Origin of the sequence: Vibrio sp. (genome assembly GCF_038138445.1) — a bacterium.
GTDB lineage: Bacteria > Pseudomonadota > Gammaproteobacteria > Enterobacterales > Vibrionaceae > Vibrio.
The window spans coordinates 1-54,903 of the sequence record NZ_JAYQDQ010000018.1 but is presented as its reverse complement, the minus strand read 5'-3'; the positions used below and the strand labels follow the sequence as shown (position 1 = coordinate 54,903).

Annotated in this window: 48 protein-coding genes; 13 read left to right on the top strand and 35 right to left on the bottom strand. The window is 41.7% G+C overall.

Going from position 1 to position 54,903, the window contains the following annotated elements; all coding sequences use genetic code 11:
* From AAFM34_RS07455 to AAFM34_RS07345, 23 genes are all read right to left on the bottom strand, one after another.
* The coding region (locus tag AAFM34_RS07455; protein WP_341661471.1) for a glycerophosphodiester phosphodiesterase family protein at nucleotides 1-741 on the bottom strand (741 nt) is incomplete at its 3' end.
* A 130-nt stretch (nucleotides 742-871) separates the two neighbouring features.
* Nucleotides 872-1,612 carry a hypothetical protein gene (locus AAFM34_RS07450; RefSeq protein ID WP_341661469.1) on the bottom strand — a complete coding sequence of 247 codons (741 nt, stop codon included), beginning with the start codon at nucleotides 1,610-1,612 and terminating at the stop codon, nucleotides 872-874.
* 1 nt (nucleotide 1,613) lies between these two features.
* On the bottom strand, nucleotides 1,614-4,997 hold the full coding sequence (gene tssM, locus AAFM34_RS07445; RefSeq protein ID WP_341661467.1) for a type VI secretion system membrane subunit TssM: 3,384 nt from the start codon (nucleotides 4,995-4,997) through the stop codon (nucleotides 1,614-1,616).
* A 2-nt stretch (nucleotides 4,998-4,999) separates the two neighbouring features.
* The gene (icmH, locus tag AAFM34_RS07440; RefSeq protein WP_341661465.1) at nucleotides 5,000-6,205 is read right to left on the bottom strand and encodes a type IVB secretion system protein IcmH/DotU; all 1,206 of its coding nucleotides are present in this window, start codon (nucleotides 6,203-6,205) and stop codon (nucleotides 5,000-5,002) included.
* Nucleotides 6,206-6,210: 5 nt separating this feature from the next.
* A complete protein-coding gene (tssK, locus tag AAFM34_RS07435) occupies nucleotides 6,211-7,542 on the bottom strand; it encodes a type VI secretion system baseplate subunit TssK (RefSeq protein ID WP_341661463.1) in 1,332 nt (443 codons plus the stop codon).
* A 20-nt stretch (nucleotides 7,543-7,562) separates the two neighbouring features.
* Nucleotides 7,563-8,045 carry a type VI secretion system lipoprotein TssJ gene (gene tssJ / locus AAFM34_RS07430; protein ID WP_341661461.1) on the bottom strand — a complete coding sequence of 161 codons (483 nt, stop codon included), beginning with the start codon at nucleotides 8,043-8,045 and terminating at the stop codon, nucleotides 7,563-7,565.
* Complete coding sequence (locus tag AAFM34_RS07425) at nucleotides 8,045-8,983, bottom strand: FHA domain-containing protein (RefSeq protein WP_341661459.1); 939 nt, start codon at nucleotides 8,981-8,983, stop codon at nucleotides 8,045-8,047. The genes tssJ and AAFM34_RS07425 overlap by 1 nt, the downstream gene beginning before the upstream one ends.
* A gap of 4 nt (nucleotides 8,984-8,987) precedes the next feature.
* Nucleotides 8,988-9,710: a transporter substrate-binding domain-containing protein gene (locus tag AAFM34_RS07420; RefSeq protein WP_341661457.1), complete on the bottom strand. Its 723-nt coding sequence runs from the start codon at nucleotides 9,708-9,710 to the stop codon at nucleotides 8,988-8,990.
* On the bottom strand, nucleotides 9,707-10,699 hold the full coding sequence (locus AAFM34_RS07415) for an ABC transporter substrate binding protein (RefSeq protein ID WP_341661455.1): 993 nt from the start codon (nucleotides 10,697-10,699) through the stop codon (nucleotides 9,707-9,709). The genes AAFM34_RS07420 and AAFM34_RS07415 overlap by 4 nt, the downstream gene beginning before the upstream one ends.
* The gene (locus tag AAFM34_RS07410) at nucleotides 10,696-13,245 is read right to left on the bottom strand and encodes an MFS transporter (RefSeq protein WP_341661453.1); all 2,550 of its coding nucleotides are present in this window, start codon (nucleotides 13,243-13,245) and stop codon (nucleotides 10,696-10,698) included. The genes AAFM34_RS07415 and AAFM34_RS07410 overlap by 4 nt, the downstream gene beginning before the upstream one ends.
* Before the next feature lie 20 nt (nucleotides 13,246-13,265).
* Complete coding sequence (gene tssH / locus AAFM34_RS07405) at nucleotides 13,266-15,878, bottom strand: type VI secretion system ATPase TssH (protein WP_341661451.1); 2,613 nt, start codon at nucleotides 15,876-15,878, stop codon at nucleotides 13,266-13,268.
* Between the two features lie 61 nt (nucleotides 15,879-15,939).
* Nucleotides 15,940-16,869 carry a type VI secretion system baseplate subunit TssG gene (locus AAFM34_RS07400; protein ID WP_341661448.1) on the bottom strand — a complete coding sequence of 310 codons (930 nt, stop codon included), beginning with the start codon at nucleotides 16,867-16,869 and terminating at the stop codon, nucleotides 15,940-15,942.
* A gap of 18 nt (nucleotides 16,870-16,887) precedes the next feature.
* Nucleotides 16,888-18,639 carry a type VI secretion system baseplate subunit TssF gene (gene tssF, locus AAFM34_RS07395; RefSeq protein ID WP_341661446.1) on the bottom strand — a complete coding sequence of 584 codons (1,752 nt, stop codon included), beginning with the start codon at nucleotides 18,637-18,639 and terminating at the stop codon, nucleotides 16,888-16,890.
* Nucleotides 18,632-19,054 carry a type VI secretion system baseplate subunit TssE gene (tssE, locus tag AAFM34_RS07390; RefSeq protein ID WP_341661444.1) on the bottom strand — a complete coding sequence of 141 codons (423 nt, stop codon included), beginning with the start codon at nucleotides 19,052-19,054 and terminating at the stop codon, nucleotides 18,632-18,634. The genes tssF and tssE overlap by 8 nt, the downstream gene beginning before the upstream one ends.
* A complete protein-coding gene (locus AAFM34_RS07385) occupies nucleotides 19,054-20,448 on the bottom strand; it encodes a type VI secretion system contractile sheath domain-containing protein (RefSeq protein ID WP_341661442.1) in 1,395 nt (464 codons plus the stop codon). The genes tssE and AAFM34_RS07385 overlap by 1 nt, the downstream gene beginning before the upstream one ends.
* A gap of 60 nt (nucleotides 20,449-20,508) precedes the next feature.
* Nucleotides 20,509-21,987 (bottom strand): type VI secretion system contractile sheath large subunit, encoded by a 1,479-nt coding sequence (tssC, locus tag AAFM34_RS07380; protein WP_341661440.1) that lies wholly within the window; start codon nucleotides 21,985-21,987, stop codon nucleotides 20,509-20,511.
* Entirely contained in the window at nucleotides 21,987-22,490 is a 504-nt protein-coding gene (gene tssB, locus AAFM34_RS07375; RefSeq protein WP_114785776.1) for a type VI secretion system contractile sheath small subunit, read from the bottom strand. Before tssB ends, tssC begins: the two co-directional genes overlap by 1 nt.
* Nucleotides 22,491-22,509: 19 nt before the next feature.
* Nucleotides 22,510-23,031, bottom strand: coding sequence for a type VI secretion system tube protein Hcp (locus AAFM34_RS07370; protein ID WP_341661437.1), 522 nt, complete (start codon nucleotides 23,029-23,031; stop codon nucleotides 22,510-22,512).
* Between the two features lie 33 nt (nucleotides 23,032-23,064).
* Nucleotides 23,065-24,441: a type VI secretion system ImpA family N-terminal domain-containing protein gene (locus AAFM34_RS07365; RefSeq protein ID WP_341661435.1), complete on the bottom strand. Its 1,377-nt coding sequence runs from the start codon at nucleotides 24,439-24,441 to the stop codon at nucleotides 23,065-23,067.
* A gap of 284 nt (nucleotides 24,442-24,725) precedes the next feature.
* Nucleotides 24,726-25,028 carry a PAAR domain-containing protein gene (locus tag AAFM34_RS07360; protein ID WP_114785773.1) on the bottom strand — a complete coding sequence of 101 codons (303 nt, stop codon included), beginning with the start codon at nucleotides 25,026-25,028 and terminating at the stop codon, nucleotides 24,726-24,728.
* Nucleotides 25,025-25,594, bottom strand: a complete 570-nt coding sequence (locus tag AAFM34_RS07355; protein WP_341661432.1) for a hypothetical protein — start codon at nucleotides 25,592-25,594, stop codon at nucleotides 25,025-25,027. The genes AAFM34_RS07360 and AAFM34_RS07355 overlap by 4 nt, the downstream gene beginning before the upstream one ends.
* Nucleotides 25,595-25,598: 4 nt before the next feature.
* Nucleotides 25,599-27,581, bottom strand: coding sequence for a type VI secretion system tip protein TssI/VgrG (locus AAFM34_RS07350; protein ID WP_341661430.1), 1,983 nt, complete (start codon nucleotides 27,579-27,581; stop codon nucleotides 25,599-25,601).
* Nucleotides 27,582-27,753: 172 nt separating this feature from the next.
* The gene (locus tag AAFM34_RS07345) at nucleotides 27,754-28,551 is read right to left on the bottom strand and encodes a hypothetical protein (protein WP_341661428.1); all 798 of its coding nucleotides are present in this window, start codon (nucleotides 28,549-28,551) and stop codon (nucleotides 27,754-27,756) included.
* A 268-nt stretch (nucleotides 28,552-28,819) separates the two neighbouring features.
* On the opposite strand from AAFM34_RS07345, the gene AAFM34_RS07340 reads away from it, so the two are divergent.
* The 9 genes from AAFM34_RS07340 (at nucleotide 28,820) to queC (ending at nucleotide 39,699) form a co-directional block, all read left to right on the top strand.
* The gene (locus AAFM34_RS07340) at nucleotides 28,820-29,524 is read left to right on the top strand and encodes a GntR family transcriptional regulator (protein WP_341661426.1); all 705 of its coding nucleotides are present in this window, start codon (nucleotides 28,820-28,822) and stop codon (nucleotides 29,522-29,524) included.
* 12 nt (nucleotides 29,525-29,536) lie between these two features.
* Nucleotides 29,537-30,436, top strand: a complete 900-nt coding sequence (prpB, locus tag AAFM34_RS07335; RefSeq protein WP_341661424.1) for a methylisocitrate lyase — start codon at nucleotides 29,537-29,539, stop codon at nucleotides 30,434-30,436.
* 91 nt (nucleotides 30,437-30,527) lie between these two features.
* Nucleotides 30,528-31,655, top strand: coding sequence for a 2-methylcitrate synthase (gene prpC, locus AAFM34_RS07330; RefSeq protein WP_341661422.1), 1,128 nt, complete (start codon nucleotides 30,528-30,530; stop codon nucleotides 31,653-31,655).
* 215 nt (nucleotides 31,656-31,870) lie between these two features.
* The gene (gene acnD, locus AAFM34_RS07325) at nucleotides 31,871-34,462 is read left to right on the top strand and encodes a Fe/S-dependent 2-methylisocitrate dehydratase AcnD (protein WP_341661420.1); all 2,592 of its coding nucleotides are present in this window, start codon (nucleotides 31,871-31,873) and stop codon (nucleotides 34,460-34,462) included.
* Between the two features lie 8 nt (nucleotides 34,463-34,470).
* Nucleotides 34,471-35,655 carry a 2-methylaconitate cis-trans isomerase PrpF gene (gene prpF, locus AAFM34_RS07320; RefSeq protein WP_341661418.1) on the top strand — a complete coding sequence of 395 codons (1,185 nt, stop codon included), beginning with the start codon at nucleotides 34,471-34,473 and terminating at the stop codon, nucleotides 35,653-35,655.
* Nucleotides 35,656-35,715: 60 nt separating this feature from the next.
* Complete coding sequence (locus AAFM34_RS07315) at nucleotides 35,716-37,593, top strand: propionyl-CoA synthetase (RefSeq protein WP_341661416.1); 1,878 nt, start codon at nucleotides 35,716-35,718, stop codon at nucleotides 37,591-37,593.
* A gap of 92 nt (nucleotides 37,594-37,685) precedes the next feature.
* Nucleotides 37,686-38,162 (top strand): GNAT family N-acetyltransferase, encoded by a 477-nt coding sequence (locus AAFM34_RS07310; protein ID WP_341661413.1) that lies wholly within the window; start codon nucleotides 37,686-37,688, stop codon nucleotides 38,160-38,162.
* Between the two features lie 161 nt (nucleotides 38,163-38,323).
* Complete coding sequence (gene queE, locus AAFM34_RS07305; protein ID WP_341661411.1) at nucleotides 38,324-38,992, top strand: 7-carboxy-7-deazaguanine synthase QueE; 669 nt, start codon at nucleotides 38,324-38,326, stop codon at nucleotides 38,990-38,992.
* A 14-nt stretch (nucleotides 38,993-39,006) separates the two neighbouring features.
* Entirely contained in the window at nucleotides 39,007-39,699 is a 693-nt protein-coding gene (queC, locus tag AAFM34_RS07300; RefSeq protein ID WP_341661409.1) for a 7-cyano-7-deazaguanine synthase QueC, read from the top strand.
* Nucleotides 39,700-39,753: 54 nt separating this feature from the next.
* Here queC and AAFM34_RS07295 read toward each other — a convergent pair whose 3' ends face one another.
* Nucleotides 39,754-40,107, bottom strand: coding sequence for a DUF2750 domain-containing protein (locus tag AAFM34_RS07295; RefSeq protein ID WP_341661407.1), 354 nt, complete (start codon nucleotides 40,105-40,107; stop codon nucleotides 39,754-39,756).
* 80 nt (nucleotides 40,108-40,187) lie between these two features.
* Nucleotides 40,188-41,381 (bottom strand): class I SAM-dependent methyltransferase, encoded by a 1,194-nt coding sequence (locus AAFM34_RS07290; RefSeq protein WP_341661405.1) that lies wholly within the window; start codon nucleotides 41,379-41,381, stop codon nucleotides 40,188-40,190.
* Between the two features lie 174 nt (nucleotides 41,382-41,555).
* On the opposite strand from AAFM34_RS07290, the gene yccX reads away from it, so the two are divergent.
* Nucleotides 41,556-41,828: an acylphosphatase gene (yccX, locus tag AAFM34_RS07285; RefSeq protein ID WP_341661403.1), complete on the top strand. Its 273-nt coding sequence runs from the start codon at nucleotides 41,556-41,558 to the stop codon at nucleotides 41,826-41,828.
* Here yccX and AAFM34_RS07280 read toward each other — a convergent pair.
* From AAFM34_RS07280 to AAFM34_RS07255, 6 genes are all read right to left on the bottom strand, one after another.
* A complete protein-coding gene (locus AAFM34_RS07280) occupies nucleotides 41,823-42,152 on the bottom strand; it encodes a TusE/DsrC/DsvC family sulfur relay protein (protein WP_341661401.1) in 330 nt (109 codons plus the stop codon). The genes yccX and AAFM34_RS07280 overlap by 6 nt on opposite strands.
* A 129-nt stretch (nucleotides 42,153-42,281) precedes the next feature.
* Nucleotides 42,282-42,950, bottom strand: a complete 669-nt coding sequence (locus tag AAFM34_RS07275; protein ID WP_341661399.1) for a Bax inhibitor-1/YccA family protein — start codon at nucleotides 42,948-42,950, stop codon at nucleotides 42,282-42,284.
* Nucleotides 42,951-43,144: 194 nt separating this feature from the next.
* Nucleotides 43,145-43,891 (bottom strand): amino acid ABC transporter ATP-binding protein, encoded by a 747-nt coding sequence (locus AAFM34_RS07270; RefSeq protein ID WP_341661397.1) that lies wholly within the window; start codon nucleotides 43,889-43,891, stop codon nucleotides 43,145-43,147.
* Between the two features lie 21 nt (nucleotides 43,892-43,912).
* Nucleotides 43,913-45,010, bottom strand: a complete 1,098-nt coding sequence (locus tag AAFM34_RS07265; RefSeq protein WP_341661395.1) for an amino acid ABC transporter permease — start codon at nucleotides 45,008-45,010, stop codon at nucleotides 43,913-43,915.
* Nucleotide 45,011: 1 nt separating this feature from the next.
* Complete coding sequence (locus AAFM34_RS07260) at nucleotides 45,012-46,214, bottom strand: amino acid ABC transporter permease (protein WP_341661393.1); 1,203 nt, start codon at nucleotides 46,212-46,214, stop codon at nucleotides 45,012-45,014.
* Between the two features lie 66 nt (nucleotides 46,215-46,280).
* Nucleotides 46,281-47,309: an amino acid ABC transporter substrate-binding protein gene (locus AAFM34_RS07255; RefSeq protein ID WP_341661391.1), complete on the bottom strand. Its 1,029-nt coding sequence runs from the start codon at nucleotides 47,307-47,309 to the stop codon at nucleotides 46,281-46,283.
* A 463-nt stretch (nucleotides 47,310-47,772) separates the two neighbouring features.
* Here AAFM34_RS07255 and AAFM34_RS07250 point away from each other — a divergent pair, with 463 nt between their 5' ends.
* Nucleotides 47,773-48,708: an NAD(P)-dependent oxidoreductase gene (locus AAFM34_RS07250; protein WP_341661389.1), complete on the top strand. Its 936-nt coding sequence runs from the start codon at nucleotides 47,773-47,775 to the stop codon at nucleotides 48,706-48,708.
* A gap of 55 nt (nucleotides 48,709-48,763) precedes the next feature.
* Here the strand turns inward: AAFM34_RS07250 and AAFM34_RS07245 are convergent, their stop codons facing one another.
* Complete coding sequence (locus AAFM34_RS07245; protein ID WP_341661387.1) at nucleotides 48,764-49,249, bottom strand: YajQ family cyclic di-GMP-binding protein; 486 nt, start codon at nucleotides 49,247-49,249, stop codon at nucleotides 48,764-48,766.
* A 17-nt stretch (nucleotides 49,250-49,266) separates the two neighbouring features.
* Nucleotides 49,267-50,319 (bottom strand): 3-deoxy-7-phosphoheptulonate synthase, encoded by a 1,053-nt coding sequence (locus tag AAFM34_RS07240; RefSeq protein WP_341661385.1) that lies wholly within the window; start codon nucleotides 50,317-50,319, stop codon nucleotides 49,267-49,269.
* Nucleotides 50,320-50,535: 216 nt separating this feature from the next.
* On the opposite strand from AAFM34_RS07240, the gene AAFM34_RS07235 reads away from it, so the two are divergent.
* On the top strand, nucleotides 50,536-51,015 hold the full coding sequence (locus AAFM34_RS07235; protein ID WP_341661475.1) for a DUF4442 domain-containing protein: 480 nt from the start codon (nucleotides 50,536-50,538) through the stop codon (nucleotides 51,013-51,015).
* Here AAFM34_RS07235 and AAFM34_RS07230 read toward each other — a convergent pair.
* Nucleotides 50,984-52,369, bottom strand: a complete 1,386-nt coding sequence (locus AAFM34_RS07230; protein ID WP_341661383.1) for a hypothetical protein — start codon at nucleotides 52,367-52,369, stop codon at nucleotides 50,984-50,986. The genes AAFM34_RS07235 and AAFM34_RS07230 overlap by 32 nt on opposite strands.
* 91 nt (nucleotides 52,370-52,460) lie before the next feature.
* Here AAFM34_RS07230 and AAFM34_RS07225 point away from each other — a divergent pair, with 91 nt between their 5' ends.
* A complete protein-coding gene (locus AAFM34_RS07225; protein WP_341661381.1) occupies nucleotides 52,461-53,297 on the top strand; it encodes a S1-like domain-containing RNA-binding protein in 837 nt (278 codons plus the stop codon).
* 60 nt (nucleotides 53,298-53,357) lie between these two features.
* Here AAFM34_RS07225 and rsmF read toward each other — a convergent pair whose 3' ends face one another.
* The gene (rsmF, locus tag AAFM34_RS07220) at nucleotides 53,358-54,782 is read right to left on the bottom strand and encodes a 16S rRNA (cytosine(1407)-C(5))-methyltransferase RsmF (RefSeq protein WP_341661473.1); all 1,425 of its coding nucleotides are present in this window, start codon (nucleotides 54,780-54,782) and stop codon (nucleotides 53,358-53,360) included.
* Nucleotides 54,783-54,903 lie beyond the last annotated feature (121 nt).

Below are 54,903 nucleotides of genomic sequence, written 5' to 3'. Positions count from 1 at the left end.
CAATAGAGTTCGAAAACTCTCTAAAAAAAGTGTCCTGTTGGACTTGACCAGTACAGTAGCCTTACACTGGTTGGATAGTTTACTACCAAATAAAATATCTCTTGTCTCAGCTCGACTTTTAAACACATTGAGGGACGAATATTTCTTGGTTGCGCCTATGTATGCTTCAGATGTAGAGTAAATTCTTGTGCGATCAACAGAGTCTGTTTGTTCAATAACATCTGCCACACTCTCTATATATTGCTTAGCTTCAGCATCGGGAGATTTTAAATCGATAAAAAACTCTGTGTGTGGGAATTTAACTAAAACGTCCTTTAGTGTTGGTATCTTGTATGAGTTCTCTGTGTCAGAGGCTTGACCTTCGAAAAAACTGTAGCCCGCATCTAAAGTAGCTAGGTCTTTAACCGTCATTTCAGATACTTTGGTCTGTTTGGTTAATTCTGTTAGCACCGAAAGATCACTTGGCCTGTACAATACAGGAACACCATCTTTTGATAATTGAACCGTTATCCAAATAATATGAGCGCCGCGCTGTATCGATGACCGTATGGTTGGGATGGTATTTTCTGGGCCATCTGCGGTGCCTCCCCGGTGAGCAATAATCAGTGGATTACGGTTTTTGACTATGCCATTACCATCATCTAGCAATGTGGGAGAGGTTTCATTAGGTAAGGTTTCTGAGAAGGCAAATCCTAGATGATTAAACATCAGCATAAACAATAAAATTTTAAATTTTTTCATATCTAACTCTATGAACAAAGAATATGGGCCTTAATAGCAAGTGGCGACCTACGACCCAAAAAAGTCTGCCTTTTCAAGAGTAAATAACTTTTATTGATTGTTTTATCAGGTGTTGGCCTGAGTTTTCATTTTAAAGATGAGGATAAGTTGACAGTTTGGCGTGTTTGATTTGTTTGGAAATCAATATTTGATAGCGACTAAAGAGGTCATCTATTTCAGGTTTGCCATTGGTTTTAGCAAAATCTAGCAAGGATAGATCGCCAAACGGGTGCTCCTTCCACATAGTTTGTAACGATACTGCCAGTGAGAAAAAGTCGTGTTGAGGCGATGCATATCCAACTCGTAGATATGGATTTAGAGCGCAAAATTTAGGCGTTAAAGACGATGGAGAACAAAACTTATAGTCAGACTCAATCGGAACAATACTCCCTAAATCGATTAGTCTCACCTCGTTATATAAGGTCACAATAAGATTAGAGGGCTTGATATCCCCATGTATATATCCATAGGTATGAAGGGTATGTAATGCCTGTTCTGCACTCTTTGTAACTTTTTGCTTTTCGACAATATTAAGGTTCGATGTACTGTCACATAAGGAATCAAAAAACTCTATGATTAACCAATCTACGCCCATGCTTGAGCCGTAATCTATATATTTAGGCCAATAGCAGTCAGTATGCTTATGGAGAAATTCAGCTTCGATGTTGAGCTGTTGCTTAGTTGTGACCGTAGAGGCAAACTTAACTATACATGAGCCATGATGTGGGTGAGTTGCTAAATAGGTTTGCTGTTTAAGTAAAGAGTACTGAGATATCCCCAGCACTCTGAAAACAGTGGCTATTTTATCGCTAAACCCAGTGTGTACGTTCATGCTAAATACTAGATGGCAGTGAGAAAGCCGAGAAAAAATTGGGAACAAATGGGTTATTTTGCCCTTGAGTTTTTATACTTAACTGGACTTGGCTATCACCATACTTAATCGCTATTTCGGTTTCTTGAGATGTCGCTGAGGCAACCCTTGGCTCAATAAACTTAAACCATGCCCAGTTTCCTTGGAAACTTTCAGAAGCAATGTTACTTTTTTGTGCTTTGATTTGAAAACCTACAGAATCTTGTTCGATAGCTGCCGCACTCCAACTTTGTTTAGTCCAAAGGCGAGGCCCATGCTGGTATGTAAAGAGTGGCTTTTCGCCTTGGATAATAAACTCCGTCACATCAGAACTCATTTCTTTTGCCCTTAGTTGAAACTGGAGCGACATGTTTTGCGGATCGGCCAAGAATAGGGCATTGCGAATGTCACGTGCTTTTGAAATCATCTGCCATACTGAAGGGTCCAAAGCAAACCCTGTATTTGGCAGCAAGCCATAGAGGTAGGGAGAGCGTTCGTCATTGGAAAAATTCTTCAATTTAGACTGGTAATATTGTTCTAGCGTGCCATCAGACTTAAAAAAAGCAGCAACATCGGCGGTGCTAGCATCTGAACTAGCTGCCTTATTAAATGGATAATAGCCAGCAATAGTTGTTTTATACGGCTGGTAAACCTCAGCTCTCCAGGTATTGTTCAAATAATCATGCGCAAGACTCATTACTAACTCGTTTGACTGTCGTGTTACTTGGGTCAAAATTTGCTGTGATATTGATGGTTGAGCGCCTTCTTGTTGAGCAAGTTCAGATATAGGGTTGCTGGTTTTTATGGATGCGGTAAGGGCCTGATAGGCGACTTTTTGAGGGTCTTCTGCTTGGTAAAATTTATCTAGCCAAATTTCTGCCTGAGTAACTTTACCTAGCAAGGAATCAATGGGCTTATTACCTTGTTCATCAGCAGCAACCTGATTGTGGAATCGCTCAAAGGCTAGTTGTATTTGCCGTGCGGATTCTTTTTTATCCATATCCTGCTCTTGTGGCTGAGTGTTTTTATCTTTAGAGGGAGCTTTGGGCAATTCGACCGACGTGTATTTGCTCACCGTGTTATACAGCATAGCTAGAGGGTTATTTGATGCATTGGTAAGCAGTGCCATGGTTCGTTTAAGGTCATCAGCGTTGCGGATATTTATAGTTTGAATTTGAGAGACAAAGTCACGCCAATAGTTAATGTAGTCATTTTGATATCTTTGTTTTAAATCTCGGCTAATACGATACATTTCAGAAGCACTGGGTGATGCACCTGCCACACCCTCGTACGCTCTTAACGCCTCTTCCAAAATCGGTGAGTTAATTGATAAATCGAGCTCATTAAACCCTGACGGTGTATACAAGTAAGGCACCATATAACCCGCATAGTTTGGAGAGAAAGACATCAGTTTTTGGAAATTACTTCCTAGCTCATGTCTTATATCGATACGATTTGAATAGGTCTCTGAATTGAGGATATGTTGATAAAGTAGCGTTTCAACACCGGTTTGGCTGATGACTTTTTTAGCCAAATGTTCGAGTCCTAGGTTGGCCTTTATTGGGACGAGCCCTTGGTCGAACACATCATCAAGGAGTATTTCAAGCTGTGCAATATTAACGCTGTCCGCTTCACCTTGCTCTTCCAAAGTCGTGACAAAATACCTTTTTAATGCACCAATATTGCTACGGTCAGTATTGAATAGTAATCGGTAATTATTAAGTAGCGACAAAGTTTTTGCTTGATCTTCTAAGTTCACATAGACAAACAAATCCTTTTCGAGCGTGTTCTCCATCGAAGGAATAAGGACTCGTTGCAATTCATCAAAATAAGCCGATTCAACATCATTGACGATGCTTGATGTTGGCATGAACGAAAAGCTATACCATGGTTTGGGTTCTCGATATAGGGCATAAATGCGATTGAGAGAATATAAATTGGGAATATTGTCTGCCATATTTTCGATATTGTATGGTTGAGCAGATATTGCTTCTTTGTAACGTTCTAGCATGCTATCCGCTTCTGCTTCCAGTTTACTCTGATAATCAAAGTCGAGCTTTATGTCGATAAGAACAAAGGCAAACAAACTTAGCCAGAAGAGGGTATAAGCTGTTTGCATCGTTAACAATAGATTTTCTTTGCGTCGATTAACCCCGACTAACTCGTGTTCATTGAGAATAGTGTGGGTCATTAGATATTGAGCGAAAAGAGTTTGTTGCACTGGGATCTGTTGGTGCTGCTGAAATTGCTCATACCCTAGCGCTTGATTGACCACATTCGCCAAAACGTCATGTTGGTTTTGGACTTGACCACTATGGGTAAAATAAAAACCGCGAAAGTTAAGACCATCATGTAATTGTTCGCCGCGATATAAACGATAGAGAAACTCCCATAGGTTCTCTTTTAGGAGGGCAAACTGATAGGGCGCTGCACAAATGGCATTGCGATAATCTTGGTTGAGTTGTGAAGCTAAGGCATTACTCATGTTAGATAGCAGTTGAGTAACCAGACTATCGTACTCAGTGTTATACCAATCTGCGTCTATTCCCCCATGCTTCATGATTGGAGAGGTAACTCCAAATACATCATTTCTTTTGGTCTCATCAAATGCAGAGAAAAATTGGCAAAAGTCATTAATTTGGCCCATTTGAGTGATGATATTGTAAACGGGTAGATTAAGACCAAATATGTGATTGAAGCTTTTTATTTGCGATTTAATTTGGTCAGCTTTTTGCGTAACAATCTCGGTAGACTTTAAAATTTCTTTTACGTCGGTAGTTAAGATAATGCCATTAACAGCCTGACGGGAGCGCCATTTGTTTAAGCTTTGGCATAGTGTTTTGACATAATCTGGGTGCTGGTCGTCTCCCAAACTAACAGAGATTAAAATTGAATGTTCGCTCAACCAAAATAAAATAGGAAACTCAATATCATTTCCAAAATCGTCTACTTTGTATGCCTCGTAGCCCATTTGAGTAATGACACTTTTGTCTTTTATGGGAGCATCACTGAGCAGAATGTAGAAAGGCAGGTCGTAGCGGCTCGATAAGCGTTTTTTTCGTTTCTGGATGCTCAGCATTGCTTTGAAATGCTTGGTTAGCAGTTTACAACGCTTATTGATGAGCAATTTTTCTTGGTTGGGAGTTTTGGACTGTATCCGTCTTTTTGATAACAGCCAATAGCAAAGCAAACCAAAAATTAAAGCTGTGAGCAAAGTTAACAATATGCCTGCTATGGTATGCATTGGGTAGGCGAATTTCCATGTTAAGAATCCACCCAAAGCAAAAATAGTGATGACCAAAATGAAAGTCCAAACTAGACTACTGAGCCTGTTAGTTTGTGATTGAGATGAATTTTGTTCTGCCATTACTAAAGAGCCTCTGAAGTGTTCTTAGTGCTATTTCTTGTGGTTTTACTCTGCACAACGATTGCTTTGATTGAGTCTTTTTCTAAGTACCAACCTTTTATTTGTTCTGCCTGCCGAAGAGAATCACTGCGTACAATGACACGATAGTAAGAACGAACTTTCTCTACAGTTGGTGAATAGGCTGATGGTGACAAAGTTTTTATAAATGAATCTGCATTTTGTTGTGAAGAAAAGGTTGCTAATTGTACTAGCCAGCCAGTGTTACTCGTTTTCATGCTCGGGGGAGGTGCTGTATCCACCATCTCCACCTTACTGGCTTTTTGAGGAGGGGAAGCCAAGTCGTCATCTTGGCTTATAAAAACGATGTCTTTTACCTCTCCAGATAGAATATAACGGTCACTAAAGGTGGGTAGTGTCGTAAAGTCTCTAGATCTAGGAGGAAGTGTTTCTTTGTACCAAAAATGTGTGAGTCCAATACTTAACGCGATTAATGTGGCGAAAAATAATGTGGTTAGAAAATAGCGTTTACGCCTTGTTGGTTTGCGAGTTTTGGGTTGTTTTACTCGTGTTCGGCAGTGGATATTGTTACTAGGTCTATATTGAGCAATCGCTTGTTCCAGTTGATGGGTAAACCCTTTGATCTGTTCGCTGCCTGTTTCTCGGAATTGCCCTTTGAAGCCTATATTTAAAAAGATATAAATAACTTCGAGTAAATCAATCAACTTGTGAGGTTGTCGAATCGCTTTTTCTGCGACGGTAAAAAATAGTTCACCGCCATTACGCATGCCGAAGAGCTCGCTAAGCAGAGTTTTATTTTCCCAACAACGTTTTTCACCCCATTCGCTGTATATGATAAGTTCGTCTAATACGACCGCATATAAAAAGCACAATTTATCGATTACTGCGACAGGGTAAGTGAGTTCTGAACCTCGAGCCTTTATCTCATTAATGCTATTGGCAAGTTGATGCCGCAGAGTCGTGACGTCTTGCGGTTCAGGAAGGGTTGAGATTTTAAGCGTTATTGCTAATAACTCGCTACTGATATTGAGCAACTGATTTTCCGCTTTATTGAAATGATCGAGCAAACCATGCTTATTCTGTGAATCGTTAACAGGCGTCCATTTTGATGCACTATCTTCACTACTTTTGTCTGCAAATTCTGATTTCTCAGCATTCCATACGAGGGTTTCTTCGTCTAAGTAATCCATTGATGTTACCTCAATGCATATAGCATAACGTCTAATTCGCCGATGCGAGTATCAACATGTAAAGCAATGGCATCACGGTTTTCCAACATTTCTAGCCACATTCGGTCTGATGTATCTACCTCAAAATAAGCTACCCCTTGCATTGGTTTGAGTTCACTCGGAGCCACTGGTAACGGAGAAAGGGCAATGCCCGAAAGGCTATTCCTAACAAGCTCAACAATCCTTGCATTATTGCCAAGCTTTGCCGCGACGGGGAACAGTTCATTAAGCTCTGCGCTACTGATGTTAGATTTGACTGCCAATACAAATCGGCGATTTGCGACACTGGCGGTGTCTTTGATGAGTGTTCGCAGTAAGCGGCGTCTTTCGAACAAGGTGGAATCCCAACTGAATTCGACAACAGAATCCTGTTGGACCAAAGTCAACATATTTCTTAGATTAGCAAAAAGTGGGTTGAAGCTCTCATAGAGTTTTTGATACTGGAGGCTATAACAAGGCTCTGGTATAGCAGGAGTTAAAGCCATGATTTGGGCTTCGAACTTTCTAAGTTCTAGATATAACTCGTGAGTTTGAAACTTAGGATTATTAATGGTCAGATCAAACCAGGGGAGCCAAGTATTTAACGTTTGCAGCCATAAATAGTCCTGCATCATGGACTGGGGACTTTTTTGTCCTTGTCCTGCTTCAATCCGTTTGAGGAGATTTTGGGCTCTATTTGCTGAAAGGGCATGAATCTCCTTCATTCTTTCAGTTAATAATACAGAGGCACCATAATGAAGGCATGCTGGTATAAAAGAGCGATCCAGTACAACTTCTCCTGACTCAATACTTTCTAACACTTTGGCTATAGGAATCAAAGTAAAACCAGAGGTATCTTCCCCTTCAAGTTTTATCGAAACATTTAATTGGGCAACGTCTATTTCAACGCTGGCATTTTCTGATGTCGAGGTATCAAATACATTGATAGATTGTGTCACGTATCTGCTTTGCTCGGACTCATCACTGCCATAGTCGTTGTTACCTTGCAGAGAAATGGGCAAAGCTAAATATGCAATGGTTTCTATCGTTCCTTGCGGAATATCTCGTGCAATCTCTTCTTTTAACTCAAATTGGGTCCCGTCTGGAAATATACCAGCAGAAGAAGATATCGAGAGTTTACCAATTTTAAGCAAGCTATGGTTAATAGTGAGTTCCGTCACACCATAAAACGGAGAAAACCCAGCTAATGTTTCAATGTTTTGGCGAACATAGTTTTGGACATAACGATCTTGTTGCTGAAAATGCTGTGGGGCAATAAACATGCCTTCTTGCCATACTACTTTTTTGAATGCGTCCACGTATTTTCCCTCAAATCTGATTAAAACAATTTCCACCAAGGTGAATCTGGTGTGATAACGATTAACTCGGCTTTATCGCCCGAAATACTCAATTGCAAATAACCATCAGAGCTCTTGGGTAGCACAGAGACGGCTTTGGGCTGGCTGTGTTGATAATCGATAAACTCAACCAGTATTGCCACATACTGAGTTTGGTTATTTATGTCTAAAGTGAGTTTGACATCATTATCAGGTATAACCACAGGCAATATCTGTTTGGATATTAGGTTGGCACTAAGTAATTGAACATCATTACTATATAAATCAATAAACGGTTGCTGCTTAAACATCTGAGCATCAGTCAGTTGATATAACCTCACCACCACAGGGTTTGACGAATTTGACTCTGAGGGGTTAGCTGATTTGTCTGACTTTATTGCTAACGAGTATTGTGTAACTGCGGGCGCAGGATCGGATGAACATCCCAGCATAAACAAGGCCCATACCAAACACCACTTAGCCATTATTTTTCCTCTCTATTTTTTTGCATATTTTCCATGAAGAGGGCTTTGAACTGACGTCTAAAGTCACCGTTTTCCTGACGATGTTGAAAGTGTTTACGATAGATTCTCCAATACTTTTTCTCTTTACTTGTAAAAATCCCACCTGAAATATAGTCATCAAACTGCCGTTCCAATTGGCTTGGTGAAAAATCATTCAAGAACTGATCAACCGTTTGATCGAGCGTTTTAAACAAAAGCTCATGATGCAGAGTTGGATTGGCCAAGTATTTTTGGTTCTTCTCTGTTATTGAAAGTATTTTCTCCAATGATGTCTCTATCGGAGTGTCGGGTTTGGTGCTGGCTGGCAACAATTCCGGATCGCTGGTTTGATGAACTTGTTCAGAACTGGGTTCATCTTTTTCAATGTGCTGAGAAATAAGAACATCATCTAGGTCTTCGAAGGGGTCTGCTGCAAATGGGTCATCGGTCAGCACACCTTCTTGTGTAAAACTAGCTTTGCTTTCATTCGATATGGAAGGGGGCGCTTCATCTAGAAAATCAGTATCATCGTTATCTATCTGCAATGAAAAGGGTTCTGTAAACATCGGATTATCATCATCTTCCTCTTGGGCTGGTTTCGTTGATACCAAAGTAGAAACCAGCATGGTATAACCCTCAACTTTAAGTATATCTCCGTCGTTAAGTGGGTAATCCTTTTCTCTTACCATGACTTTGTCATTGAGCGAGGCTGCATTTTGACCAGTACTTTTAACGCTGTATCCTAAATCTGTGCGCCGAATGCTGCCATGAACTCTAGATATACGTTTACTTTGATCGGGTAGGGCAATATCGCATGAAGTTGAGCGACCAAACTCGCCTCCAGCTTCGGGTAGGTATATGACTCTGGAAGTGACTACTTCATCAGAGGGTACAGAGATCAAATGAATACTAATCGTCACTTGTTTACCCCTCACACTTTATAATTGCTGAGTTAAATGCTGTTAAAAACCCAGTGTATTTTTTTAGGAAATGGTTAGAAAAGTAGACTCCCATAGGTTTGGAGTCTTTAAGTTGAGATTGAAAGAAATTTGCAGGTAGCTCTGCACTCTTTAATTCGCGTTGAAATACTTTTTCGTCTTCCAATACAACATCAATTTCTCTTTGTTTTAAGAGCTTGAGTAGAACTTTGGCGTCTCTGGGCTGCTTAACCACTCTAAATCCATTACGTTTAAGCCAAAACCATTTACTCGAACCAAATTTTGCTGAAAAATTGAGGTTGACCTTGGTAAGTTCGTTGATTTTTGGTTTAACGCCGGGACCAAAATACCAGCGTAATTCTTGCTGGGCAATGGCTGATGAAAGTGTGGCATATTCATCTCGTTCTGCCGTTTGTGTTGCGATAAAAAATCCGTGTTGCAGGCCGCTTTGTACCCTCAATTGAGCATCTGACCATGCGGTCATCGTAATTTGGTAAGGTTGCCCCATCTTATTGAGTGCACATTTTACTTTGTCGAGTGCTAAACCTTGCATCTCTCCGTCTACATAATCTTGATATGGTGGCCAATTCTGAGTAGTAAGTTGAAGCCGAGCAGGGCCGAATACTGGCTGCGCTGACACAGAAGTGAAAGTCACAATGCAGAAAAAAGGTAGGATGATACAAGTAAAATACCTCATGATTCTTATCATTCAGCTCCTCCAATTAATTCGGAGATTTTCAATATGGAAACTGGGGGGTAATAGTCTAGGGTTTGAGCGGCTCCAACGTTTACAATGTAAGAGTACTGAGTTAAAGACTCAATAGGAATTTCACTCACAGGGAACTGGTTAGTAAGAATTTGCTCTGCTTTATAACCTGCGAATTGGCCAGCATTGTAGTAACGGCTAACAATCCCGAACAGAGCGTCATTGTTACGTATAGGCGACTCTGTGGCAGAAAATGTAGCAATACCATGCGTATGCAGATTATCTACGATATTTTGGCCTTTACTAATAATGTACGAATCCGGTGGCAGATAGGCCAATTGAATACCATCCTCTTGCATCATGGCAACAGTTTTGTCTATTGAATCTGAATCAGGTTTGTCGCCTCTTGTTCTCAGAGGATAAAGGAATACGTCTTTTTCGAACTCGGAAGAGAGTGCTTGAATATTTCTTGCGGTTACCACTGAGTTGTTCTCAAGAGGATTAAAAATAATGCCGATAGTTTCAAGTCCTTTTAGTTGGCTGATTGCTTTAAGTTGAACATTGTGGGGTACGATATGGCTGACCCCTGTGAAGTTGCGATGTTGAGCTTGAAGTGAACTGACTATCTTTGAGCCGACCGGGTCGGTAACAATACTAAACACAACGGGGGTATCACTTTCTTTTCTAAACGAACTGGGGTAACTTTCAGTCCCGAGCAGTCCAAGTGTAATGGTTGTACCGAAGGTATAAATTAAATCTGGGTTTAACCTATCTACCGTTTTTAAGTGGTTAGCTAATAATTCTTTGTCTCGTTTGGCATCCAGAATAGTATAGTGCGCCGAAACTTTACCGGAGAGATAATCCATAAACCCCCGTTCAGCATCTGTAATTCCTCTCCAAAGTACCATGACAATATGCTTATCATCTTCAGACGGCTTTGCTGGTGCTTCAAACGGCAGGATAGCCAGTATAGCAATAAGCCAAACTCTCATTTCACTACCTCCATTTCTTTCTTGTCTCGGCGGACAAACACGTTGTACAAGCTCAAGAAAAAGGTAGAGCTTATCAATAACGCAACACCGAAAAGCATAATGGTGCTTTCAAAGCTAAAAATGCTCAAACATAGCCCCGCAATTAAAGGCCCTGATATATTTCCGATTCGCTCAATCAAACGGAATATTCCAATGGTTTTCCCTTTATCTAAATTTGACTCGCCTAACCGCTCAATCACAAGTGGTACTTGAGGGGAAACACTAATACCGTGAGCGATGCCAACTAATACGACGATAAGAAGTAGACCGAGAGTGCCTGGCAAAGCAGTAATATTGATCAATGCCACAGCCGATAAAATTCCTCCAGTGAAAATGAAAGCCATTTTGTTGTTCCATTTGTCTATTAGGATCGCTGAAAGTGGAGCGATAAGTACGATAGCCAAACCATAAGTCATCATGATGCGTCCTGAAACAGCATTACTCTCACCAAGAGACTGTAGGTACACAGGACAAATATAATAAAGGAAGCCAGTTAAAATAATCTTAGCAGGAATAGCGCTAAAGAAAGCGACAAGTGTAAAATACTTGTTTTTGAGCAGTACGTTAAAGTCGGAAAGCTTTACTGGCTGGCTAGTGAAATTCGTGTTGCTGCGATCAAATGCGCTAAAAATCAGTACGACTCCAATAAAAGCTAATACTGAAGATAAAGCAAATGTCATAGAATAGCCGAGTTTATCGGCTAAAATGCCTCCAATTGCGGCCCCGCATAATGAACCAGAGAAAAATGCTGAGGAGAAAGTCGACATTCCTTTGGTTCGATTTTCGGCTGTTGTAGTGTCAGTGATATACCCCTGAGCAGAGATAAAAACGATACCATAACCTATTGCTGTAAAGATTCTCGTGAATAACAAAGACTCTAAGTTTGGACTCACTGCTGTCGCAATAAGTCCTACCGCGATAATACTACCACCGACAATTAGTGATTTTCTTCTACCGACTCTATCTGACCAGTGTCCAGCGAAAGGTAGGGATAACGCCCAACAAAGCATAAATAACGAAATAGAAACGCCCGTGACCAAATCTTGTGGTATCAAGTTGAGACTACTTGGGATATTACTGACAAAATTAGGAAAAAAAGCCAAAGACATGGCCTCGGCAAAAATTAGCATAAACATTGGCAGTCTAACAAAACGATAGTCTTGGATGTTTTTATTTGAAAATACTTTGTCATCGAATGTTTTTTGAACCAGTTGGTTAAGTTTTTTCAACAAGATGCCAAGTTCGTCGTTGGATTGAACTTGTACAAGGCGAGGTTCTTGCTGGTTTTCATCGATAGTAACTAGCTGCTTTATCTGCTTCCACGGCTTAATTATCATAGCATTGCAAACAAATAAGATGATTTCGATAACAAATAGGCTTGAGGCAATCAGCACTGTCAACATATCCATAAGGCTGTCTTTAATCAGCTGTGGGATAATATTGGTGTCTGCCATCATTTGAAGTTGGATGATACCAGTCTTGTCAATTGGGATGGATAGCAGACTTGCATCTTCATAATTCGGAAAAACATCCGGATATTGATAAATAGATTCCTCATTTTTCTCGATTCTAATAGACAACAGCTCAGGATGATGACCAATATAAGAAGCAAATTCCTGCTCCAGGCCTGTTAATTTATCCAGAGGTACGCCTTCTTCAACTAGGCGACTAATCATATTAGATAGGGTATCGCCGATAAGGTTTGATTTCTGCTCCAACTGGTCTTGGTAAACACTGGAAAATCTAGCCAATGAATTATAAGAATTTCCAACATTTGAGGCGATTGTCAAAAGAATAGCCAAGATAATGATTAGTAGTGGGAAGTACTTAGCACGAATTCGCTCCCAGCCGGATTGAGCTTTATTGAGAATAATGAGCTCTTTTATGGAATGTAGGACTTGCCTATCAGGCAGATCGCCAGCATTGGTTAAATTAGTAGCAGATTGAATTTTGTTGAGAAGGAAATCCAGTAAAAGGTTAACGACTACGTACCCCAGAACCGAGGTAACTAAGACCCAAAGTAGGGTGTAAATAATTTGCTGCGCAAGTAAACCTTGTTTGATTTTTTCTAGGTATAGAGGAGAGTAATAAAGCCTAAGTTCTCCTTGTTTAACATTGAATGTATTTATAATATCTGTGGTAATTAGCCGATCGGTGTCAAATTTAGCTACTCCTGTGGTAAATATGACCTCATCGTCATTGTCGACCACTTGAATTTTGTTGATCCCGTCAACGAGTTCAGATCGTCTTTCAATGAGAGACTGAATATTTGAAATTGAAGCTAAAGGCAAACCAAGGCTTATAGCTTGTCGGATATCACTATCCGTCTCGTCAACTACAACTTGATACGTTGAATCACTGGTTTGAGTTAATCTCTTTTCAAAATTCAGATAATTTAGCGTTGTATTTAATCCATTAGAGAACAGCAAGACAGCAACAATAGCTAAGATTAGTTTAAACCTTAGCGAGATAAATCGTTTTGAATTATCAGTGCTTTGAGTGTCCATCTTGCTGCTCAACCCCATATTTATTGAATGGTGAGTTCGAAGCCCATTTCAGAATTTGCTGCTACAACAGATACCTGGGATATAGGCTGTTGTTGGCTCAATCTGTTGATACATTCTTCTGCGAGCTTAGGCATTAAAGAACGGTTGATGATTTGTTCAACAGCCCGGCCTCCCGTTGTTGGGTCGGTATTTTTTGCAACGACATAATCAACAAAACCTTTGTCCCATGTAAACGAAGCCTGATACTGCTCAGCCAGCTTTTTCTTGATACGATTGAGAGATATCTCAGTAATTTTTGACAGCTCCTCATCGTTTAGGGGGTAGTAGGGAACTATGGTTGTTCGACCTAAAAATGCTGGCTTAAAATAGTGCTGTAAATCAGGGCGGATAGACTCAAGTAGCTCTTCATTACTGAGGCGCTCAGTGCTATTAGCACACGCATCACAAATGGCTTGATCTGCGGCATTGGATGTCATGATTATAATCGTGTTTTTAAAGTCAACATTACGACCTTCACTGTCTTTAATATGTCCCTTATCAAAAATCTGATAGAACAGGTCGTGAACTCCTGGATGAGCTTTCTCCATTTCATCTAATAAAAGAACAGAGTATGGATTTCGACGGATAGCTTCGGTTAATACACCGCCTTCTCCAAAGCCGACATAACCTGCAGGTGACCCAAGTAGCATTGAAATTTTATGCTCTTCCTTAAACTCGGTCATATTAATTATGGTTAGGTCGTTATTTCCACCATATAGTTGCTCTGCAAGAGCCATTGCGGTTTCTGTTTTTCCAACACCACTTGGTCCACACATTAAGAATACGCCGATCGGTTTACGGTTATCGGTTAATCCTGCGCGTGAGATACGAATTGCTTTGGCCAATTCTTGTTTAGCGACATTTTGTCCAATTACCCGTTTATCTAGCTCCTCTTCAAGTGATAATAAACGAGCGATTTCGTCACTCATCATGTTTCCGACCGGAATTCCGGTCCAATTGGCGATAACTTGAGCGATAGTATTCTCATCAACCATTGCATTAACTAGAGGTTCTTCTCCCTGCAATGCAGTAAGTTTGTCAATAAGATCATTCAGTCTGTCTTGCTTTGATTTATCGATTTGGTCACCGGTTTGTGCATCGCTGATTTCTTGCTGTAGCTGCTTGATGTCATCAACAAGTTCAACTTCTTGTTCCCAGCGTGATTGGTAGTCACTGAGTTTCTTTTCATTATCGGTAATTTGAGATGCTAATTGCTCAATCTCATCTTCAGAGGTAGCAAACAGTGCATTTTCTTTTTCGAGTGCAGATTTTTCATTCTTCTGGTAGCGAATGGTTTGCTCAAGCGCTTCAATGATTTCTGGTTTTGCGCCTTGTGTTAAAGCGATACGAGCACTTGCAGTATCTAAAAGGCTGATTGCTTTGTCAGGGAGCTGACGGCTGGGAAGGTAGCGAATAGACAAATGAACGGATGCATCAATGGCTGATTCAGTGATAAAGGCGCCATGATGGCTCTGTAACGATGCTGCAATTCCTCGTAACATTTGCTTGGCATCTTCCGCGTTAGGCTCTTCAATAGAGACGACTTGGAAGCGTCGAGTTAGTGCGGGATCTTTTTCAAAGTATTTCTTGTATTCAGCCCAAGTAGTCGCGGCGATTGTCTTAAATTCACCACGAGCTAAGGCTGGCTTAAGCAAATTTGCAGCGTCATTTTGGCCTGCAGCGCCACCCGCTCCAATTAGGGTGTGAGCTTCATCGATGAACACGATAATAGGAGTATCGCTATTTTTTACTTCATTAATGACGTCTTTAAGGCGATTTTCAAACTCACCTTTCACACTAGCGCCAGCTTGTAGTAACCCCAAGTCTAGAGAATGTATTTGAACGCCTTGAAGGGCGCTAGGGACTTCATTTGCTGCAATTCGTAGTGCCAACCCTTCGACAACTGCCGTTTTACCAACGCCGGGTTCGCCTACCATTATTGGGTTGTTTTGTCTTTTTCGACACAGAATATCAATGGCTTTGCGAACTTCACTGTTACGGCCTGATATTGGATCAATATTTCCATCAATAGCTTGTTGAGTAAGATTCGTGGTGTATTTACTCAATGCATCATTACCAGTAGGGGCTGAGCCGCCACTTGACGTAGTGTTAGCGCCGATTTTGGCTTTGGCGACGGCGGTTTTATTTATTAACCCTTGCAGAGCTTCTAAAGAAACATTTTGTAGGCTTTCAAGTTGAAGTGTATTCATGCCCAGTACATTCTGCTGCAACATGGCTTGAATAAGGTGAAGGCTAATGATTTCGCCATGGCCATAGTTGACGGATGCTATCATCCAAGCATCTTTTACTATTTCGGTCAGTGCCTGACTTAGCGTTGGCTGTCCCTCATTGCCTTTTGGAAAGCGAGCTATCTTCGAAGATAGCTCATTGATGATATTATCTTGGGATAAATTTTGGGACTGAATAAGATTAGCTAGGTGTTGGTCTTGTTGGGACAGTAGCTGCAATATCCAATGTTCAGTCTCAATAGAAGGGACATTTTGATTCATTGCTGCGCCAGCTGAAACTTCTAGTGCTTGTTTTAGCTCGGGTGAAAGCTTAGCGACTAAATTTGTTAGTGTAACTTGCGTCATACCGTTTTCCTTTCATCTCAAAGGCAGTGATTACCTAGCTGATTGTTTTACCTGAAGTGAATCACTTCAGAAGGATACTTACTATTTGTTGAGGTTTTCGCTCTGGCGCAAGGCAGTCCACTTCGCCTAACTTCGCCGCGTTGTATCTGTTACTTGAAAGCCTGGGGCGATTTAAATATTCCCTCTTCACATTTAGATAAACCGAAATTGGGGTATTATCGCCAAGATAATGCTGAATCAACTCCTTCATGTTTCTTGCAAGTAGGGGATCGGATTGTATGGTGATGAGTTCGCTTTCAGTTTTAGGAGTGATATACACCAAAAGATGACTGAAATGTGTCAAGCATGTTTTTCCAAGCAAAAAGCCATGACCTACTCGGTTGTTATAATGTGTGTATTTACCTAATCGTGTGAGGGAGTCGTTAGGAAGCTGGCGTCTTTCGTTTATTTTTGTTGATACCTTCATCTCAAAAGGAAAATAGTCATTGAGTAATTGTGAAAGAGTGCGCAAATTCCTTTGCCCTTGACTGAGCAAGATAGAGTATTGGAAATACTTCGAATGTTTTCGGTTTAGTGCAGCCAGATTGTTCAGTAAGGCAGTTTTCTCGGGCTGAATTTCATTTTGAATAACTAGCCAAGAGCCCGTTTCTAAGTGACTGACTAATTCAAAATACCTTTGGTTAAACACATCAAGGAAATCTTTTAAAGCATGTTCATCTCTGTGTAAAGCGGACAGCAGTTCTTCATAGATGTAGTTAGGGATAACTCCCTTGACTCCCGATAAAGCTTGTTTTGCAAGCCGTAACTTAAGCCGGTTATTCTTTAAAGAAAAGTATTGGATCTCACTAGCATCGCCGGTGGGCATGGCTTCTGCTTTTAATTCAAGCTTGATCCTATTTGGGCTTTGGTTCATCCAATGCGTGAGTAATCTCATCGCTTGAGCGAAGTCATATTGTTGTGGGTATTGGCTTAGATCCTTTATCAATGACATCAGTTTTCCAGTTAGCCGCTACATGGCTAACTGACTCCCGTGGATTTTTGGATACTGCTTTACGACTCCATCTCTGCCATAAACCCTGACGGATAGCTGTATATATCGATCAAAACTACAAAATTGCTGGAAAAATCGATTAAGCACATCGCAAAAAGCGAGAAAGCCGCTCTGGGTATCGAGTGTCAGTTCGATCTCACTACCTGGTGAAAATACGTTTTTTCCCATGATTCGTATGGCTGATACTTGTGATTTTACTGATACGCTATGTATAGTCTGTATTTCTTCGGCAGACAGTTGTTCTCTGCTACATAGCTGAAGCATCTGTTTAAGGGTTTCGGTAGGGTTATCTGCATGCAATAGTGACGAAAAGTTACCATTTAACAGCCCAACAAATTGCCAATGAAGATTCAAATTTTGTTCGCGCTCAATTGGAGCGGTGGGGGGATATATGGCGCTGAATGTGCCCGGAATATCGATGCTTTCTGAGCATTCCATTTCGCCGTCAATACCACAGGCTTGTTTACCATTAGTACAAAGTAGGTAAGTGCCATACAACTTGCTAAATTCCAATTCATGTGTTGGTTTGAGACTAATTGCCAGTCTAAATTGTCCAGATAAATCTCTTGAGCTTTGCCAGTAATCTGCATTGTCGTCAGATTGATAGCTATCACGAAACAAGGGTATTAATGGCTTCTCTCCTTGAGGAGTGATTTCAAATACGTCTTTTACCTCAACAACTTCTATATCGCTATCACTGTGTGCATCAGCATTGACAGGTATAGTCAGAGACCTTTGATCATAACTGGTAGGCTCTCCAGTTTGCTCGAACAAATTTACCGCAGGTATCACATCAAGCTTAAACACATGGTTGTCAAATAAGCGCATGAACTCAGCAGGAATTGCATGCATAAACAGGTTGAGCTTGATTTCTGAACTATCAAATTTCTTAGCCGCCGTTGCAAAATCTTTAAGGCGGAAAAACTGACGCTTTTCTTTGAAAAAGAAAAACTCACTGATTAGTTGAAAGCCAGAGAATTGATTGCCTTTTTGGGGAAGGAATAAAAAATTTAAGTCGCTAATTCTACTTTTAAGTTTTTCTGCTGGCATCACGATATGTTTATTACAGCTCACATCAGAAATTGATACAGCTTTCGTTTGTCCCAACAGAAGCTCAACAATTGAGTCGGCATTATTTTCAAAACCTTGTACAAACAGATCTAGGTCCTGATGATTAAGCTGGGAGAATTGAATACTAGGATCGCCTGTTGAGAGTGATAGCTGAATGACTGCTGTTGCCTGTTCAGTACCGAGTGGACGATTAAATTTAAAAGGGGCACTTGATGCTGTGGTATCAACTAATTGAAATGGAGCTGTAACCAGTGTATCTACAGTCGTAAATTGACATGTTCGACCTTTAGCATCTGAAGTAAAATGTGAGCCCTTTGGAATAATGGTTGACTCTGGAGCATCACCTTCGGCAGACAAGTGCATGTAGGCAACGCTAGGTATGGTTTGAGTGTAGCTAGGATAAATGACATTTAGCAGGCCTTCGACAACTTGCGGCAATTGTTCAGACAATTGTTTTTCGACTGTGGCATTTAACAGTGAAACCCCATCAAGAAGCCTAGCAAGACTCGGGTCTTCAATTTGTCCTTGATGTATATTGAGACGTTCAGCATATTCTGAATGCTGGTGGCCAAATTGCCCGAGTGCTCTTCTTACAAACGTTAGCTCTTGCTCAAAGTAACGCATTAAAGGATCAGTCATAGCTATCTTCCGTCATAATTGTCGTAAGATCATTGAGAGATATTTTAGAATCAAAGATAAGCTCTTGTTCTCCCCTCGACGTATTGGCTTTAGCCACAATATTAAACACCAAAGCGTTTTCACTCTCGTTACGCTCCAACAGTTCAACCATCACTTGAGACAGGCGTGGTTCAAAATAGCGAATATAGCTTTCAAGGCGAATCGCTAGTTGGGCTTGGTCTAAACTGGCACTAAGTAGTTGAACATCTTCAATTCCAAACCTGAGATTTGAACGCTGAAGTTCGATAAACCTATCGTCGATACTAAGCAAAGAAGATTCTGACTCAAGTAGCTTGGTTAGGTGATATTTTATATCTTCAACTTCTTCGGTTTGACTGGAACCTTTTGAATCAATAAACGCTTTCCAAAATCCCATTAGCTAACCTCATCAAGCTCTGTGGTCAATATTACTTCGCCAGTGAAGTGGTCGTATTGATATTGAGGTACAATCCTAAGTGTGCAAATAAAGCTTCCCGCTTGAGTGTCAGACTCGGATACTGATATTTTCGCGAAACTAAGCGGATATTTAGCTAGTGTTTCTTCGTTTGCATAGGTGACATTACTAGAAAATTTTTCAATCCATTGAGTTAAAAAACGTTCACATTCGGAAGCGGTGTTGAAACTTCCCAGCATTTCCCGCACCTGTACTTTTAGGTAGTGCGCGATGCGGCATGACATCAAGCTAGTTTGGATCTGGGTCAGTACTTTATCATTATCTGATGTTCCACTTTGCCAGATGGAATTATTACCGTTGAAAAAGTATTTGTCTGTCAATGGGCTTTTGGTAAGAGGGATAAATCCGTGTTGGGCGTAAAATGTTGATATCTTACCAAATAAAACCACATTGGTTTGCGGTTCTCTGATGAATAAACAGTCGTGCTGATCGATATTAATGACTGCTCCCTGAGATTTATCATTCCAGCGAGATTTTAGAAAACCAAACCAATTAACCCTATGGTATTCGCGCATTATTGTCGACATTAGCGCAAACCCCGCATTACCCCAAAGTCCACTACCAAGCTCATTGTATATGAAGCCTACCTTCATATTTTTGTATTGATATCTCATGCGTATTAAAGGCATTGCGAAACCTATAAAACGACAACTTTGCTTACTACGAAGCGATTGCCATGCATGAAAATCTGGCCCAGCTAATATTTTTTCAATTCTGTCGATGTCAGAGAGCCAGTCCGCTCCGGACTCTACAAAAAAATTTTTATTAGGGGAAAAAATCATTGGGCACAATGTGGACTCACCGAGTTTACTCAGTAGCTCAACAGTAAAGAGGTCGTCGTAGTCAGCGTCGAAATCCATATCAACTGACACAGGGTGAGTAAACAATATGCAACCAAACGGCTGACCACCGAGGGTGTTAAGCTCCTTGTTACCTATTTTATTAAACAAATTTGACGCTTTGATATTGTATGCTTGGTTGACATCAGAAGAGACCTCGTGCCAATGCATATCTAGGACTTTGACTTTCACCCTTTGGTTATTGATGGGCAAGCTTACAAGCCCGTGTACCCCCAACCAACTGCTATGCAAGCTTTTAAACTCATCATGATGAATGATCTTGTCCATTTGGCTCGAAAGTTTCCTGTCTAAGAGAGAAATCATCTTGGCGACGAAATCGACTAGAGAAAACTGGTTATCTAAAGCATCAGGTTGAATTTCAAACAGTACAGACAGCGCCTTTCTGAGAAAGTCGCTGTCTGTACTGTCTATCTCCAAAAACTTTTTTTGCCAATCAAGATTGAAAGCTAGTTGCATATTATTCCTGAGTTATAAAAACATATAAACAAGGCCGGGGTTATCCGGCCTATGATTAGATTAGCCTGGTATTTTGGCAACCATACGAACTGAGGTAGTCAGTTCTTCAAGTTGTAACCAAGGTCTAAGGTGAGCGACAGCAGAATAAGAACCTGGGCGGCCAGGTTGTTCAACCACCTCTATTCTTGATTCACACAGTGGAGTTTTAGCTCGCTGTTCATTACCAATGGCGCCAGCATTGGTGTACTGATCGATCCAAAGTTGAAGTTCTCGCTGAATGTCCGGAGCTTCCAAATTTGAGCCAAGTTTGTCACGCCCCATTACTTTTAGGTAATGCGCAATGCGGCTACTGGCCATAATGTAAGGAAGACGCGCTGAAATTGCTGCGTTTGCCGTTGCATCCGGATCAGTATACGTCTTAGGCTTTTGTGCTGTCTGACCACCAATAAACACGCCGTAATTAGAGTTCTTGTAATGAACGAGAGGCAAGAAACCTAAATCACTAAGTTCTTTTTCTCTCTCGTCAGTAAGATTCACCTCTGTGGGGCATTGTTGTACAAGATCTCCAGCTTCAGTTTTGTAGGTTAGATTAGGAAGGTTTTCGACTTTCCCTCCATTGTCCAAGCCTCGTATTGATGTACACCAACCTGACGCTGTGTAGGCCTGAGTCATTTTTAAACCGAGATCATAGGCAGCGTTAGACCAAACCAATTGGTCGTTGCTTGATGGATTTGGATTACCATCCATATCAGTGCCAAGCTCTTCGTAGTCGAACAACTCTGTGCCAAGGCCTTTGTTACCATAAGGTAAACGTGCCAAGGTTCTAGGCAAAGTAAGGGTTACATACCTTGCGTCGTCACTTTCGCGAAATGCATTCCATGCTGCATAAGCAGGGGAGTCAAAACCCGCAGCAACGGGTTTACCTTCATCAAATGTGGTGAAGTCGTTAAATTCGAACATTTGTGCATTGGCTGCTGCAACAAAGGGGGCATGACAGGCAGCCGCAACTTCACCCATGTAGCGAAGGAGAGCAACATCCTCGTCTTTAGCACTGAATTCGTAATCGCCAATGAAGGTTCCGTAGGGCTCTCCACCAGCAGTACCAAACTCACCTTGATAAACCGCATTAAATAATGGGCTGCGATCGATTGCAGGTGCATCCTCAAATTGGTCGAGTAACTCTTCCTGAGTGAAATCAACCATTTTTATTTTTAGGTCTCTACCGAGTTCACTTTCTTTTACCAGTTTCTGTAGACCTCGCCATGACCCCTCAAGCTTTTGGAAGTCCTTCTGCTGCATTACCTCGGATAATTGCTTGGAGAGTTGTTTATCAATTTCTGAAATTGCATTTTCAATAGTTTTAGTAACATTTTTATCCCATGTTACTGTCCCTGAAAGCGCTTGTTCAGCAAGAACTGAAAAAAGCTCCTTAGTTGTGTCGGCGGGGGTCTGAGTGGTTGCTTCTATCGCTCGGTCGAGAAAACTCAGGGAGCCTTCGGCTGCTTCCGCTTGAGGTTGATTTTCAGCTTCTGTACTCATTATTCGCCTCCTTCTTTACTTACACCCAGTTCTTCAGATAACGCGTTGATCGTATCTGCACTCTGTAGGACTTCTTTAAGCAGCTTCTCTAAATCCCGCGAGCGATCCGCTTTTGAAAGAAGTACTTTCAGTTGGTTTCGGGTTTCAACTAGCTTCTTAAGAGGCTCTACCTGCTCTACAATTGCTTCAGGTTCAAAGTCTTTCATGGAATTAAATTTCAGTGCAGCTTCGAACTGACTATCATCATCAGCAAGGACGTTGTCGACTTTTAAGGACAATTCTGGTCCTACACGTTTCATAACAGTATCAAAATTATCTTTATCAACGTTGTAAAAAGTACGGTCTTCAACGTCTTCTTTGTCTTGCTTATGGCCTGAGTAGTCACCAATTACCCCAACCACAAATGGGAGTTCTTTGGTTTCTACGGCGCCATTAGTTTCCACATCGTAAGTAATACTAACTCGGTTTTTACTTACTCGTTTGTGTTGGGAATTCAGTGCCACAGTGGGCCTCCTTACTTAGTTAGTTAGCAGTTGAGGTGACTTTGGCTGTTGTTGCATCAAATCCAACTTCTGGCCCTTTCTCAATCTTACCGCCATCGGCTTCAATGTAGTAAGCTTTGGAAATTTGGGTATAGGTTAAAGAGAAAGACTCATTTGGTAGACTGCCGTCAGAGCCAACCATGTTGTAGCTAGACATACGTGCTGCCTGAAGAGTAAGGATGAGATAAGGATCAGCACCAGAGCCTTCTCGGTTTGGTTTAGTCATGACAATTTCAATGACTTTCCCTTCTGGACCAGGAGCGTAAAGGAATGTAGTTAGATAAGGGGTAGCACCATCACACCCTCGAGTAACATTGATTTCACCTAGTGCAACCATTCCTTGGTCAGCGTTATTGGCATTACCGACGTCAATTCCCACACCGCGTACAGCATTCCAAGTGACAGAATCAATAGCGAAGAACCCGTCTTTACCACCGATTTTGTCTACTGTCGCTGCGCCCTTTGGGGTAGTTCCATCAATTCTCATAAAAATAGAAGCCATTGTGTTCTCCTTTGCTAATTAGCATGTAGTGTGTTACCACTCGAAATTACTAATCCCACTATCAGACTGAGTATCAGTGTCATTGTGAGAGGGACTTTCACTGTGTGTTACAGTCTCAGATGAGTCTGAATCTTTCAGTGGTTGTGTGTTTACATCTGTCTCTACAAGCCCAGACGGTTGGGTGAATGTTTTGTGTGGTGATGGGGGAATACTGCTAAGCTTTGCGGGTTCTAAATTATCCATACCAGAAACCTGGTTGATGTGGGTAATAGCTCCTGAGTTACCGCCTGTCATCTCGTTTAATAATTCAGGTAAGCTCATGTAGCCCCAGCGAATTGCTCGTTCAAGTAAAAATGGAATAGGGCTATGAGGCTCGGTTTTTTGAAAAAAACGTGAAATTTTACGCAGTTCGTGAAACGCTTGATCGCGACTTGAAATGACATTTGCAGCAGAAGCAGATTGACTGTTATTACCCCGTCCAGATGTTGCGCTTTGAGCACTTGCTTTTGGAGGCTGAGTTACGCTAGAGCTCTCAGCCGGAGTTTCTGAGCTTTCAACACTTACTTCGCTTTGTGTTGACTCATAAGTGACCATTTTAAAATTATTGTCTAATGGCCAAGGTGCGAACCTATCACCAACTAAGTATTGTATTGCCTTGAGAAGCTCCGAAATATTGGCTTTGGCAAATTTAAAGCTTATCGGAGACACGTTTATTTTCTGGCACGCCTGCGCGATAAGTTTTTCGGCTGTATCGAAGTTCTGATATGCAGTAGCAAGATCGCGTACCACATCTTCCATCTCGTTTGAATATAGTGAGTACGCTGACTCTTTTAGCTCAGATAGGGTTCCGCTTCGCTCTGCTCTTAAAAAATCACCAAATGTAACGTGTCCTACAAGGTCGGTCATTTGCAGTGGCATGAAAAGCGCGGTTGAGTCTTGGGTTTCACCGACGAGCTGAAGTAGCGGTTTTATTCTAAACTCAGTCAGCTCTTTATTACGTCCATCTTCGTCATTACTTTTTAGTTTATCTTCAGGAGGCTGAGGATGGAGGGTATCCCAAAATTTTTGGATAATTTCTACCAAAGCTTTTGTTGCCTCAGCGAGGTTTGCGTAAGGGGAAGCGGTAAACAATTGGCTGGTAATAAACCATCCGAGTAGTTCAGTATCCTTTGTTTGTGATGTTAAAGCGTCAAATGTAGTAGTGCGTACCAAATTCCAGTTAGTATCATTGGCTTCAATAAGTGCTTCATCACTAGAAGCATCCGGTGTCTCAACTAACTGCCGAAACGATGACTGCGCAGTATTGTAGTGATTTCTCAGAGTACGATAAGCGCTACGATCCAACTTGAGATAGGTACCTGATGGTTGCTCTTCAGATATAGGTTTTAATAATGCATCAACATCTACCATATACAGTCCATCTTTAGTCTCTGACAAGAAAAATGTAAATTATTCAGCTATTTATTAGTTATAAACACCAATGTGCATATCAGATTTTAGACGGTTTTTCGCAAAAAACTTCATTGATTTCATTATTTTATTAAAAGGGTGATCGCTTTCTAAAAAAATGGGTGGCATATCATGTCAATGTCGTTAATTTGTGAAGTAGTAAGAAGAGGTTACGTATCTTTAATCCTTTAATATGCTAATAAATAACTCTTTTCTCAATAGCATACCGATCACATAATAAAAGCTTAACCACCGATAAGGACGGTTGGCATTCCTAAAACAATTGACCCACCATGTGCTGTAGTATCTCCCATTCTTGCTGCTGGCTTACTATTGATCAACACGGTAGCACTCCCCTTAACGATGGAATCCGGTGGGCCTACGCATACCACTATATCCCCTAGAGTTGCTGCGGGCATATTCCCTATAAGAACAGTAGGAGCCCCAGGACCAGTAATTGGCCCTCCAACATGAGGTATGGGAGGTACCGCCGGTGTTTGCATTGGACATACATGCATATCCGTTAGTCTTGCAGCGGGTAGAGTCATACTAAGCCTCCATTTCCACCTTGAGCAATATCAATTGCTGCTGCAATTGCATTTTCATAGTAGGTGGAGGTTTTATCCCAAACTGGTAGTGCAGCGGCGTGATTAATGGCTCCCGCGACCGCTTTAGCGTACAAGTATGGATCAGGTAATACGGTGGGTAAGTCTGGCGCCACTATACTCCCAGAGCCGTTCCAAAATACCGCCTGGCTAACCCAAGATGGTCCACAATTGAGTTCCAATCGATTGGCCAATAGCTCAGACTTTCTGCGCAGCTCTTCAGACGGAGACAATGCCCAGTGCTTTGTAGTATCCAATGCCATTTTTTGAGCGTCATTCCAAACATCATTGCGTGAATATAGACAACATAGTGCCCACCAAATACTTTCTCTGACAGGTAACGCATGGGCGAGAAACTGTACTAGATCATTATAAAGTTCTGACTTTTGCAAACTAACTATCACTTGATCTATCGGAAGTTCGTCATTGATACATTCCTTAGCTTCATCAGAAGCTTGAAACCTTGGCATAATTTGAGAACTGCTTTGGTAGGGGATTTTTTTATACATAGTTTTAGTTAACCTTAACAATCGCACCTTTCAACTCACCTAATACACCGCCGTCGAAAGTTCCTTTTAGACCTGATTTGAATTCAGCGCTTAACGAACCTTCAGCACTTAATGTGGTGTCTGCTTTCATCTCTATGCTTAGTCCTTTTATAGTATTTGAAGTGGTTGCTTCAAGTGCTGTAGTCGTGCCTGATATTTTGTTTGCGGATGTCGCTTTACTGGTAACATTGGTGCCTTCTAAATCCAGCGCACTGCTTGCTTTTATGTCTATGTTGGTGGCTTCTATTGATATTGAAGAAGAAGACATCGATATTTTGCTGGAACCAACCTTCAAATCAATGGTGTCATCGGCCTCTAGCGTAATGGTCTTGGCTGAACCACTCATATCCTTAGTAACAGATAAAGTATAGGTATCTTCCGTTTTTATCATCATGGATTTAGTAACGGTTTGGCTCAGTTCTCCCTTAACGCTTTCTGTATGATTATTTTCAATTTCTTGTGAGATATCTTTAGCAGCATGAAGATAAATCAGTTCATTATCTTTTTTGTCATCAAAATAGAGTTCATTTGCCTCAGCAGTTAGTTTAGTTTTTATACCACTTTTGGTTGTATTCGCTTCCTTATAAGGGGGAGCATTATCGCTGTTATACACACTCCCAGTAATAATAGGTTGATCCGGATCCCCATCAATGAATGACACCAAAACTTCCTGACCTACTCTAGGGATAAACTGCGCACCATAGCCATTACCGGCCATCATTTGGACGACACGAACATAGCAACTGGTTTTATCTCCACTGGCTTCTGTATCCCAATGGAATTTAATTCTCACTCGGCCTTGTTCATCTTGGTTTATCTCTCCAGCGGTATTTCCAGCAACCGTTGCACTTTGCAGACCTTTTACTGATTGCTTCCCTCTTGGCTTGGGGTAGGTAGATGTCGCTTTGGGTACAAGTCTAACTTCCGTAGTGCACTGAACATCATCTTTGTAATGTGTTGATATGCCAACCACGGAGAAATCCCCCAGTTGTGATTTGTCCAAGTGGCTACTTAGTGAAAACCAGGTAGCAATATCAAACATATCGTGTTTGGCGTGAGCTATGACGGATTGATAGTCTTGCTCAACATATTCGATACGTCTTTTAGCAAGATTGCTTGAAAGGTCAGTCATGTCGCCACTGATGCCTAGCTCAGGATAATAAACGGAGGTCAATTTGGTATTGTTTGCAACGGTATTGCTACTAGTTTTGGCTTTACTTGTCACTAGCTTGGATTGCGAGTAATCATAAGCTGTTAACTCAATGCTGGCTCCATGAAAGTCCATAACAGGAACCCAGGATTCTATGAGTGGTAGGCTTCCTGATGGTGTTTCTTGCATATCAAACTTAGCCACATCTGCTTTGGTATATGGAGAAGTGGCGTCTTGAATCACCATTGTATGCTCGCCGGATTGATGCTCAAAATAGAAGTGCAACCCCTCTTCTGCAAGCAATCGAATAACGAAGTCATAGTCTGATTCGTCGTACTGAAGGCAATATTCTCTTTTGGTGGAGGGCAAACTTGAAAGCTTATATTTACCCTTAAAACCAGCATTATCAAAAATATCACTGATTATGTCTTTAGTCGTTTGGGTTTGATAAACACGAAAAGAGTGGGTATGTGTAAGTAGCCAAAACCAAGGCTTGAGTATGACGCGAAATTGCATGAACTGGAAATTGGCATCCAACCCCATTTGTTCAATGCGAGTTATAACACCATTGAATGTCCTTTGTAGTTTGTTGCTGCCAGATTCGTTGCTATATCGATTGATAGTTAGGAGTTGACCTAACTGGTCTTGAGCATCAAACGTTGAAGAGACGATCGTTGCAGTGATTTCAAATGGAATAGACAGGGCCTGAGTGACGATAAAATCGCTAATTAAGTGTTCTTGGCTTTTATAATCTTTCGCAGACATTAACCCTGCCGATGCTGAATACTTATCAGGCATAGAATATCCTTATCTTAAAAAGTCTTTATAAATTATATTGATATGTGTAAATCTAACCGGATTAATACAAAGTAGCAGTTAATTCATAGTTAATAAATCTAGCTTGCTGGGATACTCGATAACTCTCATTCAAAGTAAACTAATGTGTGAGCTATCTTTGTATTTTGCAAATTTATCTGCTGTCCACTACGAGCAAAACAGCTTTTTTGTAGGCAAAACTCATACTTTCGATTTCATTTTTACTCTGCCAAATAGACTCAACAGGTGGCAATATCACGAAAAACACTAACGGTTCATGGTGAAGAGAACGCCAACGCCGATCTAAGTCGTTTTTCTTGTGTATATTCATATTGATGGTAAGAACAAGGCTATCTTGGGCTAGCTCTGAGTTAGGGACTTTTCCCAATTCGTGCACTGCCCCCCAAAGTGTATCAAGCGATCTTTCTTGGACACTTCTTAAGAAAAGTTCAAATTCGAGTTCGCCTGGCTTACTGGTCATTGTTGTGCTCAAACGATGATGTAACCTAAACCCATCAATAAATGGAAGGCTATTCAAGTTTTTGTCGACAATTTGTTTTGATAATGGACAAAACTGAACGGAATTTTCCAATTGCTGGCTGGCATATACTTCACAGGCAAACTGTTTGATTATTGATTCAAGCATACGATGAAAGTGGCTTGTTTGAATATCAGCTATAGACACACTTGAGCTTGCTTCGGCTTCATTGAACACTATTGCAGCGACATTATTAACCTGTTGATAATTGGAAACATCGACGTAACGATTTGATTTTAAAGCTTTGATTACTATGTTGTTTGTCTCTATCAGGGCAAGACTTTCATCAGAATAAACGCTATCGGTTAAGAGAGGGTAATATGGATCTATGTCGCTTGAAGTAAAAAAGGAGCATGAACTAAGGCTAATACTTGCAACAGTCAGGGTTACCGCTCTGATAATAGGGGTATACATTCGACTACTTTCTCCTTACTGCACTTAAAAGAGATATTAGCGAGATGCTCATTTAAGTTCATATAACTTAATGCGCTAAATCTTAATCTAGTCACAAAAATCAATGTAATGATTCCATCATTGCTCTAGGAAACATGATTAATGATGGATATCTGACATTTGGCTGGTTTGATTGTCGACAATACTCTTGGAAATAGGTCTGAGTTTTTGGATATTTGGCAAGTGAAACATATTATTGTAGACAATTAGACATAATCACTCGTTAATCATGAATGATGAACTCGTATCTCGAATTAAAATAAAACTTGCAGAGAGAGAAAGCACTAAGTCTGAAAATTTAACCGAGCTTTTAATAGAGGCAATTGTTACTGGAGCAATACATTCTGGCAGCAAGATTTCTGAGCCTGAATTGGCCAAGCGGTTAAATGTGAGTCGAGGGCCTTTGAGAGAAGCTTTAATGCGGATTGAAGGGTTGGGGTTAATCGAACGAATTCCTCATGTGGGAGCTAGGGTAGTTAAGTTGTCCGCTAAAAAATTAGTGGAAGTGTATTCAGTTAGAGAGGCACTGGAAGGTATGGCAGCTAGGTTAGCGGCTAGGCACATATCAGAAAGCGAGATATTGGGCTTGGAGACATTGCTCGCCAAACACTCTAAGCATATTGATGAAGTTGAGGGAAGCTCATACTTTCACCAGCAGGGTGATTTCGATTTTCATTATCGTGTAATATTAGCCAGTCGAAATAGCAAACTTATCTCCTTATTATGTGATGAGTTATACCATTTACTTCGCATGTACAGATATCAATCTCCCCGTTCTCAATCTAGGCCTCATGAAGCATTAAACGAACACAAATTGATATTGAAAGCGGTAGAAAATCGTGACGAAGAATTAGCCGAGATTCTAATGAGGCGACATATTTCAGGTAGTAGAAAATTAATCGAGCAGCAAATAATAGTAACTCAAAATGATTAGAAGGAAATGATCATGGGTTTATCTCAAGGTGCAAAGTTTAGGGCCGCAGTAGAAAAAAATACTCCATTACAAATTGTTGGAGCTATCAATCCTTACTGCGCAATGATGGCAAAAAATTTGGGGCATCAAGCCGTCTACTTATCTGGCGGTGGTGTGGCCAATGCTTCTTATGGGTTACCGGATCTCGGTATTACTACCCTTAATGATGTTTTAGTGGACGTAGAACGTATCAGCAACGCGTGTGACCTTCCTCTTTTGGTCGATATTGATACAGGGTTTGGTGGGGCGTTTAATATTGCGCGTACAATCAAAGCAATGGAAAAAGCAGGTGCGGCTGCAATACATATGGAAGATCAAGTTGCACAAAAACGTTGTGGTCACAGGCCTAATAAGGCGATAGTCAGTCAGCAAGAAATGGTTGATCGCATTAAAGCGGCTGTCGATGCCCGTCAAGATTCAAATTTTGTCATTATGGCCAGAACAGATGCGCTTGCCGTTGAAGGGATGGACAAAGCAATAGATAGAGCGATAGCTTGCGTTGAAGCTGGGGCTGATATGGTATTTCCTGAAGCAATGAACAAACTCGAGCAGTATGCACAATTCTCCAAAGCCCTTTATCAGGCCATAGGTAAAGATGTCCCAATATTGGCTAACATTACTGAATTTGGTCAAACCCCTCTATTCAACACCCAGCAGCTAGCAGAAGTGGGAGTTGATATGGTGTTGTATCCACTCAGTGCATTTCGTGCCATGAACAAGGCTGCAGAAACTGTCTATTCTCACCTTTTAAAAGAAGGCAATCAGGAAGAACTCATTGGTATGATGCAGACGCGAAGCGAATTGTATGATCATCTCAATTATCATGATTATGAGCAAAAATTAGATACGCTTTTCTCGCAAGAAAGCAATTAGTATGGTGTAAAAGTTCTTATATTCAATAACGTTAAATGAGTTAGGTGAGCAGTAGGTACATTTAAATTGCTAAACAGAAAAGGAGTTCGATATGTCAACTAAACAGTTAGGTGGCGCAGGATTGAGAGGCCAAAGTGCTGGAAGCACCGCTTTATGTACAGTAGGTAAAACAGGAACCGGTCTTACCTACCGAGGGTATGATATTCATGACCTCGCGAACAATGCACAGTTTGAGGAGGTTGCACATCTGTTATTGCGTGGGCACCTCCCGACTCAGCAAGAACTAGATGCTTATAAAACACGTCTGATAAGCCTTCGTGGTTTACCAGAAGAAGTTAAAAAAGCGCTTGAGCTTCTCCCACGCGGCGCACATCCTATGGATGTGATGCGTACTGGGTGTTCTGTTTTAGGAAACATTGAACAAGAGTCTGACTTTTCTGGGCAACTTAATGCGACAGAGAGAATGTTAGCTTTGTTTCCTGCAATTATTTGTTACTGGTACAGGTTTAGTCATGATGGAGTAAAAATTGATACTCAAGATCAATCTCAAAACTGTATTGGTGGCTATTTTCTGAAAATGCTGACAGATAAAGAGCCAACAGAACTGCACAAACAAGTCATGCATTGCTCGCTGATTTTATACGCAGAACATGAGTTTAACGCGTCGACTTTTGCTGCGAGAGTATGCGCATCAACCCTTTCTGATATTCATTCATGTATTACGGCCGCAATTGGCACGTTAAGAGGGCCTTTGCATGGAGGTGCCAATGAAGCGGCAATGGATATGATCCAAGACTGGCAAACTCCCGAAGAAGCTGAGTCTAATATCATGCGAATGTTGGCCAACAAAGATAAAATAATGGGTTTTGGCCATGCGATTTATAGAGAAAGTGATCCAAGAAACGCATTAATTAAACGTTGGTCCAAAGAGTTGTCAGAACAGGTTGGCGATAAGCACTTATACGCTGTTTCTGAACGAGTAGAGACCGTTATGAAACGTGAAAAAGGATTATTCTGTAACGCTGACTTTTTCCATGCTTCAGCTTACCACTTTATGGATATCCCCACTAAATTGTTCACACCAATATTTGTTATGAGCCGTTTAACTGGCTGGGCTGCTCACGTGTTTGAACAGCGCGCAAACAATCGTATTATTCGCCCTAGCGCAGATTATACAGGGCCAGACGCACAAGAATGGCTACCTATCGATAGAAGATAGGAAATCTTACTGTGTTGCCAAGGCTTGTGTTTCTGTATCAAGCCTTTTTATATTTGTGGGTTTATATCGAGTCATACATTCCAGGCTTAGGCCTTTTATCTGCTGACCGTTTAACCTGTTCACAGCTGTAATCAAAATCACCCAACAACATAATTTCTATCACTTTGAGGCAATTATACGACTATCCAGAGTGATATTCAGATGGAAGTAATACAATGAGCTGTACTGTTAACACTGATTATCGTAAGCCGCTTTCGGGATCCGACTTGGATTTTTTTGACGCGCGCCAAGCCATCAACGATATTTCTCCCGGAGCTTATGATCGCCTACCATATACCTCCCGTGTTCTTGCCGAGCAACTAGTGCGCCGGTGTAATCCAACAACCTTAGCCGAATCACTAAAACAGTTAATCGAACGCAAGAGAGATTTGGACTTCCCATGGTATCCCGCTCGGGTGGTGTGTCATGACATTCTTGGTCAAACTGCTTTGGTAGATTTAGCCGGGTTACGCGATGCCATCGCTGAGCAGGGCGGTGACCCTGCGAAAGTTAATCCAGTTGTCGAGACTCAATTGATTGTTGATCACTCATTGGCGGTGGAACATGGTGGTTTTGACCCTGATGCTTTCGAAAAAAACCGAGCCATTGAAGAGCGCAGAAATGAAGACCGCTTTCATTTCATTGAATGGTGTAAAACGGCGTTTGAAAATGTCAGCGTTATTCCTGCAGGCAACGGCATTATGCACCAGATAAATCTAGAAAAAATGTCACCCGTCATTCAAGCCCAAGATGGTATAGCATTCCCCGACACATGTGTTGGTACGGATAGCCATACTCCTCATGTCGATGCGCTTGGCGTGATAGCAATTGGTGTAGGGGGCCTAGAAGCAGAGACAGTCATGTTAGGTCGCCCTTCGATGATGAGGTTACCAGAGATAGTTGGTGTAAAACTGGTGGGTAAACGCAGCCCTGGAGTTACCGCGACAGACATCGTTTTGGCCATTACGGAATTTTTGCGTGGAGCTAAGGTGGTCTCATCTTACCTCGAATTTTTTGGCGAAGGCGCAAGTAGCTTAACAATCGGTGATAGGGCAACGATTTCTAATATGACGCCTGAGTATGGTGCAACGGCAGGTATGTTTTATATTGATGAGCAAACACTCCAATATCTCAAACTAACAGGACGTGACTCACAACAAGTCGAATTGGTTGAAAGATACGCTAAGCAAACAGGGCTTTGGGCGAGCGATTTGCAGGAAGCTGAATACGAACGTGTGTTGGAGTTTGATCTTTCTTCAGTGACACGGAACTTAGCGGGTCCCTCAAACCCTCATCGCCGTTTACCGACCTCAGAGCTCAGTGCAAAAGGTATTGCTGGGAAATGGGATGATTCAGAAGGTCGATTACCCGATGGAGCAGTTATTATTGCTGCGATCACTTCGTGTACGAATACAAGTAACCCGAGAAATGTTGTTGCTGCTGGACTTGTCGCCAAAAAGGCAAATCAGTTAGGACTTGAGCGAAAACCTTGGGTAAAAACCTCTTTTGCGCCCGGCTCAAAAGTGGCTAAAATCTACCTTGAAGAAGCAGGGCTATTGCCAGAAATGGAGAAGTTGGGCTTCGGAATAGTCGGCTACGCTTGTACAACCTGTAACGGTATGAGTGGTGCTTTGGACTCTGACATTCAGCAAGAGATTATCGACAGAGACTTATATTCCACCGCAGTTCTGTCTGGTAATCGAAATTTCGATGGCCGTATTCACCCTTACGCTAAACAAGCGTTTTTAGCGTCTCCCCCTTTAGTAGTTGCTTATGCCCTTGCGGGGACAATTCGATTTGATATTGAGCGCGATGCGCTAGGATACAGCTCTGACGGGCAACCGATTTATCTTAGTGATCTTTGGCCTAGTGATGAAGAAATTGACCACACTGTCGCTGAATACGTTAAGCCAGAGCAGTTTAAACAAGTCTACATACAGATGTTTAAACTTGGTGATCAACAAGCAAATAGCAACCCTCTGTATGATTGGCGCCCGATGAGTACCTATATACGCCGACCCCCATACTGGGAAGGTGCGTTAGCCGGTAAACGAACACTATCTTCAATGAGGCCGTTAGCCGTATTAGGGGATAACATCACCACAGATCATTTATCACCTTCCAATGCCATACTCGCTTCAAGCGCAGCTGGAGAGTACCTTTCAACCATGGGGGTCCCCGAGCAAGACTTTAACTCCTACGCAACACATAGAGGGGATCACCTTACTGCTCAGCGAGCTACGTTCGCTAACCCTAAACTTTTCAATGAGATGGTTCGCGAAAATGGCGAGGTGGTGCAAGGTTCTCTCACTCGTATTGAGCCTGAGGGTGAAATATCGCGTATGTGGGAAGCAATTGAAAGTTATATGAGTCGCAAGCAACCTTTAATCATTATTGCTGGCGCAGACTATGGTCAAGGCTCTTCAAGGGACTGGGCTGCGAAAGGAGTTCGCTTAGCTGGCGTTGAGGTGATTGTTGCCGAAGGATTTGAAAGGATCCACAGAACAAACCTTGTAGGGATGGGAGTGCTACCCCTTGAGTTTAAACAGGGAGAAAACCGAAAAACACTCAAACTTGATGGTAGCGAAGTTTACGACATAGTTGGAAACATTCAGGCAGGTGTAGATCTTAGCTTAATCATTACACGCAAAAGCGGTGAACGCATGGAGACTTTGGTGACATGCCGTTTGGATACGCAAGATGAAGTCTCGGTATACGAGGCTGGTGGTGTGTTGCAGCGTTTTGCTCAAGATTTTCTTGCTAAGTAGGAGGAATAATGGCGAATCTTCAAACCAATCAAATAAAGGTTGCGGCAACTTACATGCGCGGCGGGACGAGTAAGGGCGTTTTTTTCAATATAAACGACTTACCTCCTGAAGCGAAAGTGCCCGGAAAAGCGCGTGATGCATTTTTATTGCGGGTGATTGGCAGCCCTGATCCCTATGCAAAACATATTGACGGTATGGGAGGAGCAACGTCAAGTACTAGCAAAGTTGTCATTCTCTCCCCAAGTACTCAATCTGATCATGATGTAGATTACTTGTTTGGCCAAATTTCTATTGATAAGGCATTGGTCGATTGGGGTGGCAATTGTGGAAATCTCTCTGCTGCGGTAGGCCCTTTTGCTATACACACTGGTTTAATGCCATCCGAACGCATCCCTGAAAACGGAACCGCCGAAGTCAGGGTCTGGCAAGCCAACATAAAAAAAACTATCGTCATTCATGTTCCTATTAGAGATGGAGTAGTACAAGAAACTGGCGACTTTGAGTTAGATGGAGTTACGTTTCCTGCGGCAGAAATTCCTGTTGATTTTATGTCGCCTGCAGATGGAAAAAGTAATATGTTTCCGACGGGAAACTTAATCGATGATCTCGATGTTCCAGAGGTTGGTACATTCAATGCTACGTTTATAAACGCAGGCATACCAACCATATTTATGCAAGCCGACTCCCTTGGTTATACGGGGACCGAACTTCAAGATGACATCAACAATGACCTAAGTGCTTTGGATAAGTTTGAGAAGATCCGAGCTTATGGGGCATTGAAGATGGGGCTCATAAGCAATATTGAGGAAGCCGAAAACCATCAGCACACACCTAAAATAGCGTTTGTTTCTAAGCCTAAAAGCTACCACGCATCAAATGGTAAATACATTTCTGAAAACGATGTGGATTTACTTGTTAGAGCTCTATCTATGGGGAAGCTGCACCACGCCATGATGGGGACTGCAGCGGTAGCCATTGCTTCAGCCTCATGTGTCCCAGGAACACTTGTTAATTTGGCCGCTGGTGGCGGTGAAAAGCACTCAATCACATTTGGACACCCGTCTGGTGTACTAAAAGTTGGTGCTATTGCCAGTCACAAGGAAAAAGGTTGGGTTGTTGAAAAAGCAGTGATGAGCCGAAGTGCAAGAATCATTATGGAAGGTTTTGTTCGAGTTCCTTCCAATATTTTTTAGAGCAAGCCTGTAAAGTCATTACAGGCCTTAATCCTATCTAGGCATGCGGGAGGATGCGTTATGTCTGCCTATCAGAAAGAATATTTATTGGCCAAGGAAGATCCTAAACAGTTTTGGCAGAGCCAAGCGGACAATATTGATTGGTTTAAAAAACCGACCAAGATTTTAGAGCTTGATAATAATGGCATTGAACGCTGGTTTACCGATGGTGTTCTCAATACATGTTGGTTGGCGCTAGATTATCACTGTGAGCAGGGGCGGGGTGACAATGTCGCTCTAATTTATGACTCTCCGGTTACAGGAAATAAAAGCCAATACACTTATCATCAGTTACGAGACCAAGTATCGAAAGTTGCAGGCATGCTTGCTAGTCAAGGGGTAGAAAAAGGCGATCGTGTGATTATTTACATGCCTATGATTCCTGAGGCCGCAATGGCTATGCTGGCATGCGCAAGACTAGGTGCTATTCACTCCGTGGTGTTTGGTGGCTTTGCTCCCCATGAACTTGCGGTTCGAATTGATGATGCGCAGCCCAAAGCCATTATGACGGCTTCTTGTGGTATTGAATTTACAACAGTGATTCCTTATAAGCCTCTTGTCGATAAAGCTATCAAACAAAGTCATTGGAAACCTGAAAAAGTATTTGTGTTCCAGCGCCCTGAGTGTCAAGCAGAGTTAGCTCAACCTTATGACTTAGATTGGCAGCAAGAAGTTGAGAAAGCTCAACCTCACTCATGCGTTCCCGTTTTGGCTACTGACCCTTTATATATACTCTATACATCCGGAACGACAGGTAAACCTAAAGGGGTTGTAAGGGACAATGGTGGTCATGCTGTTGCGCTCAAGTACTCTATGAGCGCGATTTATAACGTTGCTGAAGATGGCGTTTATTGGGCCGTCTCTGATGTTGGTTGGGTATTAGGCCATTCATACATTGTTTATGCACCTTTGATCCATGGCTGTAAAAGTGTCTTATATGAGGGGAAACCAATAAAAACGCCCGATGCTGGCGCATTTTGGCGTGTTTGTGCAGAACATCAAGTGAACGTTTTATTTGCTGCTCCCACCGCTTTTCGTGCAATAAAGAAAGAAGACTTTGACGGTGTCGAAATTGGCAAGTATGACTTATCCAAATTACACACAATTTTCATGGCTGGCGAGCGGCTTGACCCTCCAACTTTAGCCTGGGCACAGGAAAAAACATGTAAATCTATCATTGATAATTGGTGGCAAACCGAGACGGGCTGGCCCATGGTAGCAAATCCTATTGGACTTGAGCCCATGCCAGTTAAGGCAGGATCATCAACCAAACCTGTACCCGGCTACAACATAGAAATACTTAATGAACAAGGGGAGGTTTTAGGGCCTAATCAGCAGGGCTTTATTGCCATTAAACGTCCTTTACCCCCAAGTTGTTTGCCTACGATATGGCGCAATCATGAAAGGTTCGAATCTAGTTACCTAAATGTATTTCCCGGTTACTATATATGTGGCGATGGCGGCTATTTTGATAGTGATGGATATTTGTACATTATGGGCCGGGTTGATGACGTAATTAATGTCGCAGGGCATAGGTTATCAACAGGGGAAATGGAGGAGGTCGTTGCTGCACATCCAGCTATTGCCGAATGTGCCGTAGTGGGGATCAGCGATGAATTAAAAGGACAGTTGCCTCTGGGGCTTGTGGTGCTCAAGGATGGGGTTAAGGTGGATGACAATCAACTAGAGGGCGAAATTGTTGATGTTGTGCGAGACAAAATTGGCGCGGTTGCCTGTTTTAAGCAAGCTTTGGTGGTTGAGCGTTTACCAAAGACTCGATCGGGTAAAATTTTACGAAAGACCATTCGACAGATAGCCGATGGGGAAGAGTATACTGTTCCTTCTACAATTGACGATCCAAGCAGTTTAAGGGAAATAGAAAAAATACTAGAGCGCTAGACTAACGCATTGAACATCCGCCAAATAGCCTTTAGTATATTGAGCTACTTGGTGTACTAAGCTCTGTGATTATTTTACATATAGGGTGGGCTATGAAAAACATCACAATTCGAGTTGCACAAACTCAGGATGTAGAGCAGCTCGATGAATTAATGTTTAGGCTTCATGATGAGCACCATCACCAATGCCCTGAACATTTTAAACCTGCTCAAGAGATAGAGCAGGAAAAAAGCATTACTCGTTATATCAACTCGCCAGATTGTTTAGTGTTGGTTGCTTGCGACGGCGATTATATCCTTGGTTTTATTACCGGACATTTTTGTGAGCTCATTTCAAGTGTGAGTAAGCCGGTTCAAATGGGAAGTATTGATGAACTTTATGTTGTGCCTGAAATGCGAAAGTTTGGTATTGCGACACAGCTATATCACGATCTAGAACATCGTTTTGACGAGTATGGTGTCAAACAAGTGTTTGTCGAGGTATGGGACTTTAACCATGTCGCACTCGATTTATACAAGGGTTTAGCGTTCCAAAATCATATTCACTGGTTACGCAAATCAATCAGTTAGCGTTGCTTTTTCTTGGCCAATCAATTTGTTGGCGATACGAGACAAACCCAGCACAAAAAGATTGTGGTTTTTTCTCATTCTGATTTAGTTGACCTTCGTGTTGCAGTCATTTAAGGTCTCGGTCCGGCATTGCACAGATGATGATTTAGGCTGAGATAAAGTTGTACAAAATTAACGAAATGTTTGAAACCATACAGGGTGAAGGTGTCTTTACGGGGGTGCCATCTGTATTCATTCGCCTACAGGAATGCGCTGTCGGTTGCTCTTGGTGTGATACTAAGCATACTTGGGATGCAACCCCTCAAGACGAGCGTCCTTTAAATGAAATTCTGACTAAAACAAAGGACTCGTCTACATGGTGCAGTGCCGAGAGTTCTGACATTATTAATCAATATCATCAATTGGGTTACCAAGCTAAACACATCGTGATTACAGGCGGAGAGCCATGCATTTATGATTTGCAACCACTCACTGAAGCCTTTGAAAATATTGGGTGTAGTTGCCAAGTGGAGACCAGTGGTACATCCGAGGTATTAACCAGTGAGAAGACATGGGTGACAGTGTCACCAAAAGTGGCGATGAAAGGAAAGCTCCCTGTGCTGGATAATGCATTACTACGAGCAAATGAGATCAAACATCCGGTAGGGACAACCAAAGATATTGATCACTTAGATGAGCTAATAGAGCGAGCCAGCGTGCCAGAGAGCACAGTGATCGCACTGCAACCCATTAGCCAGAAACCTCGAGCAACTCAACTTTGTATTAATACCTGTATCGAGCGTAACTGGCGACTTTCAATTCAATCCCACAAATATTTGAACATTGCTTAAAGGACATAAGAAGAATGAAAAAAGCTGTAGTCGTATTCAGTGGAGGGCAAGACTCTACTACTTGCTTAGTTCAAGCACTCAATGAATTTGATGAAGTTCATGCTATTACTTTCGATTACGGACAAAGGCATAGGTTAGAAATCGAAGTCGCCCAAAGTTTAGCTAAAGAGTTGGGGGTCACGGCTCATAAAGTTATGGATGTCGGTCTGCTTAATGAATTGGCGATTAGCTCGCTAACTCGAGATGACATTCCAGTCTCTCATGAGCTGCAGGGCAATGGTTTACCAAACTCCTTCGTACCCGGTCGAAATATTTTATTCTTAACACTTGCGGGTATTTACGCATACCAAATTGGCGCAACCACCATCATTACGGGTGTATGTGAAACCGACTTTTCTGGTTACCCTGACTGTCGTGATAGCTTTGTCAAAGCTATGAATACGGCTCTTGCTCAAGGGATGGAATACCAGTTGGAGATTTCCACTCCTTTAATGTGGCTTAATAAGGCTGAAACTTGGGCGCTTGCCGATCAGTACCAGGCTCTCGATTTGGTGAAAGACAAAACGTTAACTTGTTATAACGGTGTCATTGGTGACGGTTGTGGAGACTGCCCTGCGTGTGGGCTCAGAAAAGCAGGGCTAGAGGATTACCTAAATGACCGTGAGGCTATGATGGCTTCTTTGGTTAAAAAACAGCAGCCTGTCTAAAAACGATATAAAAATGCCCTCATAAGGTCTAGGAGGGCATATTAAAATGGCTTATTAACCTAAATACATTTTCGCTAATTCATCAGGTTCTACTTCTTTTCCTTCCAATTGAGCGTTCCAGTTGGTACCAACTAAAACGCCATCTTCTGACAAGGTGAGTAACCAATCTTCGACGAAAATATCGAGTGGGATTTCTAATACTTCAAAATCGGCCCACTCTTCGACATTGTGCGCTTGCGCATCTTCCTTTGCCGACCAAAAAGGCATAACTTCGCTATTCTCAAACTCAGTAGAATCGCATGATAGCCATCCTTCTTCGTTACGAAGCCCCCAAACTAAATTGTTTTGTTTAGTGTCCGCTACAAAAAGCTCTAGGTTAGCTTGAATGTCAGAAGTTAAGTTGCTCATTGCGTTTTTCTCTTCATGGTAATTATGGATCAGGGTAGCACTGTTATCGCTAAAGCTAAATAAAAAACCAGATTTTCTATCTAGATAACCTTGCAGGCAAAACCTTTTAGATAAAACCCTTCTGGATAGGCAGTGTCTGTTGGATGGTCGGCAGCCTGTTCAAAGCGTTCAACAAACTTGACCTGGCGACCTGCGTCAACGGCGGCATCAGCAATGATCTTTTGAAAAAGTACTTGGTCCATTAACCCAGAACAAGAATAAGTTAGCAGTGTTCCACCAGTCCTTAAGATTTGCATAGCAAGCATATTAATGTCTTTATAGCCTCGACATGCTCCATTGAGTTGTGCTTTGCTCTCGGCAAATTTGGGCGGGTCCATGATCACGACATCGAATTTTGTTCCCTGATCTCTATATTCACGCAGTAACTTAAATACGTCCGCGTTGAGGAAAACGGCACGCTTTTTCGAAATATCAAACTGGTTAATTTCGGCATTTTGTTTTGCTGTATCCAATGCGGGCTGAGATACATCAGCGTTGATAACGCGTTTTGCCTCACCTTTCAATGCATATAAACCAAAGCCACCTGTGTAAGAAAAGCAGTTGAGCACTTCTTTGTCTTTACAATATTTGATGGCCTGTTGGCGGCTATCGCGCTGGTCGAGGTAGAATCCTGTTTTATGGCCAGCCTTAATATTTACGCTTATCTTAATGCCATTTTCTTCAATCACAACGGACTCTGGCGGCTCTTCACCATGCAACACGCCCATGCGCTCACTTAGTCCCTCTTTATTTCTCACCGCAACATCTGAGCGTTCATAAATGTTATGGTCTGGGAACACCTTTAATAGAGCGCGGATCAGGGTATCTTTTTGGTATTCGGCACCTGCACTTAATAGCTGACATACCAAGTAGTTTTGGTACTTATCGACGGTAATGCCCGGTAACCCGTCAGATTCAGCGGCAATTAAGCGATAGCCCGTAAGGCCGTCACGTTCAATAATATCCTGACGTAGTATTAGTGCTTGCTGGATCCGCTGAACAAAAAAATCTAAATCTATTTCTTGGTTCTCGAAGCTCCAAATTCTAGCACGAATTTGCGAATGTGGAGAGTAAGCAGCTTTTGCTAGCCAAGTGCCATCATGAGCAAAAACATCCACTGTTTCACCTAACGAAGGTTCACCCTCTATTTTTTTTATACCTCGAGAGAAAACCCAAGGATGTCTGCGCTTTAGCGACTTTTCTCGGCCTTTTTCTAGATAAATAGTTGGGGTCATTATGTTGCTCACTTGAATATTAAAGGGCTGGTATTGTGGTGGAAGTCTATAAGAAAATCAAACAAAACCACAAGTTAGAATTTTAATGTGTTTTGTGAATAAAGCCTTTTATATTTTTGCTAGAAAGTTATAAGGTCGATTAACTATCACAGCACATTGTATAGGTATATCATTATGGATCTTGAGTGCAAAAGATTTCTCATTAGTGGTTGCGTGCAGGGAGTGGGGTTTCGTTATCACACATCTCAGCAAGCTATGAAACTTGGGTTAACTGGCTATGCGAAAAACCTCGCAAGTGGACAGGTCGAGGTGTTGATTTGTGGGCATAGCCAGAACATGGTCAAGATGGAACAGTGGTTACAAAACGGGCCTAAGACTTCGTTGGTAGAATCCGTCGAGTCGGAATGCATGTCTTACCAGCTAATGACAGACTTTGATATTTTATAGGCACTTTGCGGGTTTGGGTAAACCTGCCAATTTTGTCGCTTGTTTGGCAGGGCCTTGTTTAAAGAGCTTAAATAAGTACTTACTGTTACCTTTATCTGGCCCATGCGCTTTTTCCATTGCTTTAACCAGCATCCTTACCGCAGGTGAAGTATTAAACTCTTCATAAAAGGCACGGACAAAGTGAACTACTTCTATATGTGCTTCTGTCAGCTCGATACCTTCCTGCTCTGCGAGCAACGCAATCATGCCTTCTTCCCAATCTGTGTGGTTAAGAAGGTATCCTTCGTTGTCGGTGTGAACGGTTTTGCCTTTGTACTCAAACATGTCATTCATTTCTTTATATAGTAGAACTGATAGGGTAGCTCAGCTCTGCGACCTATCGCAACACGTTAAAAAGAAAAAGCCCAGAAGACTATTCTTCTGGGCTATATCTAAGCGATATGTGGCTAGTATTTAGTCATCATTCATAATGCCAAGAATTGTGAGCAAGCTAGTGAACAAGTTCAAAATGTTAAGATACATAGAAATTGTTGCGCTAACATAGTTAGTTTCTTCACCGCGAACGATTCGGCTTGTGTCATACAAAATAAAGCCGGAGAACACAAGCGCTGACATACTGCTGATTGCAAGCTGGCCTAGGGTAGAGCCAACAAAGATATTAATGACTGCCGCAACGATGACAATAATCAATCCTGCGATAAGGAAATTACGCATGAAAGAAAAATCTTTCTTGCTGCTAATTGTATAAGCAGACAATCCAAGGAACACCATACCCGTTAGACCCAATGCCTGAGCAATAATTGATGGTCCATTAGGAATTGACGCATAGTGGTTGAGCATTGGTCCAAGAGCGCCACCCATCAATGTAGTAAAGACAAACGTCCAAACTATACCCATAGATGAATTGATACTTCTTGGCAAAGCGAAGAAAAGAATACCAATAGCGGCAACCTGCATAACAAGAGCCATCATAGGAGAAAGACCCATTGCCATGGTTGCAAGCGCTGCAATGGCACTGGTTACCAATGTCATGGATAGAAGAAAATAAGTGTTCTTCAGAGTTTTGTTGATCTCAAGTGTATTGGTTGCACTTGTAGAATGTGTAAACATAGGGCTGTTCATAATAGTCCTCGTAAGGGTTATGCTTATAGCTACATTTATGGGGGCAAGCTATGAAAAGATCAAGCCTTAACTATATGTGTATTACAACAAATTCTATATGAATTACATAAAAATGTATCAAGAAAGATGTAACACAATATAACAAATTGATTTTTAATAATTCTATGCTCTGTGATTATCTTTTTCAAATAAATCTAGTGGCTTAAAATCTGGGCTAAGAAGTTTTGAGTACGATCAGACTGAGGGTTCTCAAAGAAATCCACTGGGTTGTTCTCTTCAATGATCTCACCGGCATCCATAAATATAACGCGATCAGCGACTTCTTTAGCAAAGCCCATTTCGTGAGTGACGCAAAGCATGGTCATACCTTCTTCTGCTAGTTCAACCATAACGTCAAGCACCTCACGAACCATTTCAGGGTCGAGTGCAGAAGTGGGCTCGTCAAATAGCATCACCTGCGGGTTCATGCATAATGAGCGTGCAATCGCTACTCGCTGTTGTTGGCCGCCCGATAACTGGCCAGGGTATTTCTCTGCTTGGTCAGGAATCTTTACTCGCTCCAAGTACTTCATGGCGACTTGCTTGGCTTCATCTTTGGGCATTTTCTTAACCCAGATGGGGGCTAAGGTGCAATTTTCGAGTACGGTTAGGTGCGGAAATAGATTGAAATGCTGAAAACACATGCCTACATCTCTGCGCACGGCCTCGATATTTTTAAGGTCTTCGGTGATTTCGTTGCCTGATACAATAATTTGGCCTTTTTGATGTTCTTCAAGCCGATTGATACACCGTATCATGGTGGATTTTCCCGAGCCGGATGGACCACATATCACGATTTTTTCGCCTTTTTTAACACTAAGATTAATGTTTTTTAGTACGTGAAACTCCCCGTACCACTTGTTCATGTCCTTAATCTCAATCATCAAATCTTGCTGTGTCATAACATATCCTTGAGCGTTAAATTATCGTTTGTGGCCAGTATGGAGTTTGTTTTCGAGCCAAATAGAGTATCGAGACATGCCAAAACAAAATATCCAGAAAACCAATGCGACAAATACATAGCTTTCAGTCGCGAATCCTAACCATTGTGGATCAGTATTAGCTGCTTGGCCTATACCCAAAACATCAAACATTCCAATAATGAGAACTAAGCTGGTATCTTTGAACAGCCCAATAAAAGTATTCACAATTGATGGGATAGTGATCTTCAATGCTTGGGGTAATACAATTAAGCCCATTTTCTTCCAATAACTGAGCCCAAGTGCATCAGCCGCTTCATACTGACCTTTCGGGATGGCTTGTAATCCGCCTCTTACCACTTCTGCCATATAAGCCGCGCTAAACATGACTACCCCTATCAGCGCTCGTATGAGTTTGTCCGTTTCTGAACCTTGAGCAAGAAAGAGTGGTAACATGACAGACGCCATAAAGAGCACTGTGATAAGAGGAACTCCGCGCCAAATTTCAATGTAAACAGTACAAATACTTCGAATAATAGGCATCTCTGAACGCCGGCCAAGGGCCAGAGCAACACCAATGGGTAATGATACTACGATTCCAACTAAAGCGATGATTAATGTGACTAAAAGTCCTCCCCACTTGTGAGTTTCAACGACTTCAAGACCAAATACACCGCCATACAGTAGGGCAGCAATAATAAAAGGATAAATGTTAACAAAAAATAACCATATCCAAAGCCGTTTAGGTGTTTTTTCATAAGCTAGCAGAACGGTGAAGATGGCCAGTGTTGCGTAAAATAAACGCGGGCGCCATAATTCTTCTTGGGGGTAGAAGCCATACATAAATTGCTCCCAACGCACGCTGATAAACACCCAGCAGGCCCCTTCTCGTGAACAGTCATCTCGGGTTGTACCTATCCAGTCGGCTTGCAAAATTGCCCAGTTGAAAATGTTCCAAATTAAGGTGAACGCAATGTAAGCAAGGATAAGAGTAACAATAGAATTCACTGGACCATTGAACAGGTTTTTGCGCATCCACCCTATTGGCCCCACAGTATTGGCAGGAGGTGGTAAATCTGGCTGAAATTGATGTATCTTCATATCATCTCTCCACCAAAGCAACTTTACGGTTATAAATATTCATCAGTGCAGATGTCAGTAGACTTAGCGACAAGTAGACAGCCATAGTCATAGTAATAATTTCTATCGCTTGTCCTGTCTGGTTGAGGGTTGTTCCTGCGAATACTGATACTAAATCCGGGTAGCCAATCGCCATTGCCAATGATGAGTTTTTGGTCAGGTTAAGATATTGACTGGTTAATGGCGGTATGATGATTCTTAGTGCTTGCGGTACTATGACAAGCTTAAGCGTTCTAGAACGAGGAAGCCCAAGAGACATGGCGGCTTCTGTTTGACCATGACTAACGGCATTAATACCAGAACGAACAATTTCAGCAATAAATGATGCAGTGTAGATACTTAAAGCCAATAACAGGGCAGCAAGTTCTGGGATAATGCTGATACCGCCTTGGAAATTAAACCCTTGCAGTTTTGGGTAGTCTGCGGAGATGGGGGCTCCCATTAGAAAGTACACAGCGATAGGAAACACAAAAACCAAACCAAACACAATACGGCCCATTGGCGTCTGTTGCCCTGTCAGTCTCTGTTTATTATTTGCCCATACATTGATTAAAATACAAGCCACAATGCCTAAAACAAAACAGATGCCAACGATGGATGCTCCTTGTTCAAAGACAGGTGCCGGAAAATATAGGCCACGAACGTTTAAAAATATTGCTTCACCAAGACTGAGGCTTTGTCTAGCGGAAGGCAGTGCTTGTAGTACTGCGAAATACCAAAAAAAGATTTGCAAAAGTAATGGGACATTACGAAAAATTTCTATGTACACAGCAGCTAAACGGCTCACTAACCAGTTAGAGGATAAGCGAGCAATGCCCATGATAAAACCAATAACTGTGGCCAAAATGATACCGAGCACAGAGACAAGTGCTGTATTTAAAAGTCCGACGACAAAAGTCCGGCCATATGAAAATGTTTCGTTGTACTCAATCAGCGACAATCCTATCCCAAACCCTGCTTCTTGGGATAAGAAACCAAATCCCGTTGCTATACCACGAGCTTCAAGGTTGGTAAGAGCATTATTGACGATTGTGTAAAAGAAAAAAAACAACGCGAGTATGGCGATGATCTGAAAAACAACTGATCGAAATGTGGGGTTATAAAAAAGGCTACTTTTAGAGTTCTGGCTTTGTGCGCTAGGCTCATGGGCATTAGTATGTTTCATCTCGCTATGGCCTCAATCCCTTGTTTATAAAAAGGGCGGCAATACCGCCCATTTTGGTTAAGCCTGCTAGCGAATAGGTGGTGCATACATAAACCCACCAGCATTCCATAGCGAATTAACACCACGAGAAATTTGTAGTGGAGAGCCGCTACCAACGGTGCGCTCGAAGCTTTCCCCGTAATTCCCGACCTGTTTTACAATTTGATACCCCCAGTCGTCACGTATGCCAAGACCTTTTCCTTTTGGTCCTTCAATACCCAAGATTCTTTTTACATTAGGATCTTTCGACTTTAACATCTCTTCGGCATTTTTGGAGGTAATGCCATATTCCTCGGCATTGACCATGGCTGCTAATGTCCATTTTCCGATATTAAACCATTGGTCATCACCTTGGCGAACTACAGGGCCTAGTGGTTCTTTAGAAATGATCTCTGGTAAAACTACTGCAGAGGCAGGATCTTGGAGATTTAAGCGCAGCGCATAGAGTCCTGATTGGTCGGTTGTTAACGCGTCACAGCGCCCAGCATCAAAACCCTTAGAAGTTTGTGCTGCAGTGTCGAAAACGACAGGCTTGTAAGACATACCACTATTTCTGAAGTAATCCGCTAAATTGAGCTCTGTAGTGGTACCAGACTGAACACAAACAGAAGCGCCATTAAGCTCTTTCGCACTTTTGATACCAAGATCTTTTTTTACCATAAAGCCTTGACCATCATAGTAATTAACTCCGACAAAGTTGAGGCCAAGCGCTGTATCTCGGTGCAATGTCCAAGTGGTGTTGCGCGATAGCACATCAATTTCACCAGATTGTAGGGCGGTAAAGCGTTCCTTCGCTGTTAAGGGGACATACTTAACTTTTTTCTTGTCGCCCAGAACGGCTGCGGCTAATGCTTGACAATATTCGACGTCAATACCTTCCCATTCGCCTTTTGAGTTAGGGTTGGAAAACCCAGGTAGCCCTGTACTGACACCACAAGTTAGGAAACCCTGTTTCGTCACTTTGGCTAGGGTAGTGTCTGCAGCTGAGACGCCCGTAGACATCAGAGCAGTCGAAGCCGCTACTAATGAAGCAATAAATGTGAGTTTGTTTGCCATTTGAATCCTTCCTATATGATCCATGTTAAATTAGGTACCACTTATCACAACGAATGAAAAATGTGTTGTTTATCAATGGTTATTGTAAAATCATTCAAAAAAACGACTTGTATATAAATCAACCATTTATAAGAATAGGTAAGGATTAGCAAATTCTCAAATATATCATTTAAAAGCGATTATTATGTGAAGTCACTTATCTCAGACCTAATTTAATGATTAAATATTAAACAAAAGGGTGTAGTGTGAAACCTCACATTAATAGTTCAAAGGTAAACTATTTCACCAATATACTAATTTGACAGTAATAAAGTTTACCGAACGAAATATTGCCAAAAGATAACCTTGTTATTTTGAATTTATTTAGCACTAAATATTGCCCTCATGAGTAACCGCTGTATTTATGTATCACACTTTTGATAGTATCTTGTGTAATAGCTTGTAAGTTTGCTTAAGGATTGAAATGCAATATTTTCCACTGTTCATGAATCTTAGAGACCGGCCTGTTTTGGTTGTTGGAGGAGGAGAAGTGGCTTGTCGTAAGGTTGATAGCCTAGTTCGAGCTGGTGCAATTGTATCCATTGTCTCTCCGCACATTGATCCGCATTTACAACATTTAGTTGAACGTAACGAATGTCACTGGATCCAAAATTTCTACTCTAAAGTGTTACTTGATAAGAAATACCTCCAAGTTTGGGCCACAACGGATAACCCTGAACTCAATCACCGAGTGTATGATGATGCCAAAGCCCTGGGGATTCTGGTTAATGTGGTTGATGATCAACCTTATTGTGATTTTATTACACCTTCAATGATCACTCGTGGCAGAATTCAAATCGCGATATCAAGTGGAGGAGCATCACCTGTTCTTATTCGCAATATTAGAGAGCAGCTAGAATCAAATTTGGCGTTTAACCTCTCTTTGTTAGCAGACTTTGGTTTGTCCAAAAGAGGGGATATTAAGCAGCGTCTACCTTCGGTTGACCAACGGCGAAAGTTTTGGGAAGTGTTTTTTGCCAGCGCTCATGTTCAAAACGCAACTGAACGTTCACAATTGGAAGCAGAGTATTTAAAGCTATTAGATAGTGACATTGAATTTCAAGGCTCTGTTACATGGGTAGAATTTGGTAATGATGTCGAGTTATTACCGATCAAAGCATTACGATTAATGCAGCAATCGGAACAAGTCCTGTATACTCCGAAGTGCCCTGTTGAGTTCCTAGATATCAGTCGAAGAGATGCTGAGAGGCATATGTATGAAGATGAAGTTGACTTATCTGAAAAGCTAATTGATGGTCGGAAAAAAAATCTTCGCCTAGTTGTTCTTATCCCTTCTGAAGCACCTGAATATAAGTTTCTTATTAATGGGGATTTGCATATCCGATTGGGACGAATTTGAAAATGAACACTCCAAGTTTTTCGATAAGGACTTGGAGTGTTCTAATTAGTCGTGTTTAGTCTCGGAAGTTTTCGTACTGAAAAGGTTGGCCAAGATCGGCTTCTCGGATCATTGTAATGGTAGCCTGAAGGTCATCCCTTTTTTTACCCGTTACCCGAACTTTCTCACCTTGTATCGATGCTTGTACTTTCAGTTTGGCATCTTTAATCGCTTTGACGACTTTCTTTGCCATTGGCGTCTCGATTCCCTGTTTAAAAATAACGATTTGATGCCACTTTTTGCCCGTCGCTTCTTCGCCTTTGGCTTCCATAGCATTTACATCAACGCCTCTTTTAGTAAGATGAGAGCGTAATATATCGCGCATTTGTTTTAGCTGAAAATCACCCTCAGCATTCAACTTTACCGATTCATCTTTTTGCATTTCAAACGAGGCTTCGACGCCACGAAAATCAAAACGAGTAGATAACTCGCGAGAGGCATTATCGACTGCATTTCTAAGTTCAACAGTATCGATTTCAGATACGATATCAAAAGATGGCATTACTTATTCCTCTATATTTAGCCGCGTGATTTAACTGCATTAGCTAGCAAATCCAACATCTTGACTGTGTCTTCCCAGCTCAGACATGGATCGGTAATGGACTGGCCATATACTAAGTTATCAATGTCGTTCATGGGCTGATTGCCTTCAATAATAAAACTTTCCGCCATGATACCAGCAATTTGATTTTTCCCTGATAGAATCTGATCACAAATATCTTGCGCGACGTCTAATTGCTTCCTGTGTTGTTTTAGGCAGTTTGCGTGACTAAAGTCAACCACTAGGCGAGCTGGGAGATCGAAGCTTGCTAGTTGTTGGCATGCTGAGTTTACAGAGTCGCTATCGTAGTTAGGTCCTTTATCGCCGCCTCTAAGAATGACATGCCCATATGGATTACCACAGGTACGATACACTGTCATACGTCCATTTTTATCGGGTGAGTAAAAGTAGTGAGAAGCTTTGGATGCGCGGATAGCATCGATAGAAATTTTTACGTTGCCATTGGTTCCGTTCTTAAACCCTACAGGGCAAGATAAAGCAGAGGCCATTTCTCTGTGTATTTGAGACTCTGTAGTCCGCGCACCAATGGCTCCCCATGAGATTAAATCAGCGATGTACTGGCCTGTAATCATATCAAGGAATTCAGTCGCAGTTGCCAAACCAAGCTTGTTTATATCAAGCAAAAGCTTGCGTGCTTTGTTTAGTCCTGCTTCTAATGCATATGAGCCATCAAGGTTTGGATCTGTGATCAGGCCTTTCCAGCCAACTACAGTGCGTGGTTTTTCAAAATAGGTACGCATAACGATAAACAGTTCGTCTTGGTACTCTTCCTTAACCTCAACCAAACGTTTGGCATAGTCAAGTGCTGCATCCGTATCGTGTACAGAACAGGGGCCAACTATTACTAGCAGTCGTTTGTCTTCACCTGTTAAAATCCTTTCGATTTGGCGGCGAGATTCAGCGACGCGCTCTGCAACATCTTCCGTAATTGGGTGTGCGCTGCCAAGTTCTGAGGGTGTTGGCATTGGGCCTAATGGTTGGGTTCTTAACTCATCGGTTTTAATTGGCATAAACTCGCCTGTTATTTTTATCGCGAAGGGTTAAAGATAACGGAAACCACAAGACTAATAAACCTTTAGCATAATATTCTTGATGTTGTACTAGTCTATGGTCAGCTTTTGGTGCTCTGTTTACCATAATCAAAATATGTAACGTTAACATTTTGTTGACATTGACTTAAATTCGTTATCAACTAGGCAGAATCAAAAATGACATCGGACCAGTCAATGATTTCTTCTCTTGCTAAAGCCAATATATATCTAAAAATGTTTGGTTTCTTTAAAGTTCCACTTATTTGGTTATGTGGTCCAAAGATTTTGCAGCTCAATGACAAAAGTGTGGAAATAAAAATACCGCTGAGAAGAAAAACAAAAAACCACCTCAATAGCATGTATTTTGGTGTGTTGGCTGTAGGGGCTGATGTGGCTGGCGGTTTTATGGCAATGAGCAAAGCACAGGCAAGAGGGCATAGGGTTTCATTGGCATTTAAAGCGGTAGACGGGCAATTTCTTAAAAGGCCAGAAGGTGATGTCCATTTTTTATGCCATGATGGGGAGTTAATTGACGCAATGTTAGATGAGACGGTGGCAACAGGGCAGCGAGTAAACCAACAAGTCAAAATAACCGCCATTTGTCCCAAGCTTCATGGTGATGAACCAATGGCGGAGTTCTTTCTCACTCTATCGCTGAAGAAAGTGGGAGGCTAGTAGTGTCGAGATCCACTTGCTCAATAGCGACAATTTTGTTTCTATTTAATACAATCTTCCATCGATAATACGTCGGTTCGTCATTATGGTTATCTTCTTTAGCGATAAGGTTGATCAAATGACGTTTTTCTACGGATTCTTGACTCACTTGGTTGTTGCTGAGGGTATAAACCTTGTTTGACCCTTTGTCCATGAGACGCATCAAAGGGCGCATGCTGAGAATCATAGACTCTTTTGTCTCTTCGTAACCACTCATAAACTTTGATGTGGACATTTCTGTTTCACTTCGATAATGCAGAACCTGCTCTTCCCTTTGCACAACGCGTTTTTTTCGTATGGTTTGTATGCGGTCTGGAAGTTTTTGCAAATTTTTATAGTCTAGCCATTCCAATTTCTGGCCAACGGCTTTGTTTGTGGTGGGATCGAGATAGTATTTTCTCCACTTAGGACGTCCTTTCCTAATCCATCGCCACAGAACGTCTCGAAGATCATCTTTGAATATTTCACGAAGTGCATATACAAAAGACATCCAAATAATAAAGGAGACAGTAATTTCTCCCCAATAGTCTCTCGCAAGGATTGCCGTAATAGTAACGAACACCATGACAAAACCTGTGGCAGAGCCCTTAACCACACGTTTCATGTTTTTGCCGAGTGACTGAGTTTTTGCTTTTAAAACGACAGGGTGTTCAATCAAACGACGCAGTAGACGCATTTTATTACTTAGCCTTGTTACGTCGTCACGTACACTTTTTGAGTTGTAATTATTCAGCTTTCGATGAGCAGCTTCCTTCTCTACTATGGCGAGTAGCCTTTCTTTAATCGTTTTATAATCTGCATCCCGAGGCATATGGGCAATCAAAGACATGAAACGTTGACCTGTATACCAAGATAAATAATTATCTATATTCGCGTAGTAGCGTTTTTGGCTTTCTTCATATGGAATACTTCGCCTAAGTTTTTTTAAAATATCGAGTGCAAGCTCGATCACTTCATCGACTTCTTCAGTGGTTACGACTTCGCTGTTATGTTTGTTCAGCTCATTAACCGCATTATCCAGAGCGATAACATACTGGTAAGCAAACAAACTGATACTGACACGATATTGGGTAGAAGAAAGTCGACCTCGTTTTGCCAGTCGGCTATGTACTAAAGGTAGGAGTGTTTTGTCACTAAAATAAGCACGCTTTTGGATTATGGATTCATAATAGATTTCATTTTCCTTTAACACATTAGGTGTTAGGCCAAGTTCTCCAGGAACGAAAAAATAGAGGTCAAGGTCTGACTTTTTTGATGAAGCCATTGAGTGGGAAATCTTAAGAGTGATGCCGTCCTGCTTATCAACGGTGATCAAAGAATATACTCCTGAAAAAATTCTCTTTATCTCGCGAAAGCATAACAGAGTTTCGCTATAATGACCTCAAATTTAGTAAGAGACCATTGAAATGATTAGAGTTGGACGGATAAATCACTTGGAAATCGTCAAAAAAACAGATTTCGGACTATTCCTTGATGCAGGTGATTATGGCACGAGCTTACTGCCAAATAAATTTGCTCCATCAAGTGCTGAGATTGGTCAATTTTTAGATGTTTTTTTGTACTTTGACTCGGACAATCAACTTGTTGCTACCACTGAATCGCCTGTAGCTCAAGTCGGAGAGTTTGGGCTGATGAGAATTGAAGGTGTCAATAATATCGGAGCGTTTGTCGATTGGGGAATTAAAGGTAAAGATCTACTCATTCCATTTAGTGAGCAGCGAACTCGATTTTCAGCAGGGCAAAACATTCTTGTTTATGTCTACACAGATAAGGCTTCGGGGCGTATTGTTGGAACCACTAAGTTTAATAAGTGGCTAGATAAAACACCAGCAAACTACCAACGCAATCAACAAGTTGATTTGATTATTGCTGAGCGCAGTGAGTTGGGCTTTAAAGCGATCGTTGAAGGCCAACATTGGGGCATGATTTTCAAATCGGATGTCTTTGGCAAATTGTTCATTGGTAAACGATTGAAAGGGTATATTAAATCCGTTCGTGAGGATGGGAAAATTGACCTTACTTTACAGAAAGTCGGGGTTGCTAAAATGGATGACCTAAGCGAAAAGGTTCTTGACTTATTGGAAAAGAAAGGTGGTTTCTTGCCGTTAAATGACAAGTCTTCACCAGAAAGTATCTTCTCCACTTTTCGAACAAGCAAAGGGACATTTAAGAAAACTATCGGTGGTTTATATAAACAGGGGAAAATATCGATCGATGAACAAGGAATTCATCTAATTTCTTAAACTATCGGTTTATAATAAAACCCACTAGGCCTTGGAAACAGCCTAGTGGGGAAGAGCGCTTTAAAACAGGTTTTTGTCTCGTACCAGCTCTCTAGGTAGACCATTCTTTATTCGATTTCCGACCCACTTTCCTAAGCCTATGACATCATCACCGAGTTTAACTATAACCTCACCTTTCCCTGACTGATTTTGTGGCCTAATGTCTCTGCCCATGAACCATTCTCTTGCTTCGGGCATCGTCAATTGAATACAGTTAGGCTCTGACCCTGATGCTAATGCAGTCGCAACCTGATGTTGCCATCGGTAGCCGTTTTTGTGAGATTCAGCAATCTTAACCCCCATTCTTGAAAACTTAAATTGGCCAATAAGTGGCTCCAAAGCGCTTGGGAATAACCAGACATCTTTATCTCTTAACCATATGTCTGATTGGCAAGGTAGCTCTATATTTAAGCTTTCATAAAGGTTATGCGCAATCTGTTGTTTTACCTTACTTGATGCTTTTTCAAATGGAAACTTACCCAGTCGTTTCTTTACCTTAGGTGGTACTGCCGTTCCAAGTTTCCTGATTTTTGCAACAAAAAAACCCTCACAATCATATATTTGTGGGAAAATGTGCAAAAAGCCATGTTCAGTAATGGCTTTATCTGCGCCCGAAAATAACGAGTTTAGTGATTCAAAAGAGACTAAACCAGGGTATTCATCCTCCAAATGAAGGCAAACCTCTTGATTTTCTTCAACACTCAGCGTACAAGTCGAATAGACCATAACACCACCTGGTTTTAACGCATGAAAGGCGCTTTCGATTAAGTCTTTCTGGGTCTGAGAGATAGTCTGTACAGCCTCTTTGCTCCAGTTTTTCATCGCATCAGGGTCTTTGCGCACAGTCCCTTCGCCAGAGCACGGTGCATCAATAAGGACAGCGTCGAAGCTTTCAGGGAGCCACCCCCCAAAGACACGGCCATCATAATTGCTAAGAGCCGAGTTACGTACACCACATCGTTCGATATTGGCATGTAGAACTTTAACGCGACTGGATGAAAACTCATTTGCAACCAGCACACCCTTATTGTTCATTCTTGCAGCGATTTGTGTGGTTTTAGAACCTGGAGCAGCAGCCATATCAAGAACGGCGCTAAACTCATCTTGTAAGCCATCGAATAGTGCCGATACAGGCATCATAGAGCTGGCTTCCTGAATATAAAATAGACCACACATATGTTCAGCAGTATTACCAAGCGGTGTGATAGATTCATCGGCCTCAATCCAAAACCCCTCTTTACACCATGGGATAGGAGACAATTGCCAGCCTTTTTCAGTTGCACGCTGAACGAAATCATCAATAGAGATTTTTAGTGTGTTAACACGGATGCTTTTACGAAGTGGGCGCTTGCAGGCGGCCGTGAAGCCTGAAATATCCAGCCCGCTAGGCATAATTGCCTGCATTTCGTTCAGGAATTCTTCAGGTAGATAGACGTTTTGATGCAAAGTGATATCTCGTGCACGTAAAGGTAGAAAATTATAACGAATTAAAGCAAAAAACGCAGTCTTTAACACTAATGCCGTTCACTTAAGGTGAGCGGCATTGTTTTTTCTGGGGTATCGGCTT

What these genes read in the sequence shown, in the direction of transcription:
- yccX (WP_341661403.1), top strand. Translation starts at nt 41,556, where the DNA reads ATGGATCTTGAGTGCAAAAGATTTCTCATTAGTGGTTGCGTGCAGGGA.
- AAFM34_RS07265 (WP_341661395.1), bottom strand. Translation starts at nt 45,010, where the DNA reads ATGAAGATACATCAATTTCAGCCAGATTTACCACCTCCTGCCAATACT.
- AAFM34_RS07240 (WP_341661385.1), bottom strand. Translation starts at nt 50,319, where the DNA reads ATGCCAATTAAAACCGATGAGTTAAGAACCCAACCATTAGGCCCAATG.
- AAFM34_RS07295 (WP_341661407.1), bottom strand. Translation starts at nt 40,107, where the DNA reads ATGAGCAACTTAACTTCTGACATTCAAGCTAACCTAGAGCTTTTTGTA.
- tssE (WP_341661444.1), bottom strand. Translation starts at nt 19,054, where the DNA reads ATGGGATTTTGGAAAGCGTTTATTGATTCAAAAGGTTCCAGTCAAACC.
- tssJ (WP_341661461.1), bottom strand. Translation starts at nt 8,045, where the DNA reads ATGGCTAAGTGGTGTTTGGTATGGGCCTTGTTTATGCTGGGATGTTCA.
- AAFM34_RS07255 (WP_341661391.1), bottom strand. Translation starts at nt 47,309, where the DNA reads ATGGCAAACAAACTCACATTTATTGCTTCATTAGTAGCGGCTTCGACT.
- AAFM34_RS07355 (WP_341661432.1), bottom strand. Translation starts at nt 25,594, where the DNA reads ATGTATAAAAAAATCCCCTACCAAAGCAGTTCTCAAATTATGCCAAGG.
- AAFM34_RS07420 (WP_341661457.1), bottom strand. Translation starts at nt 9,710, where the DNA reads ATGATAAGAATCATGAGGTATTTTACTTGTATCATCCTACCTTTTTTC.
- AAFM34_RS07245 (WP_341661387.1), bottom strand. Translation starts at nt 49,249, where the DNA reads ATGCCATCTTTTGATATCGTATCTGAAATCGATACTGTTGAACTTAGA.
- acnD (WP_341661420.1), top strand. Translation starts at nt 31,871, where the DNA reads ATGAGCTGTACTGTTAACACTGATTATCGTAAGCCGCTTTCGGGATCC.
- AAFM34_RS07250 (WP_341661389.1), top strand. Translation starts at nt 47,773, where the DNA reads ATGCAATATTTTCCACTGTTCATGAATCTTAGAGACCGGCCTGTTTTG.
- AAFM34_RS07345 (WP_341661428.1), bottom strand. Translation starts at nt 28,551, where the DNA reads ATGTATACCCCTATTATCAGAGCGGTAACCCTGACTGTTGCAAGTATT.
- AAFM34_RS07275 (WP_341661399.1), bottom strand. Translation starts at nt 42,950, where the DNA reads ATGAACAGCCCTATGTTTACACATTCTACAAGTGCAACCAATACACTT.
- AAFM34_RS07225 (WP_341661381.1), top strand. Translation starts at nt 52,461, where the DNA reads ATGATTAGAGTTGGACGGATAAATCACTTGGAAATCGTCAAAAAAACA.
- tssH (WP_341661451.1), bottom strand. Translation starts at nt 15,878, where the DNA reads ATGACGCAAGTTACACTAACAAATTTAGTCGCTAAGCTTTCACCCGAG.
- tssF (WP_341661446.1), bottom strand. Translation starts at nt 18,639, where the DNA reads ATGACTGATCCTTTAATGCGTTACTTTGAGCAAGAGCTAACGTTTGTA.
- AAFM34_RS07365 (WP_341661435.1), bottom strand. Translation starts at nt 24,441, where the DNA reads ATGGTAGATGTTGATGCATTATTAAAACCTATATCTGAAGAGCAACCA.
- AAFM34_RS07410 (WP_341661453.1), bottom strand. Translation starts at nt 13,245, where the DNA reads ATGGACACTCAAAGCACTGATAATTCAAAACGATTTATCTCGCTAAGG.
- prpB (WP_341661424.1), top strand. Translation starts at nt 29,537, where the DNA reads ATGGGTTTATCTCAAGGTGCAAAGTTTAGGGCCGCAGTAGAAAAAAAT.
- prpF (WP_341661418.1), top strand. Translation starts at nt 34,471, where the DNA reads ATGGCGAATCTTCAAACCAATCAAATAAAGGTTGCGGCAACTTACATG.
- AAFM34_RS07415 (WP_341661455.1), bottom strand. Translation starts at nt 10,699, where the DNA reads ATGAGAGTTTGGCTTATTGCTATACTGGCTATCCTGCCGTTTGAAGCA.
- AAFM34_RS07315 (WP_341661416.1), top strand. Translation starts at nt 35,716, where the DNA reads ATGTCTGCCTATCAGAAAGAATATTTATTGGCCAAGGAAGATCCTAAA.
- AAFM34_RS07270 (WP_341661397.1), bottom strand. Translation starts at nt 43,891, where the DNA reads ATGACACAGCAAGATTTGATGATTGAGATTAAGGACATGAACAAGTGG.
- AAFM34_RS07385 (WP_341661442.1), bottom strand. Translation starts at nt 20,448, where the DNA reads ATGCAACTAGCTTTCAATCTTGATTGGCAAAAAAAGTTTTTGGAGATA.
- AAFM34_RS07310 (WP_341661413.1), top strand. Translation starts at nt 37,686, where the DNA reads ATGAAAAACATCACAATTCGAGTTGCACAAACTCAGGATGTAGAGCAG.
- AAFM34_RS07370 (WP_341661437.1), bottom strand. Translation starts at nt 23,031, where the DNA reads ATGGCTTCTATTTTTATGAGAATTGATGGAACTACCCCAAAGGGCGCA.
- AAFM34_RS07280 (WP_341661401.1), bottom strand. Translation starts at nt 42,152, where the DNA reads ATGTTTGAGTACAAAGGCAAAACCGTTCACACCGACAACGAAGGATAC.
- AAFM34_RS07290 (WP_341661405.1), bottom strand. Translation starts at nt 41,381, where the DNA reads ATGACCCCAACTATTTATCTAGAAAAAGGCCGAGAAAAGTCGCTAAAG.
- queC (WP_341661409.1), top strand. Translation starts at nt 39,007, where the DNA reads ATGAAAAAAGCTGTAGTCGTATTCAGTGGAGGGCAAGACTCTACTACT.
- AAFM34_RS07260 (WP_341661393.1), bottom strand. Translation starts at nt 46,214, where the DNA reads ATGAAACATACTAATGCCCATGAGCCTAGCGCACAAAGCCAGAACTCT.
- prpC (WP_341661422.1), top strand. Translation starts at nt 30,528, where the DNA reads ATGTCAACTAAACAGTTAGGTGGCGCAGGATTGAGAGGCCAAAGTGCT.
- tssM (WP_341661467.1), bottom strand. Translation starts at nt 4,997, where the DNA reads ATGGCAGAACAAAATTCATCTCAATCACAAACTAACAGGCTCAGTAGT.
- AAFM34_RS07350 (WP_341661430.1), bottom strand. Translation starts at nt 27,581, where the DNA reads ATGCCTGATAAGTATTCAGCATCGGCAGGGTTAATGTCTGCGAAAGAT.
- AAFM34_RS07360 (WP_114785773.1), bottom strand. Translation starts at nt 25,028, where the DNA reads ATGACTCTACCCGCTGCAAGACTAACGGATATGCATGTATGTCCAATG.
- AAFM34_RS07340 (WP_341661426.1), top strand. Translation starts at nt 28,820, where the DNA reads ATGAATGATGAACTCGTATCTCGAATTAAAATAAAACTTGCAGAGAGA.
- AAFM34_RS07400 (WP_341661448.1), bottom strand. Translation starts at nt 16,869, where the DNA reads ATGTCATTGATAAAGGATCTAAGCCAATACCCACAACAATATGACTTC.
- AAFM34_RS07235 (WP_341661475.1), top strand. Translation starts at nt 50,536, where the DNA reads ATGATTTCTTCTCTTGCTAAAGCCAATATATATCTAAAAATGTTTGGT.
- icmH (WP_341661465.1), bottom strand. Translation starts at nt 6,205, where the DNA reads ATGGATTACTTAGACGAAGAAACCCTCGTATGGAATGCTGAGAAATCA.
- tssC (WP_341661440.1), bottom strand. Translation starts at nt 21,987, where the DNA reads ATGAGTACAGAAGCTGAAAATCAACCTCAAGCGGAAGCAGCCGAAGGC.
- AAFM34_RS07450 (WP_341661469.1), bottom strand. Translation starts at nt 1,612, where the DNA reads ATGAACGTACACACTGGGTTTAGCGATAAAATAGCCACTGTTTTCAGA.